This is a genomic window from Xanthobacter sp., assembly GCF_041911315.1.
In the GTDB taxonomy this organism is placed as follows: Bacteria; Pseudomonadota; Alphaproteobacteria; order Rhizobiales; family Xanthobacteraceae; genus Xanthobacter; species Xanthobacter aminoxidans.
Window position 1 is genome coordinate 56,544 of sequence record NZ_JAYRPE010000083.1, and the last position, 57,311, is coordinate 113,854.

The window sequence follows — 57,311 nt, forward strand, 5'->3', positions numbered from 1 at the left end:
GCATGTGTGATCGCATGCAGCCTTGCCGTCGCCATATGGAATGCCTACCTCTGCGACAAATCAGACTGGGGTTCTTCCATGTCCACCTCTGCCCCTTCCGACGCGGACCACACCAAGGTCGTGAAGAGCGAAAGCGAATGGCGCTCCTGCCTCACGCCCGAGCAGTTCCGAATCGCCCGTCAGGCCGGCACCGAGCGCGCCTTCACCGGCCCCTACTGGGACGAAAAGCGCGCCGGCCTTTATTCCTGTGTCGCCTGCGGCACGCCGCTGTTCCGCTCCGAGAGCAAGTACAATTCCGGTACGGGCTGGCCGAGCTTCTTCCAGCCGGTGTCGCCGGAGGCGGTCGTGACCCATGAGGACGTCTCCCACGGCATGCGCCGCATCGAGGTGCGCTGCGCATCCTGCGACAGCCATCTCGGCCATGTCTTTCCGGATGGCCCGGCGCCGACCGGCCTGCGTTTCTGCATGAACGGCACCGCCCTCTCCCTGAAGCCGGACGACGGGGCAGACCGTGGCGTCTGAGCCGCCGCGCGCCCCTCGCCGTCCGTCGACCCGCACCGTCCACGGCCTTTCCCTCACCGACGACTACGCCTGGCTGCGCGCCGACAACTGGCGCGCCGTCATGCGCGACCCGTCCGTGCTCGACGGCGACATCCGGGCCTATCTCGAGGCTGAGAATGCCTATGCGGACGCTTGGTTCGCCCCGCTCGGCGATCTCAAGGGGAAGCTGGTCGCCGAGATGCGCGGGCGCATCAAGGAGGATGATTCCTCCGTGCCCGCGCCGGACGGCCCCTTCGCCTATTATTCCCGCCACCGGGAGGGGGGCCAGCACCCCCTCGCCTGCCGCAAGGCTTTGCCGGACGGGGAGGAGGCCATCCTCCTCGACGGCGACAAGGAGGCCGCGGGCAAGGCCTATTTTCACTTTGGCCACTGGCGGCACAGCGCCGATCACCGCCGCCTCGCCTATTCCGCCGACACCTCCGGCTCCGAACTCTATTCCCTTCGCGTCCGCGACCTCGCGACCGGTGCCGACCTTCCCGACGCCATCGAGGAGACCACCGGCGACCTCCTGTGGAGCGCCGACGGCAGCGTGCTCTATTACATCCGCCGGGATGCCGAGCACCGCCCGTCCCTCGTCTTCCGCCATGTCCTCGGCACGGCGCCGGAGACGGACACGCTGATCTACGAGGAGCCGGACAAGGGCTTCTTCGTCTCGCTGGGGGAAACCCAGTCCCGCCGCTACGGGCTGATTGCCTGCGGCGACCACGAGACGTCCGAGGTCCACCTTCTGGACCTTCAGGACCCGGCCGCCGCCCCGCGCTGCATCGCGCCACGCACCGAGGGCGTGCGCTACGAGGTGGAGCACCACCCCGACCTTGGCGGCGTCGATACCCTGATCTTCCTGACCAATGCGGACGGTGCCGAGGATTTCAAGATCACCACGGCCCCCGTCGCCACGCCGGGGCGGGAGCACTGGGTTGATCTCGTCCCGCATCGCCCGGGCTGCATGATCCTGAGCCACACGGTGTTCAGCGGCCACATGGCGCGCCTTGAGCGCGAAGGCGGGTTGCCGCGCATCGTCATCCGGGCGCTGGCCGACGGCGCGGAACACGCCATCGCCTTCGACGAGGAGGCCTATGCGCTGGGCATGTCGGCGGGATACGCCTTCGAGACCACCCAGTTGCGCTTCACCTATGCCTCCATGACCACCCCGTCCGAGGTGTGGGACTATGACATGGCGAGCCGCCGGCGCGAGATGCTGAAGCGGCAGGAGGTGCCCTCCGGCCACGACCCGGCGCATTATGTGACGCGCCGCCTGATGGCCCCGGCGCCGGACGGCGAAACCGTGCCGGTCTCCCTGCTCTACCACAAGGACACGCCGCTCGACGGCTCCGCCCCGCTGCTGCTCTACGGTTATGGCGCCTACGGAATCACCATTCCCGCCGGCTTCGCCACCAATCGCCTGTCGCTGGTGGACCGTGGCTTCATCTATGCCATCGCCCATATCCGCGGCGGCACGGACAAGGGCTGGCGCTGGTATGCCGACGGCAAGCTGGCGAAGAAGACCAACACCTTCACCGACTTCATCGCCGCGGCGGAGCATCTGGTCGCCGAGGGCTTCACCCGGCCCGAGCGCATCGTCGCTCAGGGTGGCTCGGCGGGCGGCATGCTGATGGGGGCGGTGGCGAATCTCCGGCCCGACCTGTTCGCCGGCATCGTCGCCGAGGTGCCGTTCGTGGACGTTCTCACGACCATGCTGGACGACACCCTGCCGCTCACCCCGCCGGAATGGCCGGAGTGGGGCAATCCCATCGCCGACGAAGCGGCCTTTCACCGAATCCGGGGCTATTCGCCGGTGGATAATGTGAAGGCGCAGGCCTACCCCTCCATCTTCGCCCTCGCCGGGCTCACCGATCCGCGCGTCACCTATTGGGAGCCGGCGAAATGGGTGGCGCGGCTGCGGGCGGCGGATACCGGAGCCCGGCCGATCCTGCTGCGAACCAACATGGATGCAGGACATGGCGGCGCCGCCGGGCGGTTCGACCGGCTGGACGAGGTCGCCCTCGTCTACCTCTTTGCCCTGAGAACGGTTGGCCGCGCCGGCTGAGGCGTGGCCATTCACAGGGGAAGAGCGAGCCTTTCCCCACGGACATTTGCGCGGCGGGCGGCTTCCGGCTATCCAGAGCGCGCTGTCGATCGACATGCGAGTGAGGGGGCGGCTCCGCGCATTTAAAGGCATGCTGTGATGGGCCGTCTGGATCGCTACATCTTCTCCACGGCGGCTGTCGCCTTCCTGGGGGTCGTGGTCGTGCTCGCCGGGATGATCTGGGCGACGCAGGCGCTGCGCCAGCTCGATCTGGTGACCAGCCAAGGCCAGACCATCATCGCCTTCATCGCCATCACCAGCCTCACCATGCCGACCCTGGTGCTGGTGATCGCGCCCGCCGCTTTGTTCATCGCCACCGCCTACACCCTGCTGAAGCTCAACGGCGACAGCGAGATCGTGGTGATGGCGGCCGCCGGCATGGGGCCGTGGCGCCTGCTGCGCCCGCTCATCCTGCTGGCGATTCTCGTCTCCCTGTTCTGCTCCTCCCTCGCCGTCCATGTGGTGCCGGCCAGCCTCACCAGCTTCCGCGAGCAGGTGACGAAGGTGCGCGCGGACGTGGTGTCCTTCGTCGCCCAGCCCGGCCGCTTCGTGAACCTGACGCAGGGCCTCGTCTTCCACGTGCGCGAGCGCTCCGCCAACGGCGTGATGCGCGGCATCTTCATCAATGACGCCCGCGAGAAGGAGGTTTCCACCTACCTCGCGGATCGTGGCCAGATCGTCGAGAGCAAGGCCGGCATTTTCCTAGTGCTGGAGAACGGCTCCATTCACCGGCGCGGCGGCGACCTCTGGAAGACCGAGGCGACACCCCAGCCGACCCCCGAGGAGGCCCGCGCCGCCGCCCGTGCCAAGCTCGCCGCCCAGAACGGGGGGGGACAGGCCACCAAACCCGCCGATTCGTCCGCGCCCGCCCCGGCGGCTCCCGCAACCCCGGCCGGTGACCAGAAGCAGGGACGCTCCGACAGCAAGGCCGCCAATTCCTCGGTGGTGGAGTTCCAGCGCTACGCCTTCGATCTGTCGTCGCTGGCGCCGGACAACAAGGGCGTGGACATCAAGCCCATGGAGCGGCCGCTGTCCTATGTGATGAACCCGCCGGCCGAGGACATGTACGTCCGCTTTTTCCCCGGACGATATCGGGAGGAGCTGCACAAGCGCCTCTCGGCGGGGCTCTATCCCATGGCCTTCTTCGCCATCGCCGCCGCTGCGCTCGCCCAGCCGCGCACGACCCGCCAGAGCCGGGGCGCGGCGCTCACTGCCATCATCCCCGCCATGGGGCTGGTGCAGATCGGCAATTTCGCCATCGCCGGTCAGTTGAAGGCCAACGCCGCCGCGGTGCCGCTGATCTATGCGCTGCCCATCGTCACCGTCATCATCTGCGCCATGGTGCTCCAGGGCTGGATCCGCCTCGCGCCGCCGGCAGCGCTGACGGCGCTCGGCGCCTCCATCCGCGCGCGATTCTCGCGGCGGGCAGCGGCCTGACGATGATCGGACGCATCCTCGGCTTCTATTTCGCGCGGCGCTTCGCGCACGCAGTGGCGGTGATCTTCCTGTCCTGCGTCACGCTGATCGTGCTCGTGGACTTCCTGGAGATGGCCCGGCGCACGGCGGACCGCGAGCAGGTGACGGTGAGTCTTCTCGCCCTGCTCACCCTCTACCGTGCCCCCGCCTTCACCGAGCAACTCCTGCCCTTCGCCGTGCTGTTCGGCGGCATGGTGACCTTCGTCATCCTGTCCCGCCGGCTGGAACTGGTGGTGGCGCGGGCGGTGGGGCTTTCGGTCTGGCAGTTCATCACCCCGCCGGTTCTGGTGGCCTTCCTGGTGGGCGTCTTCGCCACCTGCGTGTTCAACCCCATCTCCGCCGACTTCAAGGAGCGGGCCAACCAGATCGAGGGCGACATCTTCGCCAGCGGCGGCGGCACCCCCGGCTTTACCCAGGGGAAGAAAGACTTCTGGATTCGCCAGCAGAGCGTGGACGGCCAGTCCATCATCCAGGCGCAGTCCTCCCGCCAGGGCGGCCGCGTGCTGTCGGGCGTGGTGATTTTCGAGTTCGATCCGGCCGGGAACTTCATGGAGCGTGTGGAGGCGAAATCTGCAACCTTGGGAGATGGTGCATGGATTCTTACCGGCGCCAAGGTGCTCGTTCCGGGCCTCGACCTTGCTTCCTATGATACCTACCTGATCGCCACGAAGCTGGACCCGAAGCAGATCCAGGATTCGCTGATCGCCCCGGAAACCGTGTCGTTCTGGCAACTCCCGTCGGCTATTCGCAGTGCAGAACAATCCGGCTTCGGCGCGGAAAAATACCGTTTGCAGCTCCAGAGCCTTCTCGCAAAGCCGTTTCTGCTGGTGGCAATGGTCCTCATTGCCGCGGTCGTGGGCCTCCGCGTGTTCCGCTTCGGCGGGGTGGGCCAGACGATTCTCGGTGGCGTGCTTGCGGGCTTTCTGCTTTATGTTGGGACCAAGCTCGCCGAGGATCTTGGTGAGGCTGGAATCGTTCATCCCGTTGCTGCTGCGTGGTTTCCTGCAGTGACCGGGATTTTGTTGGGGGCGCTCATTCTGTTGCACCGGGAGGACGGATGACGGTCGGGCATCCCCCCGCCGTAGGGATGACTGCCAAGGGCCTTCGCGCAGCGGCGCGGGGAACGGGCGGTCGCGCGTCTCGACGCGCCTCCTCGGCTGCCGCCTTCAGCTTGATCTTTGCCGGCCTCGTCGCCCTTCTCGCGCCGATGGGGAGCGCCCGTGCGCAGACCGCCCAGCCGGCCGCCAGCCAGAACACGGCGCCGGGCAGCAATCTCCTCGCCGCGCGCCAGCTCGACCCGAACCAGAAGATGCTGGTGACGGCCGACCAGCTTGAATACGACTACCAGAAGGACACCGTCGCGGCGGTCGGCAACGTCCAGATCTATTACGACGGCTCCTCCCTCGAGGCGCACCGCGTGGTGCTGGACCGCAAGGCCAACACCCTGCGCGCGGAAGGCAATGCCCGCCTCAAGGACAAAGATGGCAAGATCATCACCGCCGACACCCTGCAGCTGACGCAGGACTTCAAGCAGGGCTTCATCGATTCCCTGCGCCTCGACACGCCGGACAACACCCACTTCGCCGCCATCCGCGCCGACCGGACCGATGGCAACATCACGGTGTTCCAGAACGGCATCTACACGGCCTGCGAGCCGTGCAAGGACGACCCTTCCAAGCCGCCGCTGTGGCAGATCAAAGCCAAGAAGATCATCCACAACGACGACGAGAAGATGGTCTATTACGAGGACGCCTGGGTCGAGTTTTTCGGCCTGCCGGTGGCCTATTTCCCGTACATGTCGTCGCCGGACCCGACGGTGAAGCGCAAGACCGGCTTCCTCATGCCGGAGTTCTTCTCCTCCAGCCAGATCGGCTACGGCGTCGCCGTTCCCTTCTTCTGGAACATCGCGCCCGACCGCGACCTGACCCTGACCCCCGCCTTCCTGACCCAGCAAGGCGTGCTGATGCAGGGCGAGTGGCGCCAGCGCCTGATCAACGGCAGCTACACCATCCGCGCTGCCGGCATCGTGCAGCAGAACCCGCAGGACTTCATCACCACGTCCAACGGCATCACCGAGATCCTGCCCGGCTATCGCCAGGACCGCGGCTCGGTGGACAGCTCCGGCGCCTTCGCTCTGAACAAGTTCTGGACCTTCGGCTGGGACGGCACCATCGTCTCCGACCGCACCTTCCTGCGCGACTACAACCTGATCCCGGACACCACCACCACCAAGACCTCCACCGTCTACCTGACGGGCCAGGGCGACCGATCCTATTTCGACCTGCGCGGCCTCTACTTCCTCGGCCTTGGCGTGACGGACGATCAGGCCCGCCAGCCCATCGTCGGCACGCTCAACTACGACAAGGTGTTCAACAACGCCCTGTGGGGCGGCGAGGCCGGCTTCAAGGTGAACCTCACCAGCCTGACCCGCCAGCAGGCCGACTTCATCGGCACCTCCGAACTCACCTCCGCCATCGGCAGCGTCGGCGTGCCCACCGGCGCGTGCACCCTGTGGAGCCCGAACGCCAAGGAATGCCTGCTGCGCGGCGCGCCGGGCGACTACACGCGCCTGTCCGGCGACGTCTACTGGAAGAAGACCATCACCGATCCCCTCGGCCAGCAGTGGACGCCGTTCGTCACGGCGCGGGTGGACGTGGCCTCGGTCAACACCTCCTACCTGCCCGCCAGCTACCAGTTCGGCCCCACCTTCCTCGGGCAGAACCCGCTCCAGTCCGGCAGCGACGACCTCATCCGCGCCATGCCTGCGGTCGGTCTCGACTACAAGTATCCCTTCATCTCGGCCGAGAGCTGGGGCACCCAGACCATCGAGCCCAGGGCGCAGGTCATCATCCGCCCGAACGAGAGCAACATCGGCAAGTTCCCGAACGAGGACGCCCAGAGCCTGGTGTTCGACGACACCAACCTGTTCGAGGTGAACAAGTATTCCGGCTACGACCGGGTCGAGGGCGGCAGCCGCCTGAACCTCGGCGTGACCTACACCGCCGCCATCAACGGCGCGGGCCTGTTCACCGCCGTGGTCGGCCAGTCCTACAACCTGTTCGGCAAGAACTCCTACGCCTACGGCGACATGGCCAACACCGGCCTTGAATCGGGCCTCGAGACCTCGGCCTCGGACTACATCGCCAAGTTCGGCTACTCGCCCACCAAGTATCTCGAATTCGTGACCCGCTTCCGCTTCGACGAGCAGAACTTCTCCATGCAGCGCTTCGAGCTGCAGGCGCGGGCCGAGATCGACAGGTTCAATATCGCCGTCACCTACGGCCGCTACGAGGCCCAGCCGCTGCTCGGCTATTACGACCCGCGCGAGGGCATCTACACCAACGCCTCCTACAAGCTGAACGACAACTGGGCCATCCGCGGCGCCCTGCGCTACGACTTCGCCGCGGGCGAGGTGGACTATACCCTCGTCGGCCTCAGCTACATCGACGACTGCTTCACCCTCGCCCTGAACTACATCTCCGACTACACCCTCAACGGCCCCAACGCGCCGCCGGTGACAAAGGTGATGTTCCGCATCGGCCTGCGCACCCTTGGCGAAGGCGGCTTCTCCACCAGCTTCGGCTCCGAATCCTCGAATTGATGCCGGCTGCGGCGGCGAACGTTACGGCCACGCTCGCGAAGCCGCATTGCCGCCACAGGATGAAGACAAAAGTCGCAGGCAGCCCCCGGACAGGACCATGCCGCTCGTACGCCTTCTTCTCCTCGCCATCGCCCTCCTCGTGCCCGTGCTCACCTTGGGTACGCCGGCGCTTGCGCAGCAGGTCGTGGTCATCGTCAACGGCGATCCGATCACGAACTACGACGTCTCGCAGCGCCAGCTCCTCCACAGCCTCATCGAGCGCAAGCCCATCGGCGCAAAGGAAGCCCTGGAAGAGCTGATCGACGAGCGGCTCAAGATCCAGCAGGCCAGCCGCCTGAAGCTCGACGTGGATCAGAAGGACGTGGACCGCATGTTCGCCTCGGTGGCCGAGCGGTCGGGCCGCACGCCTGAGCAGTTGTCCTCCGGTTTCAAGCAGCAGGGCCTCGACGACCGCACCTTCAAGCAGAAGCTGCTCGCCGATTATGTCTGGGGCCAGTATGTGCGCGCCCGTTCCGGCACGGTGAACATCCGCGATGCCGACGTGATCGCCGCCTTGCAGAAGCGTGGCGAGACCCAATTGGTCGCCACCGAATACACCCTCATGCCCATCGTCTTCGTGGTGCCGCGCAACGCCAGCACGCATCAGGCGCGACTGGCCGAGGCCAACGCCCTGCGCGCCCGCTTCACCGATTGCGACAGCGGCGCCCAGATGGTGAAGTCCATGAAGGAGGTGGTGGTGCGCCCCAAGGTGACGCGCCTGTCCTCCGAAGTCCCCGCCCAGCTCAAGCAGATCCTGGACAAGACCGAGATTGGCCGGCTCACGCCGCCCGAGGTCGCCCAGGCCGGGGTCGAGACCTTCGCCATGTGCGGCAAGCGGGAGGTGCGCGGCGAGAGCTCGCAGAAGCGCGAGATCAAGGACGAGCTGACCACCAGCCAGTTCACCGCCGAATCGAAGAAGTTCATCGCCGAGCTGCGCAAGCAGGCCCTGATCCAATACCGTCGCTGATCCGCGCGGCGGGACTTCGCGCCAGTTCCCGCGTGCTATGGTCGGCCCGCGCTCGCACCCGGCGCAGAACCGTACTGCTGACGAATCGCTGATGCCCGCCGTCTCCCCCCTTGTTCTCGCCCTCGGCGATCCGGCCGGCATCGGCCCCGACGTCACGCTCGCCGCCTTCCTGCGCCGTCGCGCGGCAGGTGGCCCGGCAGGTGGCACCGCGGCCGTCCCGGCCTTCATCGTCGCTGGTGATCCCGCCGCGCTCGCCGCCCGCGCCCAGCTCCTCGGCCTCGACGTGCCACTTGTCGAGACGACACCCGAGGGCGCAGTCGCGCACTTTGCCAATGCCCTGCCGGTGCTCCCCGCCGGCCCTGCCTTCACCGGCCGGCCCGGCCGGCCCGACGCCTCCTCCGCCGCCTGCGTGGAAGCGAGCCTTGAGGCCGCCCTCGGCCTCGTGACAGCCGGGCGAGCCGCGGCCCTCGTCACCAATCCGCTCGCCAAGTCTGTGATGTACGAGGCGGGCTTTCCCTTTCCCGGCCATACCGAATGGCTCGCCGACCGCGCCGCCGCGCCGGGCCGGCCAGCGCCGCATCCGGTGATGATGATCTGGTCGGAGCAGCTCGCGGTGGTGCCGGCCACGATCCACGTGCCCTATGCCGAGGTGCCCGGCCTTCTCACCGTTGACCTCCTGGTGGAGACCGGTCGCATCGTCGCCCGCGACATGGCACGGCGCTTCGGTATCGCCCGCCCCCGCCTCGCCTTCTGCGGCCTCAATCCCCACGCAGGCGAAGAGGGCACGCTGGGCGGCGAGGACGAGGCCATCGTGCGGCCGGCTGTGGAGGCGCTGAAGCGCGAGGGCATCCTCGCCACCGGCCCCCTGCCCGCCGACACCATGTTCCATCCAGAAGCGCGGGCGCGCTATGACGTGGCGGTGGGCATGTATCACGATCAGGTTCTGATCCCGGCCAAGACCCTCGCCTTCCACGACGGGGTGAACGTGACCCTCGGCCTGCCCTTCATCCGCACCTCGCCGGACCACGGCACGGCCTTCGACATCGCCGGCACGGGCCGGGCCGATCCCTCCAGCCTGATCGCCGCCCTGAGGCTCGCCCGCCGCCTCGCCGACGCCGAGAGGGCGACGAGCCAAGCCCCGGCTCCCGCACTGGCACGCGCATGAGCGCGCTCGACGATCTGCCGCCGCTGCGCGACGTCATCCGCAAGCACGGCCTCTCCGCGCAGAAGTCGCTGGGGCAGAACTTCCTGCTGGATCTCAACCTCACCGGCCGCATCGCCCGCGCCTCCGGGCCGCTGGAAGATGTGACGATTGTGGAGGTGGGCCCCGGCCCTGGCGGCCTCACCCGCGCGCTGCTGGCTCTGGGTGCGAAGCGCGTCATCGCCATCGAGCGCGACCGGCGGTGCATGGATGCGCTGGCCGAGGTCGCGGACCACTATCCGGGCCGGCTGGAGGTCATCGAGGGCGATGCCCTCAAGGTGGACGTGCGCTCCCTCCTCGGCGAGGGCGAGGCGCGGGTGGTGGCGAACCTGCCCTACAACATCGCCACCGTGCTGCTGGTGGGCTGGCTCTCCACGGACCCGTGGCCGCCGTGGTTCTCCTCCCTCACCCTCATGTTCCAGAAGGAAGTGGCCGAGCGAATCGTGGCGGAGCCCGGCTCGAAGGCCTACGGCCGCCTCGCGGTGCTGGCCGGCTGGCGCACCAAGGGGCGGATCGCCTTCGACGTCGCCCCCTCGGCCTTCGTGCCTCCACCCAAGGTGACGTCCTCGGTGATCCACCTCGTGCCGCGCGCGGAGCCCCTGCCCTGCGCACTGTCCGCTCTGGAGAAGGTGACGGAAGCCGCCTTCGGCCAGCGCCGCAAGATGCTGCGCCAGAGCCTGAAGACCCTTGGCGTCGATGCGATGGCCCTGCTCGCCGCCGCCGGCGTGGAGGAAACCGCCCGCGCCGAGGAAATCGACGTCGCCGGCTTCGTCCGGCTGGCCAACGCCTTCTCCGAAGGCATCGGCCGTCCGTTCGGCGCCCTATCCGCGCTCAAGTGAGATGGTGCGGCGGCGCTACTCCGCCGCCTCCACCCGCGCCGGATCATAGTTGAGGATGGGGGCGAGCCAGCGTTCGGCCTCCGCCACGGTCCAGCCCTTGCGCTTCGCGTAGTCCTCCACCTGATCGCGCTCGATGCGGCCGACGCCGAAATAGGCGCTCTGCGGATGGGCGAAATAGAGGCCGGAGACGGCCGCCCCCGGCCACATGGCGAAGCTCTCGGTGAGGTGGATACCCGCCTTGTGGGTGGCGTCCAGCAGCTCGAAGATGGTCGCCTTTTCCGTATGGTCGGGCTGGGCCGGGTAGCCCGGCGCCGGACGGATGCCGCGGTAGCGCTCGGCGATGAGGTCGTCGTTGGGGAGCGCCTCGTCGGCCGCATAGCCCCACAGTCTGGTGCGCACCAGATGGTGCAGCCGCTCGGCGAAGGCCTCGGCGAGGCGGTCGCACAGGGCCTTGAGCAGGATGGCGGAATAATCGTCATTGGCCGCCTTGAAGGCCGCCACCCGGTCCTCCTCGCCGATGCCCGCCGTCACCGCGAAGCCGCCCACATAGTCGGCGATGCCGCTCTCCAGCGGGGCCACGAAATCCGCCAGTGCCAGATTGTGCCGCCCTTCCCGCCGCGCAAGCTGCTGGCGCAGGGTGTGCAGGGTGGCGAGCGGGGTCTTGCGGCTGTCGTCGCGGAACAGGAGGATGTCGTCGCCCACCGCATTGGCCGGCCAGAAGCCCACCACGGCGCGGGCCGTCACCCACTTCTCCGAGACCATCTTCTTGAGCATGGCCTGCGCGTCGGCGAACAGCGCGCGCGCCGGCTCGCCCACCACCGCGTCCTCCAGGATCGAGGGATAGCGCCCGGTCAGCTCCCAGGACTGGAAGAAGGGCGTCCAGTCGATATAGGGCACGAGGTCGGCGAGGTCGTGATCCTCGATCACATGAGTGCCGAGGAAGGAGGGCTTTTCCGGCGTGTGAGCCGAGAAATCCAGCTTCAGGGCGTTCTCGCGCGCCTTGGCGAGCGTGAGCCGCTGCTTGTTGGCGTCGGCGCGGGCGTGGGCCTCGGCGAGCTTGGCATATTCCGCGCGCACGTCGGCCACATAGGCGCCGCGCGTCTCGGCATTGAGCAGGTTGGAGACCACGCCCACCGCGCGGCTCGCGTCGGTGACATAGACCGCCTGACCGCGGTCATAGCGGGGTGCGATCTTAACCGCCGTATGGACCCGCGAGGTGGTGGCGCCGCCGATGAGGAGCGGCACCGAAAAGCCCTCGCGCTCCATTTCGGCCGCGACGTTCACCATCTCGTCCAGCGAAGGGGTGATGAGGCCGGAGAGGCCGATCACGTCCACCTTCTCGTCCTTGGCCACCTGAAGGATCTTCTGCGTGGGCACCATCACGCCGAGGTCGATGACCTCGTAATTGTTGCACTGGAGCACGACGCCCACGATGTTCTTGCCGATGTCGTGCACGTCGCCCTTCACCGTCGCCATCAGCACCTTGCCGGCGGCCGAGGCGGAGGTGACGCCCATCTCCTCCTTTTCCTTCTCCATGAAGGGCATGAGATAGGCCACCGCCTGCTTCATCACGCGGGCGGACTTCACCACCTGGGGCAGGAACATCTTGCCGGCGCCGAACAGGTCGCCCACCACGTTCATGCCGGACATGAGCGGGCCTTCGATGACGTGCAGCGGGCGCGCCACCTGCTGGCGGGCCTCCTCCGTGTCAGCCTCGACGAAATCGGTGATGCCGTTGACCAGGGCATGGGCGAGGCGCTTGTCCACCGGCCAGGTGCGCCAGGCGAGGTCGGCCTCCTTCTTCTCCTTGCCGGCCGCGCCCCTGAAACCCTCGGCAATCTCCAGCAGGCGCTCGGTGGCGTCGGGACGGCGGTTCAGCACCACGTCCTCGCACGCCTCGCGCAGCTTGGGCTCGATCTCGTCATAGACGGCGAGCTGGCCGGCATTGACGATGCCCATGTCCATGCCCGCCTTGATGGCGTGATAGAGGAACACGGCGTGCATTGCCTCGCGCACCGGCTCGTTGCCGCGGAACGAGAAGGAGAGGTTGGAGACGCCGCCCGAAACATGGGCAGAGGGCAGACTCTGGCGGATGAAGCGGGTCGCCTCGATGAAGGCGACGCCATAGCCCGAATGCTCCTCGATGCCGGTGGCCACCGCGAAGACGTTGGGATCGAAGATGATGTCTTCCGGCGGGAAGCCCACCTGTTCGGTCAGGATGCGATAGGCGCGCTCGCAGATGGAGGTCTTCCGGGCGTAGCTGTCGGCCTGCCCCTCCTCGTCGAAGGCCATCACCACCACGGCGGCGCCATAGGCGCGCACCAGCCGGGCCTTTTCCAGGAAGGCTTCCTCGCCCTCCTTGAGGGAGATGGAATTGACAATGCCCTTGCCCTGCAGGCGCTTCAGCCCCTGCTCGATGATCTCCCACTTGGAGCTGTCGACCATCACCGGCACCTTGGCGATGTCCGGCTCGGCGGCGACGAGGTTGAGGAAGGTGATCATGGCGGCCTCGCTGTCGAGGAGGCCTTCGTCCATGTTGATGTCGATCACCTGCGCGCCGCTCTCCACCTGGTCGCGGGCCACCGCGAGGGCGGCGGGGAAATCGCCGTTGGTGACGAGCTTGCGGAAGCGGGCGGAGCCGGTGACGTTGGTGCGCTCGCCCACGTTCACGAAGGGGATCTGCGGCGTCAGCTCGAACGGCTCGAGGCCGGAGAGGCGCAGGCGCGGCTCCAGCTCCGGAACCTCGCGCGGGGCCTTGCCCTTCACCACCTCGGCAATGGCGCGGATGTGGGCGGGCGTGGTGCCGCAGCAGCCGCCCACCACGTTCACGAGGCCGGAAGCGGCGAACTCGCCCACGAGGGCCGCCATGGCCTCGGGGCTCTCGTCATACATGCCGAATTCGTTGGGCAGGCCCGCATTGGGATAGGCGCAGACGAGGGTGTCCGCCACCCGGCCGATCTCGGCGATGTGGGCGCGCATCTCGCGGGCGCCCAGCGCGCAGTTGAGGCCGATGGAGAAGGGCTTGGCGTGGCGCAGCGAATACCAGAAGGCGCTCGGCGTCTGGCCCGAAAGCGTGCGGCCGGAAAGATCGGTGATGGTGCCGGAGATCATCACCGGCAGCCGGAAGCCCCGCTCCGCGTAGAGCTTCTCGATGGCGAAGATAGCCGCCTTGGCGTTCAGCGTGTCGAAGATGGTCTCGACGAGAAGGATGTCCGCGCCGCCGTCCACGAGGCCGCGCGCCTGCTCGAAATAGGCGTCGGCCAGTTCGTCGAAGGTCACGGCGCGGAAGCCGGGGTCGTTCACATCCGGCGAGATGGAGGCGGTGCGGTTGGTGGGGCCGAAGGCGCCGGCCACGAAGCGGCGGCGGCCATCCTCCTTCTGGGCGATGTCGGCCGCCTCGCGGGCGAGCTTCGCGCTCTCGAAATTCAGCTCATAGACGATCTCCTCCATGCCGTAGTCGGCCTGGGCGATGGAGGTGCCGGAGAAGGTGTTGGTCTCCACCATGTCCGCGCCGGCGCGGAAATATTCGAGGTGGATGGCCCGAACTGCGTCCGGCTGGGTGAGGCTGAGAAGGTCGTTGTTGCCCTTCACGTCCCGCGGCCAGTCCTTGAACCGCTCGCCCCGATAGCCCGCCTCGTCCAGTTTCAACTGCTGGATCATGGTGCCCATGGCGCCGTCGAGCACCAGGATGCGCTCGGCGGCGGCCTTGGCGAGATCGGCGAAGATGGTGTCGGCGTGGGTTGAAGAGGCGGTGTTCGGGGTGGTCGTGGGCGCGGTCATGGGGCGGTCTCGAGGCTCGGGGCGACGCACGCGCGCGCCTCCGTGAAGGACAGGCCGGCGCACCGCGCCGGCGGGAATGGCAGCGCGCTCAGACCGCCATCGCCTGCACCGCCGGCGCTGCATCCGGGCGCAGCCCGAGCAGGTGGCAGATGGCGTAGACGAGGTCGGCGCGGTTCAGGGTATAGAAATGGATATCGGTGACACCGCGATCAACGAGGTCCGTCACCTGCTCCGCCGCCACGGCCGCGGCGATGAGCTTGCGGGTCTCGGGATCGTCGTCCAGCCCCTCGAACCGCTTCAGCAGCCACGCGGGCACGCTCGCCCCGGTGCGGGTGGCGAAGTTCGACGCCTGCTTGAAGTTCGTCACGGGCAGCAGGCCGGGCAGGATGGGGATGTCGATGCCCCTGGCGCGCACCTTGTCGAGGTAGCGGAAATAGACGTCGTTCTCGAAGAAGAACTGGGTGATGGCGCGGGTGGCGCCGGCGTCCACCTTGGCCTTCAGATAATCGATGTCCGCATCGAGGCTGGCGCTTTCCGGGTGCTTCTCGGGATAGGCCGAGACCGACACCTCGAAATCGCCGATGCGGCGGATGCCTTCCACGAGATCGCAGGCATAGGGGTAGCCGTCCGGATGCGGCTCGTATTTGGTGCCGACACCGGTCGCCGGATCGCCCCGCAGGGCGACGATGTGCTTCACGCCGGCATCCTTGTAGGCGCGCACCACGTCGTCGATCTCGGCCCGGCTGGCCCCGACGCAGGTGAGGTGCGCCGCCGGACGAAGGTCCGTCTCCTTCACGATGCGCGCGACCGTCGCATGGGTGCGCTCACGCGTGGAGCCGCCCGCGCCATAGGTGACGGAGACGAAGCTCGGGGACAGGGGCGCCAGCCGGTGGATGGAGGCCCAGAGGGTCTTTTCCATCTCCTCGGTCTTGGGCGGGAAGAACTCGAAGGAGACATTAACCGGCGGCCGGTCCATCTCCCGGCTGGCCCGCACGGGCGCCGCGGCGGGACTGGGAGCGGGGGTGGTCATCAGGCAATCTCCCTGTGGGCGAGGTCGGCGTCGGCCACCACGTAGCGCGGATCGCGGGCGAGCCAGAGCGAGACGGTGAGGCCGTCGCCGGCGCCACCATCGGGGGTGAGGGTATCGAAGGAAACGAGCTCAAGGCCCGCGGCGGCGAGCCAGCCCTCCACCGTCGCCCGATCGAAGCCGAGGTGGCGATGGGCATGGGCCTCGCGCAGGAATTCGAGGCCGTGGGGGGCGAAGTCCACCACCAGCAACCGGCCGCCCGGCGCCAGCACCCGAGCCGCTTCTTTCAGCGCGCGGCTGCCGTCGTCGAGATAGTGCAGCACCTGATGGACGATCACGGCGTCGAACGCGTCGCGCGGAACCGGGACGGCATAGATGTCGCTCTGGCGCAGCAGGCAGTTGCGGACGCCCGCGCGCTCCAGATTGGCACGGGCGACGCCCAGCATGTCCGGGGAGAGATCGACCCCCATGCCGCGCTCGATGTCGGGCGCGAACAGCTCCAGCATCCGCCCCGTGCCGGTCCCAAGATCGAGCAGCGCGCGGACGGGCATACCCGCGAACGCACGGCGCACGGCGGCTTCCACCGCCGCCTCGGGCACATGCAGGCGGCGAATCTCGTCCCACTGGCGGGCATGGGCCGCGAAATAGCCCTGCGCGGCAGCGGCGCGGGCGGCGCGCACTGCCTCCAGCCGCGCCCGGTCGCCGACGAGAACCGGATCGTCCCGGTCGAGCAGGTCGAGCAGGCTCCGGGCGATTCGCCCGCCCGGCCCCTCCGACGCACGGCGGTAGAAGACCCAGCTGGCCTCCCGGTGACGGTCCACCAGCCCGGCATCGGCCAGGAGCTTGAGGTGGCGGGAAATGCGCGGCTGCGACTGGCCAAGGATTTCAGTGAGATCGGAGACGGTGAGCTCAGCCTCCCCCAGCACCGCGACGAGACGCAGGCGCGTATCCTCCCCGGCGGCCTTGAGGCCCTCGAGGACGGCGGCGAAGGAGGAAGCTGCGGGCGCAGGCCGATCTGACATAAAGATATCTTTATATCCTTACCGACAGGCATTCAAGCCCGCGACCTATGCCCCGCGCGCCACAGTGCGATCACGATCGCGAGCCACCGGGAATCTCGCATTGCCGGGGATCTCTTGCAGGCCTAAAGGCGTTTCAGGACAAGAGCTGCAAAGCTGGAACAAGTTACCGCCGGACGGGCCAAAATTTTCCGCGACCCGTTTCCAATTTCGTCACGTTTCACGGTTAACACCTCAAGCATGACCCTTCGCAACACCCTCCTCGCCGCCGTCGGCGCGTGCGTTCTTGCCGCTCCGGCCTTCGCCCAGGGGCCGTACGGTGGCCCGAACTACAGCCTGCCCGGCGGGCAGCAGGACGATGCTACCGGCACGCTCCCGCCCGCGCCTGTCGGGGGCTATGGCGAGGCGCCTCCCGGCTATTCGGACCCCTATGCGCGCCAGCAGGCGCCGGTGCGCCGCGATCAGGTGGAGCGCACGGAGCTTCCCGCGCCGGGTCAGCCCTATCCCCAGCAGGCCTATCCCCAGCCGGCGCAGCAGGGTTATCCGCAGCCCGCGCCCGGCGGCCCTGTTGCGGTGGCCCCCGATCCCGGTCCCTACCCGACCGCCGTTCCGGAGCAGGGTCAGCAGGCCTATGGCGGCCAGCCGGTCTACAATTCCGCGCCCGACCTCTACGGCCGCCAGGCGACCCCCACCGCCTATGAGCCCCAGCAGCCGGCCTATGGCCAGCAGCAGCCCGGCTATTCCGGCTCCGGCCGCGGCGCGGTGGATCAGGATGCGCTCTATGCCAGCCTGAACAACGCGCCGGCTCCGGCGGGTACGTACGGCCCCAACTCCGCTGTGGTGCCCGGCACCACCGAGGCGCCGTCCGGCCCCCGCATCGAGAATGTCGATCCGACCGAGCCCGTGCCCGAGCGCTTCCGCCGCCAGACGGTGGATTACGTGACCACCCAGCCGGCCGGCACCATCGTCATCGATACGCCGAACACCTACCTCTATTTCGTTCTCGGCGGCGGCAAGGCCGTCCGCTACGGCATCGGCGTGGGCCGCGAAGGCTTCACCTGGGCCGGCACCGAGAAGATCACCGCGAAGAAGGAATGGGCCGACTGGCGCCCGCCGTCCGAGATGATCCAGCGCCAGCCCTACCTGCCGCGCTTCATGGCCGGTGGCCCGGGCAATCCGCTCGGCGCGCGCACCATGTATCTCGGCGGCACCGTCTACCGCATTCACGGCACCAACGAGCCGCAGACCATCGGCAAGTTCGTGTCGTCCGGCTGCTTCCGCATGCTGAACGCGGACGTGGAAGACCTCTACGACCGCGCCAAGGTGGGCACCAAGGTGGTGATTCTCCCCAAAGGCAGCTCGGCTCCCCAGGCCAATGCCGCTCCGGCACCGGTTTCCACCGCTTCGGCCGGCAAGCCCGCAGCCCAGCGCTGAGCGCAATGCGCCCCCACGGGGAAAAGATCTGACCGAAACGGCCCGGCCCCACGCCGGGCCGTTTCGCGTTTGAAGGCCGTTCGGCCTCAGCCGTGGGCTCCGCAATCTGCCGGAGCCCAAGACCACTGTGCGTGACGTTCCGCTTCGATATGATGGCCCCGCAGCGATCAAGCTGACAGGAGAGGCCCATGTCCACGCCTGCATCTGCGCCCACCCCCGCTTCCGCCGTCGCCGACCAGCTGCACGCCATACGCGCGAGCTGGGGCTGGTTCGCGGTGCTCGGCATCGCATTCATCGTGCTCGGCTTCGTCGCCCTCGCCCATGTGCTCGCCTCCACGGTCGTCACCGTCCTCTATGTGGGCGCGCTGATTCTGGTGGGCGGCGTGGTGCAGGTCATCCACGCCTTTCGGGTGCAGGGCTGGGGACGCTTCTTCTACTGGCTGCTGGCGGGCCTGCTCTACGTCGTGGCCGGCGGCCTGATGATGTACAACCCGCTGCTCGGCGCCGGCGTGCTCACGCTGATGATCGGCGTGGCGCTTGCTGTCGAGGGCATCTTCCGCGTCTTCGCCGGCTTCGGCTCCCAGCATGGCAAGGGCTGGGGCTGGATCGTGGTGTCCGGCATCGTCACCCTGCTGTTGGGCCTCATCATCATCGCCCGCTGGCCGGTGAACTCCGTCTACATCCTCGGCCTGTTTCTCGGCGTGGACCTCATCGTCAACGGCGTCGGCACGCTGATGTTCGGCCTCGCCCTGCGCGACAAGAAGAACTGAGTCGCGGCACACCATCCGGGACGAAAAACCGCCCCGCCCGTCCGCGGCGGGGGCGTTGCCGGGAACGGGCGAGGCGCACGGCCCCGGGGGGCGTCGGGGCGCGTCTTGATTCAGTCGAAGGGCATCATTCCGCCGGCTGCGGCAGGGCGGACGGCGCGGTCTCACCGTCCGTCACCTTCACGCGGAACCAGGTGGCGTAGAGCGCCGGGACCACCAGCAAAGTGAGCACGGTCGCCACCAGCAGGCCGCCCATGATGGTGACGGCCATCGGCCCCCAGAACACGCTCTCCGCCAGCGGGATCATGCCGAGCACGGCGGCCAGCGCCGTGAGCACAACGGGCCGCGCCCGGCGCAGGGTCGCCTCGACGATGGCGCGGTGGGGTGTCGCGCCGTCGCGGATGTCGTGGTCGATCTGGTCCACCAGGATCACCGTGTTGCGCATGATCATGCCGGCCAGCGCGATGAGCCCGAGCAGCGCCACGAAGCCGAAAGGCCGATGCGCGATGAGCAATGCCGCCGCCGCGCCGATGAGGCCGAGGGGCGCCGTCGCCAGCACGAGGGCAAGGCGCGAGAAGCTCTGCAGCTGGATCATCAGCAGCGTGAGCATGACGATGATCATCACCGGGAATACCGCCGCCAGCGAGGCATTGGCCTTGGCGCTTTCCTCGATGGAGCCGCCTGTCTCGATGCGATAGCCGGGCGGCAGCTCGGCCTTGAGCTGCGCCAGCTTGGGGAGGAGGCGGGTGGTCACGTCAGGCGGCTGCACGCCGTCGCGCACGTCGCCGCGCACGGTCAGCACGAGGTCGCGGTCGCGCCGCCAGAGGATCGGCTCCTCATGGGCATAGCCGATGCGCGCCACCTGTCCGAGCGGCACGGCCAGCCCGTTGCGGGTGGTCACGGTGAGGGCGGCGAGGTGTTCCAGGTCCACCCGCTCCTCCGGCACGGCGCGCGCCATCACGTCGATGAGCAGGTTGCCCTCGCGCAGCTGGGTGATGGCATAGCCCTGAAGCAGGGTCTGCAGCGTCTCGGCGATATCGCGCGGCGAGGTGCCGAGCGCGCGGGCGCGGTCCTGATCCACGGTGAGGGTGATGGACTTGACCTGCTCGCCCCAATTGAGGTGCGGGTCGATCATGTCCGCGTCCGATGCCATCACCAAGCGCACCTTCTCGGCGATGTCGCGCACCGCGATGGGGTCCGGCCCCACCACGCGGAACTGCACCGGGAAGCCCACCGGCGGGCCGAACACGAAGCGGTCCACGCGCACCCGCGCTTCCGAGAGCGCGCCTTCAGCGAGCTCCGCGTCAAGCCGGGCCTTCAGCCGCTCGCGGGCCGCCACATCCTTCGCCACGATGACGATCTGCGCGAAGTTCGGATTGGGCAGAACCGGGTTGAGGCCGAGCCAGAAGCGGGGCGCGCCACGGCCCACATAGGTGGTGCTGGTGGCGACGTCGGGGTCCTCGCCCACGAGAGCCTCCGCCTTCTTCGCCGTCGCCTCGGTGACGGTGATGGAGGTGCCTTCCGGCAGGCGGATCTCCAGGAACAGCTCCGGCCGCGTGGAGGTGGGGAAGAACTGTTGCTGCACGAAGCCGAAGGCTACCACGGACCCGGCGAACATCACGACCGTCGTGCCGATGACCATGAAGCGATGGCGCAGGCAGAATTCCAGCGTCCCGCGCAGCATGCGGTAGAGCCGGCCGTCGTGCATCTCGTGGTGCCCGCCGGCCTTCTTCATGTCCGGCAGCAGCACCGTGCCGAGATAGGGGGTGAAGATCACCGCCACGAACCAAGAGGCGATGAGCGCGATGCCCACCACCCAGAAGATGCCGCCGGCATATTCGCCCGAGGACGACTTGGCGAAGCCAACGGGGAGGAAGCCCGCCGCCGTCACCAGCGTGCCGGTGAGCATGGGAAAGGCGGTGGAGGTCCAGGCGAAGGTGGCGGCGGACATGCGGTCCCAGCCCTCCTCCATCTTCACCACCATCATCTCGATGGCGATGATGGCGTCGTCCACCAGCAGGCCGAGGGCGATGATGAGCGCGCCCAGGGTGATGCGGTGCAGGTCCATGCCCGCCGAGAACATGATGAGGAAGACGATGGCGAGCACCAGCGGCACCGAGAGCGCCACCACGATGCCGGTGCGGAAGCCCAGCGACAGGAAGCTCACCACCAGAACGATGACGAGGGCTTCGAGGAAGGTCTTCAGGAACTCGCCCACCGATTCGCCGACGATGTGCGGCTGATCGGCCACCTGCGTCACGTCGATGCCGTGGGGCAGCTCGGCGGTGGCCTCGGCCATGGCGGCCTTGAGCCCCTCGCCGAGGGTGAGGATGTTGGCGCCCTGCGCCATGGACACGCCGATCCCCAGCGCCGGCAGCCCGTGCTGGCGCATGAGGAAGGCGGGCGGGTCCTCATAGCCGCGCCGGACGGTGGCGATGTCGCCGAGGCGCAGCAGCGCGCCGTTCACCGCCACCGGCACCTCGGCGATGGCCTCGACCCCGGTGAAGGCACCGGTGACGCGCAAATTGATGCGGTCTGAGCGGGTGTCCACCGCGCCGCCCGCCACCACGGCATTCTGCCGCGCCACGCTGTCGAACAGCTGCTGCGGGGTGATGCCGAGATTGGCGAGGCGGGCGTGGGAGAACTCGATGTAGATCTTCTCCGGCCGCTCGCCGATGAGGTCCACCTTCTCCACGTTGGGCACGCGGAGCAGGCGCTGGCGGATGAGTTCCGCCTGCCGCTTCAGCTCGGCCGGCGCCGCGCCCTGCCCGCTCAGGATGTAGAGCGCGGAATAGACGTCGCCATATTCGTCGTCGAAGCCCGGCCCGATGACGCCGGCGGGAAGGTCGCCGCGCACGTCGGAGACCTTCTTGCGCACCTGGTACCAGAGGTCCTTCACTTCCTTCGCGGGCGTGTTGTCCCGCAGGAACACCTGCACGAAGGAGACGCCGGGGCGCGAATAGCTCTCCACCCGGTCGAGGTGCGGCAGGGATTGCAGCTTCTTCTCGATGGGATCCGCCACCTGCGCCTGCATCTCGGAGGCGGTGGCGCCGGGCCAGGCGGCCTGCACTACCATGACCTTGATGGTGAAGGATGGGTCCTCGGCCCGGCCGAGATTGAAATAGGAATAGGCCCCCGCCGCGCCGAGCAGCAGGATGGCGAACAGGGTCAGCGCGCGATGGGTGATGGCCCAGCGCGAAAGATTGAAGCGCGAGGCGCCGTCCGGGGAAGAGCCGGCGGTGCTCACGGCCGCTGCTCCGCCAGGGTGGAAGCGCCGGCCGGCGCCTGTGCGCGGCGGGTTTCGACCGACGGCAGGCGCTCGGCGACCTCGGTCACGGAGGGGGCCTGAACGGTGCGCACCTTCTGGCCGGGCAGCAGCGTCTGGACGCCGAGGATGACCACCGCATCCCCCGGCGCGACACCGCCGGAGAGCAGCACCTCATCCCCCGTATAGGCGGCGATCTGCACCGGGCGGGCGACGATGGCATGGGTCGCGCCATCCACCACGAACACCTGCGGGCCGTGGCCGCGATCGATGAGCGCGGAGAGCGGCAGGCGCGCCACCTGCTGCTGGTCCTTGGGGCGGAGCGTCACGGTCGCCGTCATGCCCAGCGCCACGGTCTCGTCCGCCCCTTCCAGGGTGAAGCGGGCGGGATAGGTGCGGGACGTGGCGTCGGCCTGCGGCGACAGCTCCCGCAAGCGGGCGGGAATGCGCCGGCCGGGATCGGCCCAGAGGGTGACGACGGCATCGGCCGTGCGGGCGTCGGCAAGGGCAGTCTCGGGAAGGGAGACCAGCGCTTCCTTCTCATCGAGGCGGGCAACACGCACGATGGTCTGGCCGGAGGCCACCACCTGCCCCGGCTCTGCCGAGGTCGCGACAACGACGCCGGCCGCATCGGTGACGAGGTCGGCATAGGACAGGCGGTTCTCCGCCAGCTCCAGCGAACGCTTGGCCCGTTCGAGGCGGCCGACGGCCTCGTCCTTGGCGAGCGACTTGCGGTCGAGGTCGGCGTTGGAGGCGGCGCCCTTGGCGGTGAGCGCGCGATAGCGGGTGTCTTCGGTGGTGGTCTGTGCGAGATTGGCGGTGGCCGCCTGCATCTCCGCCTTGGCGCTTTCCAGCTCCAGCTTGAGGTCTTCCCTGTCGAGGCGCGCCACCACGGTGCCGGGCTCGATGCGGTCGCCCACCTCCACCAGCCGCTGCACCACCTTGCCGCCCACCCGGAAGGCGAGGTCGATCTCGCGGCGGGCGCGGACCACCCCGACGAAGCTCTTCTGCGTCTGCCGCGGCCGGAAGCTCACGGTCGTGACCTGCACCGGCCGGGCGAGCGTGGCTTCCCGGGAGGCGGGAGCCTCGCCAGCGTTGGCGGGATTTTCCTGCCCGCAGCCGGCAATCAGCAAGGCGGACCCGGCAAGGAGCAGCGCGGCCATCCCCTTCAGGCGGTGGCCGGATCGGATCGGAACGGCGAGGCGGGGCATGGGACGATCCTGTGGCTCGGGCCTGCGGAATACGAACTTAACACTGACGATTTTCGTTGATCATCACTTTTACGGCGCACGAAAGCGTTTCGCTCACTCCGATCAGGGGAGAGGCGAACGCTCGACCTCGATACTTCTCAGAATGAACTGGAGGCTCTCACGCAGAGCGCCCTCCTGGTCCTCGTCGATGTGCTGTGCCACCAGGACCGGATGGCAGAAGCGGATGAGCGCGCTCTGGATGTAGCGGCTGACCTTCGAGGGGTCGTGGGCCACAAACACCCCCTGCGCGATGCCCTCCGCGAGCACGCGCGCGGTCAGGTCGCACAGGCGCGACTTGTGGGCCTCGATGGCTTCCCAATTGTTCTCGATGGCCACCAGCACCATGTCGTGCACTCGCCGCTCCTCAAGGAAATTATCCTTGTGGTAGCGCATGATGGAGAGATAGGCGGTGAAGATGCGCTCCTGCGGGGAGCCATCCCCCGCAGCCGCTTCGGCGAATTCGGCCTCGCTCTCGCACAGGCAGCGGCCGCAGATGGTGGCGACGATGGCGGTCTTGGACGGGAAGAAGCGGTAGACATTGGCCGGCGACATGCCGAGCTCGGCGGCGATGTCGGCCACCGCCGTCTTGGCGAAACCCATGCGGCGGAACAATTCCTCCGCCGTGCGCGCGATGCGCTCCCGGGTCTCGTCCGCCGTCTCCTTCACCCTGACGTTCACCATGCACTCCTATAAACTGACGATTATCATAAATCGTCAGTTCTAAATTTCCAAGCCCGTGATTCGCCCGCTGCGCAAAATCTTATCCCCGCCGTGTCGGCGCGTCGCCTGCGTCCGCGTCCTCGTTGCGGCCCGAAGCCCCGGGGTCGTGGGAGGAAAAGATGGCGCAGAAGGTGCTCATCCTGATCGGAACGAAGAAAGGCGCGTTCATCCTGGACAGCGATGGCGCCCGGAAAAGCTGGTCGCTGCGCGGACCGTTCTGCGACACGTGGCCGACCAACCACGTGGTGGGCGACCGCACCTCCGGCCGCATCTATGCCGGCGGCGGCAACGAATGGTTCGGGCCTGCCGTGTGGCAGTCGGACGATCTCGGCGCCAGCTGGACCCATTCCTCCCGTGGCCTTGCCCATGCCGAGGGCGAGGTGCCGGTGAAATCCGTCTGGAGCCTCGCGCCGGGGGCGGACGGCGTGCTCTATGCCGGCGTCGAGCCGGCCGGCCTGTTCCGCTCGGACGATGGCGGGCAGAGCTTCACCGCCCTCGACGGCCTGCAAAAGCACCCGTCCCGCACCGAGTGGAACCCCGGCGGCGCCGGCCTCATCCTGCACTCCCTCGTGCTCGACCCGGACGATCCGGATGCGCTGTGGGTGGGCATCTCCGCCGCCGGCGTGTTCCATAGTGCCGATGGCGGCCGCACCTGGAGCGCGCGCAACCGCGGCACCCGCGCCGACTACATGCCCGAGGATCTGCGCTATCCCGAGCATGGCCAGTGCGTGCATTGCGTGGTCAAGGCGCCGGGCCTGCGCCACCGCCTCTACCAGCAGAACCATTGCGGCATGTACCGCTCCGACGACGGCGGGATTTCCTGGCAGAGCATCGAAAAGGGCCTGCCCTCCAGCTTCGGCTTTCCCGCCGCCGCCCATCCGCGCGATGCGGAGACGCTGTTCCTCGTGCCGCTCAACGGCGACACGGCCGGCCGCTTCATGCCGGAGGCGAAGGCCGCCGTCTGGCGCACCCGCGACGGCGGCGCCTCATGGCAGGCGATGCGGTCCGGCCTGCCGCAGAAGGACGCCTATTTCAACGTGCTGCGGCAGGCCATGGCCACCGACACGCTGGAGCCGGCCGGCGTCTATTTCGGCACCGGCTCCGGCGAGATCTATGCCAGCGCCGACGAGGGGGAGAACTGGACGCGCCTCGCCGAGCACCTGCCCACCATCTCCTCCGTGGAGACGCTGGTGGTGGAGGCCTGAGCGGTGGCGGAGGAAACCGCACCGGTGAAGGTGCGCCTGCCGGCCCACCTCGTCCGGCTGTTCCCCGACGGGCAGACCTATCTGGAGCTTCGCGCCGCCACGGTGCGCGAGCTGATGGATGCGCTGGAGACGCGCTGGCCCGGCATGCGCGACCGGCTGTGCGACGAGCGCCCCGCCATCCGCCGCCACATCAACATCTTTGTGGACGGGCGCCGGGCGCGGCTGGAAACGCCACTGCGGCCCGGCGCGGACGTGTTCGTGCTCACCGCCATCAGCGGCGGGTGAAGCGTTTCGAGCGAAGTGGGTACCGGTTCGCGTGAAGAAAACGCGTTGCAATGGGAACCTCAGCGCCCGTCGGCGATCAGGCAGCCAGGGGGGAAATCCGTCCCGTCCAGCGCCGCCACCACGCATTGGGCGGAGATCAGGTTGCCACGAGCCAGCGCCTCGGCGCTGGAGCCGGAGGCGTGGGCGGTGGCCACCACATCCGGGCGCGCCGCCAGCGCGGCGGCGACCGGCAGCAGCGCGGCGTCCGCCTCCGCCTCGAACACGTCGAGGCCGGCGCCGCCGATGCGTCCCGCTTCCAGCGCGGCCAGCAGCGCGCGGTCATCCACGAGGCCGCCGCGGGAGGTGTTGATGACCAGCGCATGGGACTTCATGGCGGCGAGCGCGTCGGCGCCGATCAGGTGACGGGTCTCGGGGGTGAGCGGCGCATGGACGCTGATGATGTCGCTCTGGGCGATCAGGTCGTCGAGCGGCACATAGTCCACGAAGGGGAAATCCGGGTCGGGGGTGCGGGTCGCGACCAGAACCCTGGTCCCGAAGCCGTGCAGGCGCCGCGCCACCGCCTTGCCGATGCGGCCGAGCCCGACGAGGCCCACCGTCTTGCCCGTGAGGTCGAACCCGCTCAGCACCCGCCAATTGCCGGCGGCGATGGCGCGGTCGCTCTCCTTCAGCCGGCGCAGCAGCGCAAGGATCATCGCCAGCGTGTGGTCTGCCACCGCATCGTCATTGGCCCCCGCCGCGATGGTGACCACCCGGCCGAGCGCCTTGGCAGCAGGCACGTCCACCCGCTCATAGCCCACGCCGCGACGGGCGATGACCTTGAGATCGGGATGGGCGGCGAGAATCTCCCGCGTCACCGCGCGCATGCCGACGATCCAGCCCTCGACGCCTTCAAGCAGCGCGCTCAGCGCGGCATCGGAAATGTCGGCATCAAGCGCATCGCCCGGCAGGCCGGACGGGACCGCGACGCAGCCGTGCTCGGCGAGATATTCGGCGGCGGCGGCATCGAACAGGCGGGTGGTGATGAGAACCTTGCGGGGGGCGGACACGGCGGGCGACCTTTTCCGGAGGGAGCGAACGGGTGCGCCCCCCTCCTCTCCCGGCCGCGCGCCGAGATCAAGCCCGCACGCGACATCGGCGCCATGCAAAAGCGCCGTACAAATCCACCATGCAAAAGGGCGGCGCATGCGCACCGCCCTCAAGTCCGAGGGGCGGAAACCCGCCCCCGTGCCGAAAGGCAGGGCGGGCCTCGGCCCGTCCCCCATTCCCGTCCGTCAGGCCGCCTGGGCGGCGCCCTCTACGGTCGAGCCCTCGATGGTTTTCGGGGTCGACGTCGCACCCGCGATGGGGATGATGCGGGGCTTCTTGGCCTCGGGAATGTTGCGCACGAGATCCACGTGCAGCAGGCCATTCTCAAGCACCGCACCCTTCACCTCCATATGGTCGGCGAGCTGGAAGCGACGCTCGAAGGCGCGGGCGGCGATGCCGCGATAGAGCACCTGGGCGCTCTCGGACGCCTCGGACGACTTCTTCTCGCCCTTGAGGGTGAGGGTGTTCTCCTTCACCTCGATGCTCAGTTCGGCATCGGTGAAGCCCGCCACGGCCACCGTGATGCGATAGGCGTTCTCGCCCGTGCGCTCGATGTTGTAGGGCGGGTAGGTGGGCGCCGCATCGACGCCGCCGACGGAATCGAGCAGCGAGAACAGCCGGTCGAAGCCGACGGTATTGCGGTACAGCGGAGCAAGGTCAAACGTACGCATGGCATATCCTCCTTTGAAGCGACATGCGGGACCCGCATAAAGCCGGGTCCGGTCAGGGCGCCGTCAGGTCTCTGCCCGGCGCCGTTTTGGATGTGGGTAGGCCCGTTTCTGGCGTCAAGGGGGAGCCACGCCGCCAATCTGAACGGGCGATGAACGCCTTTGCCGGTCGGCGTTCACCCGCCGCGGCTAGACTTTTCCCCAACGACATCTGCTCCGTCCGCGGCGTGATCCGGTGAGGAGGCGGGGGGCAAGGGGAGGTCGGGCGATGCGGGCCTGTGCGGCCGCCTGTGCGGCCTTCTTCCTGATGGCACTCGCGCCTCCGGCGACGCGGGCCCTCGCCCAGTGCGGCGCCGAGGCGCTGGCGCCGGCCGGTGTCCAGCCGGCCGTTCCGGCCAAGCCCCCGCCCCTGCACACGTATCATTCGCCGAGCGAAGCCGGGACGATCGCCCTGCCTGGCCTGCCACTCGCCCGCGCCGCCTCCGTCACCGCGACCCAGATGCCGGACGAGACCGCAGCGCTGCCCGGCGCCATCGCGCCGCGCGCCTACCGCCCCTACCAGATCGCCCCCGCCGGCCCCCATCCGCTCACCGCCGAGACCGTCGCGCCGAGCCTCGAAGCCCGCGGCTTCCGCCAGATCGACGCCGTGCGCCAGCGCGGCCAGAGCTTCCTCGCCGAAGCCACAGGGCCGCGCGGCGAGCGGGTGCGCCTCGTGCTGGATGCCGCCAGCGGCGACATCAGCGGCATGCAAGTCATCGGCTCAGGCGAGCGGCGCTAGAGGATCATCCGGTCCAGCGCAGTGCATAAGTCCACCGGCCTTCGAATTGGCACGCCATTTCGGCGCTTAAGAGTCGGACTGCGGTCGCCGCGTGGAGCCTCCGCCAAAAGACGTTGGGCGGTACTTAAATACGCCGCAATCGCGCCCCATTTCCGAATGCGGGGGCTTTGATCGGCGGCTTGCACAGCGTGCGGGCCGGACTGACGGAGCGGGGAAATGATGGCAGCAGCCTTAAGCCGGGTCATGGGCCTGTTTAGCATGTCGCTTCTGGCCACATCGTGTGCCAATGCCCCGCTGGAGCAAAGCGGCGCGCTCACCTCATACGCGGACCTCGAACCGGCAGACGGCCTGCTGGCGAAGTCGAAGATCCTCATCCACAAGGACGAAGTGCTCGCGGCCAGGACGGTGCGCATCGTTCCCACCATCTTCGCGGCCGGAGCCCAGAACGAAGGGATTTCCGACGAGCAGAGGAAGCTCGTGGCCAATGCTATCGACCGTTCCATCTGCTTCGGCCTCAGCGATCGCCTTGAAGTGGTGCCGGCGTCGCAGCCCGCCGATCTCACGGTGCATGCCGTCGTCACCCACATGGACGCCACCGACGAAAAGGCCGTTGCGGCGACCAAGATTGCGTCGGTGGCGAAGTCCGTGCTCCTGCCGGGCATCCCGGTGCCGACACCGCGCCTGCCCATCGGGCTGGGCAGCCTGTCCCTGGAGGCAGAGGCCCGCAGCGCCGACGGACGCCCGGCGGCGGTCATGGTCTGGGGCCAAGGCGCCAACATGCTCTCCGGGTCGGCGCGGGTGTCCGCCGCTGGCGATGCTTATGAGCTGGCGAGCACCTTCGGCGACGATTTCAGCAAGATGCTCGTCACCGGCGAGAACCCGTTCAAAACCCTCTCCGGCCCACCGCCGGCGGAACGTATCCAGTCTTTGACCGGTGGCGCGCCCAAGTTCGCAGCCTGCGACGTCTTCGGTCGCGCGCCCGGCTTCAACGGCCTCGTCAGCGGTATCGTGGGCGCGCCCCCGGAATGGACCGACAAGGGCGGCGAAGCGGCAAGCACACCCTCCGCGTCGACGCCAACCGCGCAATAGGTCGGCGCCCGCAAGCCGGAGCGAGCGACCGCGCGGCCCGAACCGCGCGAGGCGATTGTGAAGCGGGGCTCCGACGTGTAACCCTCGGTCTCACGCCCAACGCCGGCCACCGCCGCGCCCTCCACCGCTGCGAGCCTCATGACGCTCTATTCCCTGCCGAACAATCCGGTGCCCGAAGGCGCGATCGAAGGCGAGATCATCGCCCGCGACGGCGTGCGCCTGCGCTTCGCCCGCTTCATGCCCGAGGGCAAGGCCAAGGGCACCGTCGCGCTGTTCAGCGGCCGCTGCGAGTTCATCGAGAAATATTTCGAGGTGGTGCGCGAGCTGAGATCCCGCGGCTTCGCCGTGGCGCTGCTCGACTGGCGGGGCCAGGGCGGCTCCCAGCGCCTGCTGCGCAACCGCCTGAAGGGGCATATCACCCGCTTTTCGGACTATCTGCTCGACCTTGAGGCCTTCGCGCGCGAGGTGCTGCTGCCGGACTGTCCGCCGCCCCATTTCGCGCTGGCCCATTCCATGGGCGGGTCGATCCTGCTGTCCTCGGTGCTGGAGGGGCATCGCTGGTTCGATCGCATGGTGCTCAGCGCCCCCATGCTGGGGCTCGATTCGGTGCCGTTCGAGGGTATCATGCGGCCGACCGCCACCGTGCTCTCCCACATCGGCTTCGCCCGCGCCTTCGTGCCGGGCGGACGCGGGCGCACGCTGGCGCGGCTGAGATTCGAGGGCAATCCGCTCACCTCGGAACGGGCCCGATTCGACCGCACGCAGGCGATGGTCTCCGCCCATCCGCAGCTTGACCTCGGGGCACCGACCATCGGTTGGCTGGCTGGCGCCTACGCCACCATGGGAGAGTTGACCCATCCCGACGTGATCCCGCGCATCCGCCAGCCGCTGCTCATCATCGCAGCCGGAGGAGACCGGCTCGTCTCCAACAAGGCCATCGAGCACTTCTCGGCGCGGCTCATCGCCGGCGCCCATGTGGTGGTGCCGGCCAGCCGGCACGAGCTGCTGATGGAGCGCGACATCTTTCGCGCCCAGTTCTGGGCCGCGTTCGACGCCTTCATCCCCGGGACGCCGATCTGAGAAGTTTTTTACGTTGCCACGCTCAGACGCCGCGCGGGCTTGACGCGTTGCTTCGCTCAGACGCCGCGCGGGCTTGACGCGTTGCTACGCTCAGACGCCGCGCGGGCTTTACGCGTTGCTTCGCTCAGACGCCGCGCGGGCTTGACGCGTTGCTACGCTCAGACGCCGCGCGGGCTTTACGCGTTGCTTCGCTCAGACGCCGCGCGGGCTTAGCCCCCGGTGAGCTGGCGCAGCGCCGCCTCGTGCACCTTGCGGCTGCCGGCGGCGACCACGCGTCCCCCCGCAACCGGCGAACCGCCTTCCCAGCTGGTGACGACGCCCCCCGCGCCCTCGATAATGGGCACAAGGGCGATCACGTCGTGATCCTGCAGGCCGGTCTCGATGACGAGATCGATGAGGCCGGCCGCCACCATGCAATAGGCGTAGCAATCACCGCCGTAGCGCGAGAGCCGCACGCGCTCCTCCACCGTGCCGAAGGCCGCGCGGTCTTCCGCGTTCATGAGGCGGGGGCTGGTGGTGTAGAGCACCGCGTCCTCCAGCCGCCCGCAGTCGCGGGTGGCGAGGGTGCGCTCGCCCGCCGGACCGCGATAGCGCGCCGCGCCGCCGTCGCCGAAGAAGCGCTCGCCGATGAACGGCTGATGCATCATGCCGTAGACCGGATCGCCCTCCTTCAGAAGGCCGATCAGCGTCCCCCAGGCGGGCAGGCCGGCGATGAACGACTTGGTGCCGTCGATGGGGTCGAGCGCCCACGTATAGGGCGCGCTCGCCGCCACGTTCTCGAACTCCTCGCCGATGATGCCGTGGGCGGGGAAGGTCGAGCGGATGAGCTGCCGCATGGCCTGCTCGGCCGCCCGATCCGCCTCGGTGACGGGATCGAAGGCGCGGCCCGCGCTCTTGTCCTCGATGCCAAGCGCCGTGCGGAAGAAGGGCAGGATGGCCTCGCCCGAGACGGTCGCAAGCTGATGGACGAAGGCGTCGAAATCGACGGCGGTCATGGAGACTCCGGAACGGTCGGGCGGGCCGACGATGCCCGCGCCGGCAAGAAAGCGCGGGTGGTGGCACCTGCCAAGGAAAATCTGCGAGGGAAATCTGTGCGGGAAGGCCGGCCGAATCCGCCAGGCCGCGATCCCTACGGCACAACCGCGGTGCGGGATGATCGCACCTGTGGCAGGCGTGGCGGGCAGGACGCGCAAAAATTGGGCAGACAGGCCGCAATGGGCTGAAAATAAATGGTTTTAAATGTTGGACAGTTGCACAAACTATCTGCCTGTCACGGACTTGATGCAGAGGGGGGCATTCGTCATATTGATGCAGCGCGGCATTGCTTGTTGCGGTGCCGCTGCCCTCCTTGGGCGTTTCCTCCCTAGACTTGGGCCGCTGTTCTCAGCGGCCCCTTTCTTTTTTCGGCCCCTCATGCCGAGGCAGGAAATGCGCGCCGCCCGGCAAAGCCCCGGAGCCTGCGCCCGCCTCCTAGCATCCCTGCCCGCGCCCCCTGCCCTGCCAGATCCATTGTTCGCGCGCGTGGCGCCTGACGAGAATCTGGCGGCTGATGTTGACCGGGCGCCTATCCCTGCGTGCGCGCAGCCCTGATCGACTGGCCGCCACGATGGGTCCCGGCACCGGGCAACACCCCGACATGCCGCGTCCTGGCCATCCTCGGCACAGCCGAGTCGGACCAAGCGCACGCTTCTATCGATTTTTTTGAGCGGCCTGCTCTTAGCGGCCACAGCCCGGGCTTAGCCGGGAGAAATAAATCCCTATAAAAATCAATGATTTGCCGTGGTATACCAGACTGCGACAAACGCGCACTTGATTTATGGCACTGCACTCGGCTATTTGTGCATTGCGACACGGCGATTGGCGTCGCTGTGTCGCTGCCCTCCTTGGGCGTTTCCTCCCTAGACTTGGGCCGTCTGCTCACGCGGACGGCCCCTTTCTTTTTCGGGCTGGCCGATCCGGCATTCGCCGTCACCCGCCGCCCTGTCTAGGCCCCTCTCGTTCCATCCCTGGATGCGGTCTTGCGCCGCCATATTCGATCCCGTGTCTCGCGGGCGTCTTCGCGTTGCGAAGCCTGCCCGGGCCGGAATTCGATGGTGCCTGAGTAATTCCTCGGCAACCGTGCGCAATTGGTAGCCTTGCCATACGAAAAACGCAAGGCACCTTATGCAAAAATGCAGGGCTTTGTCATTCAGCTGCCGCACGGAGCGGGGCGAGGCCCTCCGACACCGCGATGAACAGATCCCCCATCAGGGCCCGAAGATCGGCCTGGGCGCTGGAAAATCCGCTATTCCGCTCATAGGCGGCCTCGTCCATGTAGAGGCTGCGGTTGAGCTCGATCTGCACGGCGTGCAGCCCGGCGGAGGGGTTTCCGTAGTGCTCAGTAATATAGCCGCCGGCATAGGGCTTGTTGCGCACCACCCGGTAGCCGCGGGCGGTCAGCGACCGCTCGATGGCGTCCGTGACCAGCTCGCTGCAGCTCGTGCCGTAACGGTCGCCGATGACGAAATCGGCGCGCGCCACCTCGTCCCGTGCTGAAGTGGACGGCATCGAGTGGCAATCCACCAGCACCGCCATCCCCCATTCGCGCTGGATGCGCCCCACGAGGCGGCGCAGGGTCTGGTGGTAGGGCTTGTAGAAGGTCTCGATGCGCTCCAGCGCCTCGTTCACCGCGAGGCGGCGGGGATAGATCTCCTGCGCATCACCCACCACCCGCGCGATGGTGCCGAGGCCACCGGACACGCGAATCGACCGCGTGTTGGCGAACGGCGGCAGCCGGCCGTCGAACATGCGCGGGTCGAGCTCGTAGGGCTCGCGGTTGAGGTCGAGAAAGGAGCGCGGGAACAGCGCCCGCATCATCGGCGCGCCCAGCCCCACGCAATCGCCGAACAATTCATCGACGAACGTATCTTCCGATCGGCGCAGGGTCGAAAAGTCCAAGCGCGTCTGCTCGACGAAGCTGCGGGGATAGATTCGCCCGGAATGCGGGGAGTTGAAGAGGAAGGGCGCGCGCGCCTCGACCGGAGTGAGCACCTCGAATGCGGGTTCAATGGTGTCGGCGAGGCAGGCAGTCATCAAGAACCCAGCACCTTGGAATAGTTCCGGAATTCACACCGGCGGGCGGCGGAATGATGGCCCGGCGAAACACCTTTTGGAAAGGGGTGGCGCGGCTTTCACTTCGAATTTACCCGAATGCGGCAGACACGTCATATGAATCCCCTGCTCCGGCCGGGGCTGGACAGAACATGACATCAGGGGAAGCGGCGTGGCCAAGATCCTGCTCGCTGAAGACGACAACGACATGCGCCGCTTCCTTGTGAAGGCGCTCCAGAATGCGGGCTACTCCGTCGCTTCCTGCGACAACGGCCGCTCCGCCTATGAACGGATGCGGGAGGAGCCGTTCGAACTGCTGCTCACCGATATCGTGATGCCCGAGATGGACGGCATCGAGCTGGCCCGCCGGGCCACCGAGCTCGACCCCGACCTCAAGGTGATGTTCATCACCGGCTTTGCCGCGGTCGCCCTCAATGCTGACGGCGAGGCGCCGAGCGAGGCCAAGGTGCTGTCCAAGCCCTTCCACCTGCGCGACCTCGTGAGCGAGGTGGGCAAGATGCTGACCGCCGCCTGAGCCGTCATCCACAGGCCGGAATATCCTCTGACAGTCCCGCCTTGCCTCCGGCGTTTCGAGCCGATATAGAGGCGGCTCCTGCGAGGGGGCGCGTAGCTCAGCGGGAGAGCACTACGTTGACATCGTAGGGGTCACAGGTTCGATCCCTGTCGCGCCCACCATCCCTCACCTCATCATCCGGCGATCGATCCGTCCGGCGGCACCAGCCGTCCGGACCATCATCGTTTCCGCCGGGCGGCCATCCGGCGCGGCCGCAGTTGCGTAAGAGCTCGGCGCCTGCGGGCGCATTGACGCGCCCCGGCCAAGGCGCCATCTCACCGGCAGCAGCCGAGGACCTGATGATCGACGCTCCCGCCTTCTCTCCCGATGCCGCCCATCTTCCCACCGACCACCCCAAGGTGGCGTTCGGGCGCGTCGGCGTGCTCATCGTCAATCTCGGCACGCCGGAGGCGACGGACTACTGGTCCATGCGCGCCTATCTGAAGGAATTCCTCTGGGACCGGCGGGTGATCGAGGTGAACCGGGCGCTGTGGTGGTTCGTGCTCAACGCCATCATCCTCACCAAGCGCCCCGGCCCCAAGGGCCGCGACTATGCCAGCATCTGGAACAATGAGCGCAACGAAGGCCCGCTCAAGACCATCACCCGCGACCAGGCCGAAAAGCTCGCCGCCCATTTCGCCGGCATCGATGAGCGCATCGTGGTGGATTTCGCCATGCGCTACGGCAAGCCGCCCATCGCCGAGCGCCTCGCCGCGCTCCAGGCGCAGGGCTGCGAGCGCATCCTGCTGGTGCCGCTCTATCCGCAATATGCCGCCGCCACCTCGGCCACCGTCTGCGACAAGGCCTTCGACGCGCTGAAGGAGATGCGCTGGCAGCCGACCCTGCGCGTCGCCCCGCCCTGGCACGATGATCCGGTCTATATCGATGCCGTAGCGCGGGACCTGGAGCGGCATCTGGCGGCGCTGGACTTCGAGCCGGAGGTGATCCTCGCCTCCTTCCACGGCGTGCCGAAGTCCTATCTGCTCAAGGGCGACCCCTATCACTGCCAGTGCGCCAAGACCGCCCGCCTGCTGCGCGCGCGCCTCGGCATGGATGAGAAGCGCTTTCGCCTCACCTTCCAGTCCCGCTTCGGCCGCGAGGAATGGCTGAAGCCCTATACGGACAAGACGGTGAAAGCCTTGGCCGAGAGTGGTGTGAAGCGGCTCGCCGTGTTCAACCCCGGCTTCGTCGCCGACTGCCTGGAGACGCTGGAGGAGATCGGCGTCGAGAACCGCGAGATCTTCGAGCATGCGGGCGGCGAGAAGTTCGCCGCCATCCCCTGCCTCAATGCCGGCGACGAGGGCATGCGGGTGCTGAAGACCGTGGTGGAGCGGGAATTGCGGGGCTGGGTGGGGTAACCCCGCCCTTCACTCCCCGCCCCTCACTCCGCCTTGGGCTCCACCTTCGCGGCTTCCCAGCCGAGTATGGCGCGCTTGCGCGTCAGGCCCCAGTGGTAGCCCGTGAGATCGCCGCTCTTACCGATGACGCGGTGGCAGGGCACCACGAACGAGATGGGGTTCTTGCCGATGGCCGCGCCCACCGCCCGCGCCGCCTTGGGCCGGCCCACGTGCTCGGCGATGGTGGAATAGGTGGTGGCCCGGCCCATGGGGATGCGCAGCAGCGTCTCCCACACCCTTATTTCGAAATCCGTGCCGATGAAGACGATGCGCAGCGGCTGGTCGCCCCGGCAGGAGGCGGGATCGAAGATCTGCGCCACCAGCGGGGCCGTGGCGGCGGGCTCTTCCACATAGGTGGCGTTGGGCCAGCGCGAGCGCATGTCGGCGAGCGCGGCCGCTTCCTCCCCCATATCCGCGAAAGCGAGGCCGCACAGGCCGCGGGGCGTGGACATGGCCAGCGCCTGCCCGAACGGGGATGGATGGAAGCCGAAGCGGATGACGAGGCCAGCGCCGCCGGTCTTCCACTCCCCCGGCGACATGGCCTCATGCACCACGAACAGATCGTGCAGCCGGCCGGGACCGGAAAGACCCAGCTCCAGCGCGGCATCGAGCACGTTGGGGCATTCGGCGACGATGCGCCGGGCCCGGTCCAGCGTCACCGCCTGGAGGAACGCCTTGGGCGTGAGGCCGCACCAGCGGCGGAACAGGTCGGTGAGCGCGCGGGCGGAGACGCCGGTGGCGGCGGCGATCTCCTCCACCTCGGGCTGCCGCCGCACGTTGCAGGAGATGTACTCCACCGCCCTGCGCACCACGTCATAGTCGCGGGCGGCGATGTCGAGCTGCGCGGCAGGCGTCGCCGTCAGCGTCGGCGCCGCCGCGGACAGGATGAGATCGGGGGCATCGAGCGCCAGCACGGCACGTCTCCTTCTGATCGAGCGTTGCCCATCTCAGCAGGCGCCGCAAGCGCCGGCCACCCGATTTCCCCCGAGCCGACCGTCCTCAGGCCGGATCGCGCCGCACGGTCAGCCCGTTGAAGGTCTGCTGGCCGGCCATGCACTGGATGCGGTTGATGTTGACGTGGCGGGGCATGGTGCAGGCGAAATACACCTGCTCGGCAATGTCCTCGCCGGTCATGGGCGTATAGCCGGCATAGACCTGATCCGCCTTACCCTTGTCGCCGGAGAAGCGGACCACGGAGAACTCCGTCTCCACGAGGCCCGGCTCGATGTTGGTGACGCGCACCCCGGTGCCGGCCACATCCGCCCACAAATTCAGGGAGAACTGCTTCACGAAGGCCTTGGTGGCGCCGTAGACGTTGCCGCCGAAATAGGGGTAGTCGCCGGCGACGGAGCCGGTGAACACCACATGACCCTCCTTGCGCGCCACCATGGCCGGCAGGCTCGCGCGCACGGTGGTGAGCATGCCCGTGATGTTGGTCTCCACCATGGTCTTCCACTCGTCCAGGTCCGCGTTCTGGGCGGGCTCGAGCCCGAGCGCGAGGCCGGCATTGGCGAAGACGATGTTGTAGTCGGCGAACGGCGCCGGCAGGCTGGAGAAGGCGTCGAACGTCGCCTTCTCGTCGCGCACATCAAGCTCCAGCGGGAGGATCAGGTCGCCGAACTCGGCCTTGAGACCCTCCAGGCGGTCGGCCCGGCGGCCCACGGCCACCACCTTCGATCCGGCGCTCGCGAAGCGGCGGACGGTGGCGGCGCCGATGCCCGAGGTGGCGCCGGTCACGACGAGGGTCAGCGTGCGGGGATCGAGCATGGCCATGGAAAGCTCCGAGCAAGGCAAGGACGGGAAAAGGGCGCGGAAGAGCGTGCCGCAAGGTGCGCCGGTGATTAAACCGCCTTAACCATCGCGTCCATCCGCCGCCGCGAAACGGTATCTTGATACATCACCAGCCTTGCTGCTGCCACGATCTCACGAAAGGGTGCGTTTACCCGCAGCCGGCTAGGGTTCGCGCCTGTCAGCTGTGGTCCGAACGTCGATGCGTCCCGTGCGAGCCACTCAGGGGCGGGTGGCGGTTTTCGCGTGAAGGCGCTAGGTTGCGGACACGTCCGGAGAACAATGGATGAAGGTGGTTCTGGTTTCGGCGGCTCTGGCGCTGGCCCTCGGCGGGTGCAGCACGGAGCTTGACGGCTTCGGGGCGAAGCCGTCCGCCATGGCGGCCAATCGCGTGCTCACGGCGCCGACGGGTGCGGTCGAATCCTCGCCCGTGCCCGGCAACGTGTCCACCGCTGCGGCCGATACCGCCACCGGCGCCATCACGCCGCGCACCACCGCCTCCAACGTGCCCCTCACGCCGCCTCCGGCCAATCCCGGCGCCACCGCCTTCGCCCCCAGCGCGGCCAAGGAACAGGTTTCCGGCGCCTGGAGCTTCTCGTGGGATGGCGGCAAGGCGTCCTGCCCGGTGCGCCTCGGCACCGACCGCGGCCTCAGCGGCCTTTCCGCCCAGGCCGACGTCTCCTGCCCCAGCGAGATCTTCATGACCAAGGGCTGGGACATGATGGGCTCGGACATCGTGCTGCAGAACCATCAGGGCAAGGTCACTGTCCGGCTCCAGCCGGATGGCCCCAACCATTACGTCGGCACCATCGCTGAGACCGGCCAGCAGGTCGCCCTCGCCCGCTGAGGCGGGCCAGCCCAACGTCCCGCTAAGGCGGGCGGCCCAACGTCCCGCTGAGGCGGCAGCCGCTTACGTCCCGGCCTTCTCCCGCGCCCCGAATCGCTCCGCGAATACCAGTTCCTCCAGCGGCAGGCGCTGTCGCCATCCGGCCCGCTCGAGGTCGGGCGTCGCCGCGAACCCCTCCACATAGCCCACGCACAGCAGCGCGATGGGCACGATGGGGTCCGGGATGGCGAGGATGCGGCGGAGGTCGGCAAGGTCCAGGATCGACACCCAGCCGACGCCCAGATTTTCCGCCCGCGCCGCCAGCCAGATGTTCTGCACCGCGCAGACGGTGGAATAGATGTCCATCTCGCTCTGGTGGGTGCGCCCCAGCACCACCGGCCCGGCGCGATCCCGCTCACAGGTGATGCACAGCAGGAGCGGCGCCTCGCGCAGGCCCTCCAGCTTCAGCGTGCGATAGAGCTGCGCCCGCTCGCTTTCGAACATCTCCGCTGCTTCGGCATTGGCGCGCGAAAAGGCGTCGTGCAGCGCCGCCTTGGTCTCGGCCGAACGCACCACGATGAAGTTCCACGGCTGCAGGAAACCCACCGAGGGCGCCGCATGGCCGGCGGCCAGCACGCGGGCGAGCACCGCGTCAGGCACGGGATCGGGCAGGAAGTTTCGGCGCACGTCCCGCCGCGCGGCGATGCAGCGGTAGATGGCGGCGCGCTCGTCCGCCGAGAAACTGTCGTCCCGGACCATGGCGCTCTCCCCGTATTCATTCGGTCAATTCGGCGCCGACGTGCCGGCAAGGTCAATCCCGAACCCTGCGTCCTCACACCCCGCCGATCAGCCGCCCCACCGCATCCCGCCACTGGGCGATGCGGCCGGCGCGCACCTCGGGCAGCATCTGCGGCGTGAACCGCCGCTCCAGCCGCCACTGGCCGGCGAAGACGTCCGGCGGCGGGAAGAAGCCACACTCCAGGCCCGCAAGATAGGCGGCGCCGAGCACGGTCGTCTCTTTCTGCATAGGCCGGTCCACCGGGGCGCCGAGGAGGTCGGCGAGGCGCTGCATGGTGAAGTCGGAGACGGTCATGCCGCCGTCCACGCGCAGCACCGTGTCGCCGTCCGGCCAGTCGGCGCGCATGGCGTCGATGAGGTCCACGGTCTGGAAGCACACGCTCTCCAGCGCCGCCCGGGCCAGTTCCGCCGGTCCGGTGGCGCGGGTGAGGCCGAACAGGGCGCCGCGCACCTCCGGCCGCCAATAGGGCGCGCCAAGCCCGACGAAGGCGGGGACGAGGATCACGTCCTGCCCCGCGTCCGCTTCCGCCGCAAGGCGGTCGCTCTCGCTGGCGGTGGAGATGATCTTCAGCCCGTCGCGCAGCCATTGCACCGCTGCTCCGGCGACGAAGATGGAGCCTTCCAGCGCATAGGTGCGCCGCCCGCCGATCTGGTAGGCGATGGTGGTGAGCAGCCGACTGGAGGAGGCGACGGGTGTCGTCCCGGTATTGAGCAAGGCGAAGCAGCCGGTGCCGTAGGTGGATTTCACCATGCCGGGCGCAAAGCACGCCTGCCCCACCATGGCCGCCTGCTGGTCCCCCGCCACGCCGCGGATGGGGATGGGACCGCCGAACAGCGCCGGATCGGTGGTGCCGAAGTCCGCCGCGCAGTCCTTCACTTCGGGAAGCAGGGCGCGCGGCACGCCGAACAAGGAGAGGAGATCGTCGTCCCACGCCCCGCGATGGATGTCGAAGAGCAGCGTGCGCGCGGCATTGGTGGCGTCGGTGGCATGGACGCGGCCGCCGGTGAGGCGATGGAGCAGGAAGCTGTCCACGGTGCCGAAGGCCAGCTCCCCTTTCTGCGCCCGGTCCCGCGCGCCCGGCACGGCATCGAGGATGTGCGCGATCTTGGTGGCGGAGAAATAGGGGTCGAGCAGAAGGCCGGTGCGCGCGCTCACCAGCGCCCCATGGCCGTCCGCCTCCAGTTGGGCGCAGGCCTCGGCCGTGCGGCGGTCCTGCCAGACGATGGCGCGGTGGATGGCCCGGCCGGTCGCCCGCTCCCACACGAGGGTCGTCTCGCGCTGGTTGGTGATGCCGATGGCTGCGATGTCGGACGCCGTGGCGCCGGCCTTCGCCAGCACCGCGCGGCAGCAATTGAGCACGGTGCCGAAGATGTCCTCCGCCTCCTGCTCCACATGGCCGGAGGCGGGGAAATGCTGCGGCAGTTCCTCCTGCGCCAGTGCCGCGACGGAGCCGTCCTGCCGCACCAGCAGCGCGCGCGAAGAGGTGGTGCCCTGGTCGATGGCGAGAATGTAGGCGGCCACGGCGTCCTCCCTTGTTCTGTTTCAGGCGCGGCGCGCCGCCATATAGGCGTCGAGCGCCTCCACCGCATGCGGCGCGGTGCGCAGGCCGAGCTTGGAGCGCCGCCACAGCACGTCGGCGGCGGTCAGCGCCCATTCCCGGTCCATCAGATAGTCCACCTCGCGGGCGCACAGATGCGCGCCGAACCAGTCGCCGAGGTCGTCCTCCTCGGTAACGCCCTCCAGCACCTGGAAAGCCGCCGTGCCATAGGCCCGCGCGAGCCGCGCCAGCAGGGCGGGATCGAGTGCCGGGAAGGCGCCGCGCAGGGCGCGCACCAGAGCGTCATAGCCCTGCCGTGGGAAATCGCCGCCGGGCAGCGGTGCGCTGGCCGTGAAGGGCGCGCCGAGATGGGGAAAGTGCGGCGCAAGCCGCGTCAGCGCCGCCTCGGCCAGCCGGCGATAGGTGGTGATCTTGCCGCCGAACACGGTGAGGAGCGGCGCCCCCTCCTCCGGCGCATCGAGGGCGAGCACATAGTCCCGCGTCGCCGACTGGGCGGCGCTCGCCCCGTCGTCATAGAGGGCGCGCACGCCCGAATAGGTCCACACCACCTGCTCGGGGGCGATGGTGGCGGCGAAATATTCGCTCGCCGCCGCGCACAGATAGGCCACCTCCTCCGGCGTCGCGTGTACGTCCTCGGGATGGCCGGAGAAATCGCGGTCCGTGGTGCCGATGAGGGTGAAATCGCCCTCGTAGGGAATGGCGAAGATGATGCGGCCGTCCGCGTTCTGGAAGATGTAGCAGCGCTCGTGCGCATAGAGCCGCGGCACCACGATGTGGCTGCCCTGCACGAGGCGCAGCGGCGCGTGCCCCTCGCCCCGGCCGGTCTTCAGCACGTCGAGCACCTCGCCCGCCCAGGGGCCGGCCGCATCCACCAGCGCCCGCGCCTTCACCGTCTCGGACCGGCCCTCATGCTCGCTCTCGATCACCCACAGCCCCGCCTCCCGCCGTGCTCTGGTGACGCGGGTGCGCGGGCGGATGGCGGCGCCCCGGTCGGCGGCGTCGCGGGCATTGAGCACCACGAGGCGCGCATCCTCCACCCAGCAGTCGGAATATTCGAAGGCGCGGCCATAGCCCGGCCGCAATGGCTGGCCGGCGGGATCGTGCCGCAGGTCCAGCGTGCGGGTGGGCGGCAGCAGGCGACGGCCGCCGATATGGTCGTAGAGCCACAGGCCGAGCCGCAGCATCCACGCCGGGCGCAGGCCGGGATGGTGCGGCAGCACGAAGCGCAGGGGCCAGACGATGTGCGGGGCGATGCCCCACAGCACCTCCCGCTCGGCCAGCGCCTCGCGCACCAGGCGGAACTCGTAATATTCGAGATAGCGCAGGCCGCCGTGGATCAGCTTGGTGGAGGCGGAGGACGTGCCGGAGGCGAGGTCCCCCTTCTCGAACAGCACCACGCTGAGGCCGCGCCCCACGGCATCACGGGCGATGCCGCAGCCATTGATGCCGCCGCCGACGATGGCGAGGTCGAAGACCTGACCGCTCTCCTCCATCTCGGCCTCCCGGCACCGGGAATCGGTTCGCTCCGCCAGACGATGCCCGAGACCTGCGGCAGGTCAACGGCTGCATCGCCGATCCATGTGGAGGAGCAGGTTCCCACCGCCTCACACGTTGATGAGACCGCCCGCCGAGAAGCCGCCATCCACGGCGATGGTCTCGCCGGTGACGTAGGACGACACGCGCTCGTCCAGCAGGAAGGAGATGGCGCCGCACACCTCCTGCGGCGTGCCGTTGCGGCGGAGCGGCAGGGTTTTCAGCCACGCGGCGCGGGTCTCGGCCGTCAGCAGCTCGCGCACCAGCGGCGTCTCGATGGGGCCGGGCGCCACCGCATTCACACGGATGCCCAGCGGCGCGAATTCCACCGCGAGGATCTTCGTCAGCGTCATCACGCCGCCCTTGGAGGCGCCATAGGCGGAGCGGCCGAGATTGCCGCGCAAAGCGGAGATCGAGGCGATGTTGACGATGGAGCCGCCGCCCGTATCCCGCATGGCCTTCGCCGCCTCCCGCGCCACGACGAAGCTGCCGACGAGGTTGATGTCCAGCACCTTGCGGAACAGCTCCACGCTCGTGTCGAACGCCGGAATGTCGCGGGCGATGCCGGCCGAGTTCACCACCCCCTTGAGCGGGCCGAAGTCCGCCGCCGTGCGCGCGACGGTCGCCGCCACCGCGCTTTCGTCGGTGATGTCCACCGTCTCGAACCGCACCCGCGCGCCGTGCGCCGCGAGATCCTCCCGCGCCTTGGCGATGCTGTCGGCGGCGAGGTCCAGCGCGACGACGCGCCAGCCCTCGGCGAGCAGGGTTTCCACCACGGCGAGACCGATGCCGGAGGCACCGCCGGTGACGATGACGCTGCCCTTCATCTCGCGCCCCTTTATCTCCTGCCCCGTCACGGCCGGATCAGCCCGCCGGCGGTGAAGCCGCCATCCACGTTGATGGTCTGGCCGGTCACGTAGGAGGATTTCTCGGGGTCCAGCAGGAAGGCGATGGTGCCGGCCATTTCCTTCGGCTGCGCATAGCGGTTGAGCGGCACGCGGGCGAGCCACGCGGTGCGCGCCTGATCGGTATGCACCGCCTGAACCAGCGGGGTATCCACCGGCCCCGGCGCGATGGCGTTGACGCGGATGCCGAGGGCCGCGAACTCCACCGCGAGGACCTTGGTGAGCACCACCACCGCGCCCTTGGACGAGCCATAGGCGGCGCGGCCGAGATTGCCCTGGATGCCCGAGACGGACGCGATGTTGACGATGGAGCCGGCGCTGCGCGCCTGCATCACCTTCGCCGCCTCGCGCGCCACCAGGAAGGTGCCGATGACGTTCACGTCGAGGATCTTGCGGAAGATGTCCGCCGACGTGTCGAGGGCGGGGATGTCGCGGGCGATGCCGGCGGAGTTCACCACGCCCCACAACCGCCCGAACCCGCTCTCCGTCTCGGCGACGAGCTTCACCACCTGCGCCTCGTCGGAAATGTCGGCCTGGACGACCCGCACGGCATCGCCATGGGCGGCGAGGGCGGCCCGCGCCTTCTCGATGCTCTCCGGCACGAGGTCGGCGGCGACCACGCGCCAGCCCTCGGCCAGAAGCTCCTCCACCACGGCAAGGCCGATACCCGAGGCACCACCCGTCACGATCACGCTTCCCGGTCTCGACACGGCACTCTCCCTGAGGGTGATTGTTGTATTTCGTCAGTGGCTCAGATGAGCCCGCGCTCGGCCAGGGCCTCGCGCACCATCTTCTTGGTGATCTTGCCGTAGGCGGATTTCGGCAGGGCATCCCAGAAATGCACGCGCCGGGGCAGCTTGTAGCGGGCGACCTTGCCATCGAGGAACGCGACCAGATCCTCCTCGCTCACGCTCTGCCCGTCTCGCAGCACGCAGACGGCGACGCCCACCTCGCCCCACATGGGGTCCGGTACGCCGAGGATGGCCACCTCGGCGATGGCGGGATGGGTGAGCACCTTCTCCTCCACCTCGCGCGGATAGACGTTGGAGCCGCCGGAAATGTACATGTCCGAGGCGCGTCCGGTGATGTAGACGAAGCCCTCATTGTCCATGTGGCCGAGGTCGCCGGTGCGGAACCAGCCGTTGCGGAACGCCTTCGCATTGGCCTCGGGATTGTCGTAATAGCCCGCCAGCACCGCAGGGCCGCAGACGCAGATCTCGCCGGTCTCGAAGGGGGAGACCTCCCGGCCCGCATCGTCCTGGATCTGGACCTGCATGCCGGTGCGCTCGAAGCCGCAGGTGCCGAGCTTCACATGCGGGCCGTCCTCGGGATCGTGCAGGTAGGGCGGCAGGACGGTGATGTTGCCCGTCACCTCGCCGAGGCCGAAATACTGCACCAGCACCTTGCCGAGCTTCCTCAGCGCGAACTTCTGGTCCTCCCGGTACATGGGCGCGCCGGCATAGATGACGTAGCGCAGGGAGGAGTGGTCGAACTTGTCCACCGAGGGGTGCTCGGTGAGCAGTTTGGTGATGGTGGGCACGGTGAACATGTTGGTCACGCGCCATTGCTCCACCAGCCGCCACGCCTCGGCGGCGTCGAACCGCTCGGAGGGCATGAGGATGGTCTTCACCCCGCGCGCCACCTGCACCAGCTGATGCACCCCCGCGCCGTGGGAGAGCGGCGCAACCACCAGGGAGGCGTCCTGCTCGGTGGTGCCGGGCATCAGGTCGCAGAGATGGTTGGTGATGACGAAGGCCATCTGGCCATGGGTCAGCACCGCCGCCTTGGGCCGGCCGGTGGTGCCGGAGGTGAAGAAGAACCAGCAGGGGTCGTCATGCTCCACATCCGCCACCGGCACCTTTTCGCCGAGGCGGGCGGCGACGATTTCGCCGTAGTCCGCTCCGAAGTCCGCCGCACCGATGGCGATGACCTCGCGGATGTCAGGCGCCTCGGCGCGTGCGGCCTCGACGTGCTCGGGAAAGTCGCGGTGGCAGATCATGAGGCTCGCGCCCGAGGCGGAGGCGAGATAGGCGACCTCCCCCGGAGTCTGGCGAAAATTGGTGGGCACCCACACCGCGCCCAGCCGGAAGGCGGCGAACATGCTTTCGAACATTTCGAGGCAGTTCTTCGACTGCACGAGGATGCGGTCGCCCTTGACGACGCCGCGGGCGAACAGTTCCGCCGCCATGGCATCCACGCGGGCATCCATCTCGGCCCACGTCACGGTGCGCTCGCCCTCCACGAAGGCGATATGGGCCGGCAGCCGCCGCGCCGCTTGGCGCAGGAAATGGGAGAGGTTCATCACCCGGCGGCTGGTGCGGGCCACGCCGCCTCGCGGGGCCTCGGCGACGGTCTGGGCAGGTGCGGACATTCACTTCACTCCGGGATCGGAAACAATCAGGGGGCCGGACGGACCATGGAGCGGGCCGGGCGCGGTGGCGGCCCCCGCTCGCTGCCGCCGAGCTTCGCCTCCAGCGCGGCGGCTTCGCGCTGGAGCAGCGGCACCAGCTCCTTCTGCCGCTCCGCGCCCAGCCGGCTCTCGATGGCGGCGAGCGAGAGCGCGCCGAGCGGGCGCCCGTCCGCCCCCCGCACCGGCACGCCGATGCCCCAGGAGCCGGCGACATAGAGGCCGGGATTGAGCGCATAGCCGCGCGCGCGGGTCTCGCCCATGGCGGCGCGCAGCAGATCGGGGGAATAGCCGGGATAGGCCGCGAGCGCCGCCGCATTGGCCTCGATGATCCGCGCCGCGTCGGCCTCGGGGAGCGCGGCGAGGAGGGCGAGGCCGCCGGCGCCGATGCCGAGGGGGTGACGGTCGCCGGCCTGGAGCACATGGGTGCGGATGGGCCAGGTGCCCTCTTCGCGATGCAGACACACGGAGAAGATCCCGCGCGGCACCGAGAGGAAGGCGCAGTCGCCGCTCTGGCGGGCGATGCGGGAGAGACCGTCGAGGGCGAGGGCATGGATGCCGAAGCGCGGCGCGGCCAGCGTGCCGAGCACATAGGCCTCCGGCCCCACATGATAGCGGCGGCTCGCCTCGTCCTGGTCCACCAGCCCGGCGCGCACCAGCGCCAGCAGGACGCGCCGCACGGTGGGCTTGGAGAGGCCGGAACTGGCGACGAGATCGGCGAGGCGGGCGCCCTCCGTCCCCGCGCGGCCCACCAGCATCAGCAGCGCCATCGCGCGCGCGATGCTCTGGGTGCCGCCGCCGGCTTCCGACGCGCCATCGCGCGCAGGCTCCGGCCCGCCCATTAGGGCGGCGGGCGCATCCGATCCCCGTCCCACGCGTGCTCCCTTGATCCAGAATATGGACCTGATTTATCTGGCGAATTGGGACTGCCGTCGCGCGGCGTCCTCTGGAACCATAATCTGCTTGCGAAATCGCCACAAGCGGGCCAGCATGGGCGGCGGGAAAAGAGGTCCATATATTGGACCCAAGGAAACCAGTCGGGCCGGAGCGGAGCCAGTCGGGGCGCCGCGCGAAACGGCCGCAAGGAGGAGCACCGATGACCCTGACCCGTCGCACCCTCATCAAGGCGAGCGCCGCCACGGCGCTGACCGGCGCCATCGCGCCGGCCCTGTTCGCCCCCACCGTCGCGCGGGCCCAGAGCGCCGAATTCTCCTACAAATACGCCAACAACCTGCCGGTCACGCACCCCATGAACGTGCGCGCGCAGGAAATGGCGGCGAAGATCAAGGCCGAGACCAAGGGCAAGGTCGAGATCAGCATCTTCCCCTCCAGCCAGCTCGGTGGCGACACCGACATGCTGAGCCAGCTGCGCTCCGGGGCCATCGAGTTCTTCACCCTCTCGCCGCTGATCCTCTCGACGCTGGTGCCCAACGCCTCCATCAGCGGCATCGGCTTCGCCTTCCCGGACTATGCCAGCGTGTGGAAGGCCATGGACGGGGATCTGGGCACCTACGTGCGCGGGCAGATCTCCAAGGCCGGCATCGTCGCCATGGACAAGATCTGGGACAACGGCTTCCGCCAGATCACCACCTCCACCAAGCCCATCGAGACCGCGGCCGACCTCAAGGGCCTGAAGATCCGCGTGCCGGTGTCGCCGCTGTGGACCTCCATGTTCAAGGCGTTCGACAGCGCTCCGGCCTCGCTCAACTTCGCCGAGGTCTACACCGCGCTGCAGACCCGCGCCGTGGATGCGCAGGAGAACCCGCTCGCCATCATCTCCACGGCGAAGCTCTACGAGGTGCAGAAATACTGCTCCCTCACCAATCACATGTGGGACGGCTTCTGGTTCCTCGCCAACCGCCGCGCCTTCGAGAAGCTGCCCGACGACCTGCGCGCCATCGTGGCGAAGAACATCAACGAGGCGGGCCTCAAGCAGCGCGACGACGTGTTCGCCCTCAACAACTCCCTGCGCAAGGAGCTGGCGGAAAAGGGCCTCACCTTCAACGAGCCGAAGGTGGACAGCTTCCGCGACCAGCTGCGCAAGGCCGGCTTCTATGCCGAGTGGAAGGGCAAGTACGGCGACGAGGCCTGGGCCACGCTGGAGAAGTATACCGGCAAGCTCTCCTGAGCCGGCCATCCGCCTCACGTTCAAGGGGCGGCTTCGGCCGCCCCTTTTCGTTCAGGGCGCCAGTTGCACCACGATGCCCTCGTTGGGCCTGAGGTCGATGGTGTCGCCCACCTGTTCGCCCGCCCGATCGCAGAAGGTGGAGAGGAGCAGGCGTCCTCCGCCCGCAACTTCCGGCAGCGTCGCCGACAGCGGGTTGCCGCCCAGATTCAGTGCCACCAGCAGCCCCTCCCCCTCCCCCTGCCTGAGATAGGCGACGAGATCGCCCACCGCCGCCACCGGGGACCACAGCCCCACGGACAGGGCCGGATGCGCCCGCCGCAGGGCCAGCAGCGCGCGGGTGAGGGTGAGCAGGGAGGCCGCCTCCCCCCGCTCCCGCTTCACGTTCACCTCGGTGAAATCGTCCGCCAGCGGCAGCCACGGCTCCACCGTGGAGAAACCGGCGAAGGGGCCATCGTCCCACTGCATGGGCGTGCGCGCGCCGTCGCGGCCGAGGCCGAGGCCGGGCACGTTCTTCTCGAACGGGTCCTGCACCCGCTCGGGCGGGATGGGCACCTGCGCCATGCCGATCTCGTCGCCGTAATAGAGCGTCGGCGTGCCCCGGAGCGTCAGCAGCAGCATGGCCGCCACCCGCGCCTGATCGGGACCGAGGCGGCCGACGACGCGCGGGCGATCGTGGTTGGAGAGCACCCAGTTGGGCCAGCCGCCCTCGGGGATGGCGGCCTCATAGGCGGCGATCAGCGGCGCCAGTTCCGCTGCATTCCACGGCGCCGCGAGGAGGGTGAAGTTGAACGGCAGATGCACGCCGCGCCCGTCCTCACCGTAATAGGCGGCGATGCGGTGGAGCGGCAGATAGGCCTCGCCGATCAGCACCCGGTCGCCCTCATAGGACTCGACGAGGTCGCGGAAGCCCGCGATCACCTCCATCACCTCCGGCCGGTCGCCGGTATAGAGCTGGCTCAGGGCGGAATGCGGGTTCATGCCCTCGTGGAAATCGGGGTTCGGCGGATTGTCGCGGAACTCGGCATCCTTGATGACATGCCAAAGCGCATCGATGCGGAAGCCGTCCACGCCCCGGTCCAGCCAGAAGCGCAGCACATCGTGCATGGCTTCGACGACATCCGGGTTGCGCCAGTTGAGGTCCGGCTGCTCCTTGAGGAAGGCGTGGTAGTAATACTGGCCGCTCGCCGCATCATATTCCCAGGCGCTGCCGCCGAATTCCGAGAGCCAGTTGTTGGGCGGGCCGCCATCCGGGCCGGGATCGCGCCAGATGTACCAGTCGCGCTTGGGATCATCCTTGCCCGAGCGGGAGGCCTTGAACCAGGGATGCTCCTGCGAAGAGTGGTTGGGCACGAAATCGAGGATGATCCTCAGCCCCAGCCCGTGGGCCTCCTGAACCAGCCGGTCGAAATCTTCGAGCGTGCCGAACAGGGGATGGATGCCGGTGTAGTCGGCCACGTCATAGCCGAAATCCGCCATGGGCGAGGGATAGATGGGGGAGATCCAGATGGCGTCGATGCCGAGGTCGGCGAGATAGGGGAGCCGGGAGATGATGCCCTTGAGGTCGCCCACACCGTCGCCGTTCGAATCCTGAAACGAGCGCGGATAGATCTGGTAGACCACGCCGGACTGCCACCACAACGGCCCGGTCTTCAGCCTCTCGCGTTCCTGCTCCGCCATTGGCATCTTCTCCCGCTCTGCCGGAGCACTTTGGCGCTCCGACTCAGATTGGAGAAGTACGGCCGGCCCGGTTCGGTTTCATGACCGGCCGTCGGGAAGGGCTGGAATGCCCTCCCCTCAGGCGGCGCGGCAGCGGTCGATGGCCCAGCGCACCAGCTTGCGCACGTCCGGGTCCGGGTCATCATAAACGGCTTCGAGCGCGGGCACGGCGGCGGGATCGGCGATCTCGCCCAGCGCCGCGGCGGCCTCCTTGCGGACGTTGGACAACTGGTCGCCCAGCGCCTCCGACACCACGGGCACGGCCGCACGGGCCTTCAGCTTGCCGAGCGCGTTCACCGCCTTGGCCTTCACCTGCCAGGCATCGTCATTGGCGGCGATGATCAGCGGGTCCACCGCCTCGAGAATCTTCGCCTTGCCGATGGAATAGGCGGCTTCCTCGCGCACCTGCCAGTGGCCGTCGCCGAGCCCGGCGATCAGCGCAGGGACGCCCGCGGTGCCGCTCCGCACGAAGACGAGGGCCGCCATCACCGCCCGGCGCACCGCCGGCTCGGGATCGGTGGCGGCGAGCAGAAGCGCGGGGAGCGCGGCATCCGCCTTGAGATAGCCGAGCACGCCCAGCGCCTCGCGCCGCACCGCCATGTCGGGATCGGTGAGCGCGCCGAGGGCCACCGGCATGGCCGAGGCATCCTGCATGTCGCGCAGCGCCCGGAGCGCCGATGTACGGACGAACGCGCTCAGGGGGCCGCCCGTCTCCTGCGCCCGCTCGATGAGGCGGGGCGCGGAGGCCGGCTCCTTCTTGTCGGCGAGGCTCTCGGCGGCGGCGAGGCGCACCGCCTCCACCGCATCGTCGAGGGCTTCGGCAAGGCCGAGGGCGGCCGGCAGGCCGGAATGCTCGTCCAGGGACTTGGCGGCGGCTTCCCGCACGCCGGCATCGGCGTCCTTCAGGCCGGCGAGCAGCAGGTCCACGGCGCCGGGGTCCACGCTCTCGGCAAGGCCCAGCATGGCCACGCGGCGGATGCCGGGATCGGCGTCGCGGGCGCGCTCGGAGACCGCATCGAGGTCGTCGTCGAAATCGTCGAAGATGGCCATGGCGCTCACCGCAGCAGATAGGGGATTTCGACCTTCACCGCACCGGTGGGGCAATCCACCTCGCACGGCATGCAGTACCAGCACTCGTCATACTTCATGTGCGCCTTGCCCGAGGCCGGGTTGATGGCGAGCACGTCGAGGGGGCACACGTCGATGCAGACGCGGCAGCCCTTCTCGGCGATGCACTTGTCGTCATCGACAGTCACGGGAACGGAAGTCGTGTGGTTGGCGAAAGGCATGGGGCAGCTCCGGAATTTCGTGTGAGGGGCTCACTCGGCGGCGATGGCCGGCGTGCGCAGCTGGTGGTAGGCGCCCATCTCGTCCTCATCGATCTCGACGACATAGGGGTCCACCGCGCGCTTCTTGTGCGCCATGCGGCCCATCTCGTCCTTGTAGAGGAGGGTGTGGCAGAACCAGTTCTCATTGTCGGTGGCCGGGTGGTCGACGCGCCAGTGGTAGAGACCCCAGCGGCTCTCGGTGCGGTAGAGCGAGGCGGCGGCGGCCATGTCGGCGCAATCGAGGATGGATTGCAGCTCCAGCGCCCGCATCAATTCATGCGGATCCTTCACGCACAGGGCCGAAAGATCGTCGCGCACTTCGGCGAGGCGGGCCTGGCCGATCTTGTACTTGGCGGTCACCTTCGGCGGCTGGAGATAATCGTTCACGAGGCGGCGCGCCTTGTACTCCATCTCGAACGGGGTGAGGCCGTCGTCGCGGCGGGTGGGGGCCATCACGCGGGCCTGCTCGCGGGCGATATCGCCGGCGTCATAGGCCGGCAGATCGGTGGAGGCGCAATAGTCGGCCGCATCCTCACCGGCGATGCCGCCGTTCACGAAGGCGCCGAGCATGTAATTGTGCGGCACGCTCGCCATGTCGCCGGCGGCATAGAGGCCCGGCACGGTGGTGCGGGCATTCTCGTCCACCCACACGCCGGACGCCGAGTGGCCGGAGCAGAAGCCAATCTCGGAGATGTGCATCTCCACCATCTTCTCGCGGTAGTTCGTGCCGCGCTTCTCGTGGAAGCGGCCGCGCGAGGGGCGTTCGTTGGAGTGCAGGATGGTCTCGATCTCGGAGATGGTCTCCTCGGCGAGGTGGGTCATGTTGAGGAAGACCGGGCCGTTGCCGCTCAAGAGCTCGCCGTAGAACTCCTTCATCATCTGACCCGACCAGTAGTCGCACTCGATGAAGCGCTCGCCCTTGTTGTTGGCGGTGTAGCCGCCGAACGGACCGGTGACGTAGGCGCAGGCGGGGCCGTTATAGTCCTTGATGAGCGGGTTGATCTGGTAGCATTCGAGGTTCGCGAGCCCCGCGCCGGCGTGGTAGGCCATGGCATAGCCGTCGCCGCAGTTCGCCGGGTTCTCGTAGGTGCCGAAGAGATAGCCCGAGGCCGGCAGGCCGAGACGGCCGGCGGCGCCGCAGGCCAGAACCACCGCCTTGGCGCGGATCACCAGGAACTCGCCGGTGCGGGTGTTCACCCCGATGGCGCCGGCGATGCGGCCGTCCGTGCCGGTGAGCAGGCGGGTGGCCATGTAGCGGTTGGTCACCAGCACCTGGTGCTTGCGCAGCTGGCGGTAGAGCGCCTTCTTGACGTGGTGGCCTTCCGGCATGGGCAGCACATAGGTGCCCATGTGGTGCACCTTGCGCACATTGTATTCGCCGGAGCCGTCCTTCTCGAACTTCACGCCGATGGAATCCAGATACTGGATCATCGGGTAGGAACCGGTCGCGTAGGCCATCACCGCCTTCTGGTGGACGATGCCGTCGTTGGCGACGGTGATCTCCTTCACATACTGCTCGGGGGTGGCGTAGCCGGGGATGACGGCGTTGTTCAGCCCGTCCATGCCCATGGAGACCGCGCCGGAGCGCTTCACATTGGCCTTCTCCATGAGGACCACCTTGAGGCCCGGATTCTTCTCCTTGGCCTTGATGGCCGCCATCGGGCCGCCGGTGCCGCCGCCGATGACGAGGATGTCGGTCTCGACGATCTCGGTCTTCATCTCGCTGTCGAACGCGCTCATGGGTTCATCTCCGGAAGGTCGTTGGCGGCCTCGGCGGCGAGCGCCGCGAGATAGGCGAAGGGATAGACCCCGCGCTTGTGGCCGTCGGAAAAGGTGAGGTTCAGGCCGTGCGCGCCGAACGGCTCCACGCCGGTGAGCGCCACGCCGGGAAAGGCTGAGGGAAAGCGGTCGCGGGCGCGGTCCGCCGTGCAGGCGGCGCAGCGGCAGGCGGAGCGCAGGCGCTCGGCGGAGAATTCCGCCCGCGTCCCGCCATAGGCGAGGGTCAGGCGGCGCCGGTCCCGATCGAGGCGGATCTCCTCGACTTCAAGGGGGAGGGGTGCGGGGGCGGACGTCATCATGGCCCCGATTGGACCTCGCGGGCCCTCCGGCCGATAGCAACTAGTTGCTGGCTGGAGCACTTCCAGGAAGCCGCTCCCCGCAGGCCCGGCCTGCGCTATGGTACCGGTCGCGGATCACGGGAAGAGCCGAATGGATCAGGTGGAGTGCATCGTCGCCGGCGCGGGCGTGGTGGGCCTCGCCATCGCCCGCGCATTGGCGCTGGCGGGCCGGGAAGTGGTGCTGGTGGAGGCGGCGGACGCCATCGGCACCGGCACGTCCTCGCGCAATTCCGAGGTGATCCACGCCGGCATCTATTACGAGCCCTTAAGCCTCAAGGCCGAGCTGTGCGTGCGCGGACGGGCGCTACTCTATGCCTTCTGTGAAAGCCACGGGGTGGGGCACAGGCGCATCGGCAAGCTCATCGTCGCCGCCGCGCCGGAGGAAGTCGCCTATCTGGAGAAGCTGGCGAGGATCGGGGCGGCCAACGGCGTCGATGACCTGACGATGCTGACCGGAGCGGAAGCACAGGCGCTGGAGCCGGCGCTTTCTTGCCACGCGGCGCTGCATTCGCCCTCCACCGGCATCGTGGATTCCCACGGCCTCATGCTGGCGCTGCTGGGCGACATGGAGGCGGCCGGCGGGATGCTCGCCCTCTCCTCCCCCATCGTGGCCGCCGAGGCGCGGGCGGACGGCATCGTACTCACCACCGGCGGGCCGGAGCCCATGACACTCTCCTGCCGCCTGTTCGTGAATTCCGCCGGGCTTGATGCCCCCGCGCTCGCCCGCGCCATCTCCGGCATGCCCGCTCACTTGGTGCCGCAGGAGACCATGGCCAAGGGCAATTACTTCACCTGCCTCCGGAAGGTGCCCTTCTCGCGCCTCATCTATCCGGTGCCGGAGGCGGGAGGGCTCGGCACCCACCTCACCCTCGATCTCGGCGGGCAAGGCCGCTTCGGGCCGGATGTGGAATGGGTGCGCGAGCGGCGCTACGAGGTCGATCCCACCCGCAAGACCACCATGATGGCCTCCATCCGCCGCTACTGGCCGGACGTGCGCGAGGAGGATCTGGCGCCAGGCTATTCCGGCATCCGGCCGAAGATCCCCGGCGTGGATGGGCGGGCGCCGGATTTCGTCATCCAGGGGCCAGCGGTGCACGGCGTGCCGGGGCTGGTGAACCTCTTCGGCATCGAATCGCCGGGGCTGACGAGCTGCCTCGCCATCGCCGAGCGGGTGGTGGAGGTGGCGCAGGGATAGGGCCGGCTGCGGCGCACGGCGCAAGCTCACCGCTCCCCGGACAAGCGACGGCACCACCGGAGCGCAGATCCGGGGTCCAGCGCAAGAATCCCCGCGCAGCGGGTCAAAGCCTGAGAGCGGTGGAGTTCGGAAGCGCCTTCGGCGGTCCGTTCCGCTGGGCCCCTGCTCGCATTCCGCTGGCGCTGCATGCGTCCGGGGCGCGAGAGAGATTCCCAAACAAAAAGGGCAGCGGCCGAAACCGCTGCCCTTTTCAAGATCCGAAGGCGGGTGGCCGTCAGGCCAGCTCGGTTTCCTTCTTGCGCTCCTCGCGCTTGCGGTCGTTGGGGTCCAGCAGGCGCTTGCGCAGGCGGATGGACTTGGGCGTCACCTCCACCAGCTCGTCGTCCTGGATCCACGCCAGCGCCCGCTCCAGCGTCATGCGGATGGGCGGGGTCAGGCGCACCGCCTCGTCCTTGGAGGTGGTGCGGATGTTGGTGAGCTGCTTGCCCTTCAGCACGTTCACTTCCAGGTCGTTGTCCCGGTTGTGCACGCCGATGAGCATGCCCTGATACACCTTCCAGCCGGGCTCGATCATCATCGGGCCGCGATCTTCGAGGTTCCACAAAGCGTAAGCCACCGCCTCGCCCGCCGCATTGGCGATGAGCACGCCGTTGGTGCGGCCGGCGATCTCGCCCTTGTAGGGCGCGTACTCGTGGAACAGCCGGTTCATGATGGCCGTGCCGCGGGTGTCGGTGAGCAGTTCCGACTGGTAGCCGATGAGGCCGCGGGTGGGTGCGTAGAAGACGAGGCGCTGGCGGTTGCCGCCGGAGGGCCGCATCTCGATCATCTCGGCGCGGCGCTCGCTCATCTTCTGGACGACGGTGCCGGAATATTCCTCGTCCACGTCGATCAGGACTTCCTCGATGGGCTCCAGCACCTGGCCCGTCGCCTCGTCCTTCTGGAACACCACGCGGGGACGGGACACGGCGATCTCGAAGCCCTCGCGGCGCATGGTCTCGATCAGCACCGCGAGCTGCAGTTCGCCACGGCCGGAGACGAAGAAGGAATCCTTCTCGGTGGATTCCTCGATCTTCAGCGCCACGTTGCCTTCCGCCTCGCGGAACAGGCGGTCGCGGATGACGCGGCTCGTCACCTTGTCACCCTCGGTGCCGGCGAGGGGCGAATCGTTCACGATGAACGACATGGTGACGGTGGGCGGATCGATGGGCTGGGCCGCCATGGCCTCGGTCACTTCGAGCGCGCAGAAGGTATCGGCCACCGTGCCCTTGGAGAGGCCGGCGATGGCGACGATGTCACCCTGCACGCCTTCCTCGATGGGCTGGCGCTCGATGCCGCGGAAGGCGAGGATCTTGGAGACGCGGCCCTGCTCGACCAGCGAGCCGTCCTGCGCCAGCACCTTGATGGCCTGGTTCGGCTTGATGGAGCCGGAGGTGATGCGGCCGGTGATCATGCGGCCGAGGAAGGGGTTGGCCTCCAGCAGCGTGCCGATCATGCGGAACGGGCCGTCGTCCACAGTGGGCTCGGGCACATGCTTCAGCACGAGATCGAACAGGGGCGCCATGCCCTGGTCCATGGGACCTTCCGGGCTGTCGGCCATCCAGCCGCTGCGGCCGGAGCCGTAGAGGATGGGGAAGTCGAGCTGGTCGTCGGTGGCGTCGAGCGCCGCGAACAGGTCGAACACCTCGTTGATGACTTCGGTGGGACGAGCGTCGGAGCGGTCCACCTTGTTGATGGCGACGATGGGCTTCAGGCCGATCTTCAGCGCCTTGCCGACCACGAACTTGGTCTGCGGCATGGGGCCTTCCGCAGCGTCCACGAGCACGATGGCACCGTCCACCATGTTCAGGATACGCTCCACCTCGCCGCCGAAGTCGGCGTGGCCGGGGGTGTCCACGATGTTGATGCGCGTGTCCTTCCAGACCACCGAGGTGGCCTTGGCGAGGATGGTGATACCGCGCTCCTTTTCCAGATCGTTGGAATCCATCACGCGCTCGGCCACGCGCTGGTTCTCGCGGTAGGACCCCGACTGCTTCAGCAGCTCGTCCACCAGCGTGGTCTTGCCGTGGTCGACGTGGGCGATGATGGCGATGTTCCGCAGCTTCATGGAGGGTCCAGCACGAAAACGCGGGTCCGAATGGTTCGGGCCCGCCGGGAAAGGGGTATTTTGCGGCGCAAAATACACACAAACCGATCAAGATCAATGTGCCGGCGCTGCGGCCATGTCACCGGGCCCCCTCGGAACCGCGCCGGCACCACGCCGCGAAGCCCTTGAGAGCAACGCCTCGGCGCCCCTTGCTGCCACGTCCGCGCTGGTCCATCACGCTGGTTGGCGGGTGCGCACCCACCGAATGCGGAGAGCGATGGGGATGTTGATGGACGGAGCATTCGCTGCGGGCCTTCTGGTGAGCATCATCACCATCGCGATCCAGGCCCTGGGTACCGTCGTCGTCATCAAGATGGTGCGGATCGCTGCGCAGCACCTCAGCGGACGGCGCAAGATCGAGACACTCGTCGTCGTCATGGCGGCCTCGGGAACGCTGCTCACCGTCTTCCACCTCGTGGAGGTGATGGTGTGGGCGCAGCTCTATGCGCTCACCGGTGCCACCGAGCCCGACAACATCTATTATTTCGCCTTCGTCAATTTCACGACGCTCGGCTACGGCGACCTCATCCCGGCCCGGCCCTGGCGCATCCTCGGGCCGATGACGGCGGCCAACGGCATGCTGCTGTTCGGCTGGTCCACCGCCGTTCTGTTCTCCGTGCTGTCGCGAGCCATCGCCCAGCTGCACATCAAGTAGGGCCTGCGCCGTCCCGCGTTTGAGGTAAGAGCGTCCCGCCCCGGCTGCGCTATAGTGGTTCATCGTGAGGGGCGCACGCGGACCATGGTACCAGGAGCATCACAGCAGCAGAGACCGGACCCGACGGTTCCGGCAGGAACGGCAACGGCCGCCCTGGCGGCCGCGCAGGTGATGGCGCGTCATCCCTATTTCGCCGGCTTTCCCCTGGAGGAGCTCAGCGCCCTCATCGCCGGTGGCGAATGGATGGACGTGGCGGCCGGCACCCGCCTGCTCTGCCGGGGCGACATCGGGACCTTCGCCCTGCTGGTGTTCGAGGGCACGGCGGTCGTCACCATCGACACGCCTTACGAGCACGTCCAGCTCGCCCAATTGCAGGCGCCGGCGGTGATCGGCGAGATCGCCGCCTTCACCGGCGTCGCTCGCACCGCCCATGTGGATGCCCTCACCCCCATCCGCGCGGTACGGCTGTCCGCCGAGGCACTGGAGGCGGCGGGGCGGGTGCACCCCGATCTCCTCTCCGCCGTCATGCGCCAGTTCGGCCGCCGCTTCGAGACCTTCAACCAAGTCTTCGGCTTCTACGCCAACGCCCTGAATGCGCTGGAACGGCGCAACTTCGACCTCGCTTTGCTCGACGACCTGCGCAATCCGCTGCCGGAGATGGTGGATTTCTCCCACTCCTTCCGCCGTCTCGCCGAGGCCATCATGAGCCGGGCGGCCGAGCGGCGGGAGATGGCCAACGCCGCCGCCATCCAGCGCGCCATGCTGCCCCCGCCCCTGCCGGCGGAGACGCTGGCCGGACAGGCGGACATTTTCGCCGCCATGCGTCCGGCGAAGGACGTGGGCGGCGATTTCTACGATTATTTCCTGATCGACGGCCGCCGGCTGGTGGTGACGCTGGGCGATGTCGCCGGCAAGGGCACCCCCGCCGC

Annotated in this window: 48 protein-coding genes and 1 tRNA gene (1 of these 49 only partly in view); 24 read left to right on the forward strand and 25 right to left on the reverse strand. The window is 68.4% G+C overall.

What is annotated here, in order from left to right; genetic code table 11:
- Positions 1-78: 78 nt before the first annotated feature.
- The 8 genes from msrB (at position 79) to rsmA (ending at position 10,770) form a co-directional block, all read left to right on the forward strand.
- The gene (gene msrB, locus ACE3QW_RS23695; protein WP_024277696.1) at positions 79-522 is read left to right on the forward strand and encodes a peptide-methionine (R)-S-oxide reductase MsrB; all 444 of its coding nucleotides are present in this window, start codon (positions 79-81) and stop codon (positions 520-522) included.
- Positions 512-2,608, forward strand: a complete 2,097-nt coding sequence (locus ACE3QW_RS23700) for a S9 family peptidase (RefSeq protein WP_374254443.1) — start codon at positions 512-514, stop codon at positions 2,606-2,608. The genes msrB and ACE3QW_RS23700 overlap by 11 nt, the downstream gene beginning before the upstream one ends.
- 138 nt (positions 2,609-2,746) lie before the next feature.
- Positions 2,747-4,084, forward strand: coding sequence for an LptF/LptG family permease (locus ACE3QW_RS23705; RefSeq protein ID WP_374254445.1), 1,338 nt, complete (start codon positions 2,747-2,749; stop codon positions 4,082-4,084).
- A 2-nt stretch (positions 4,085-4,086) separates the two neighbouring features.
- Positions 4,087-5,184, forward strand: a complete 1,098-nt coding sequence (gene lptG, locus ACE3QW_RS23710; protein ID WP_024277693.1) for an LPS export ABC transporter permease LptG — start codon at positions 4,087-4,089, stop codon at positions 5,182-5,184.
- A 110-nt stretch (positions 5,185-5,294) separates the two neighbouring features.
- Positions 5,295-7,724 (forward strand): LPS-assembly protein LptD, encoded by a 2,430-nt coding sequence (locus ACE3QW_RS23715; RefSeq protein WP_374254446.1) that lies wholly within the window; start codon positions 5,295-5,297, stop codon positions 7,722-7,724.
- Positions 7,725-7,821: 97 nt separating this feature from the next.
- Positions 7,822-8,730: a SurA N-terminal domain-containing protein gene (locus ACE3QW_RS23720; RefSeq protein WP_029557286.1), complete on the forward strand. Its 909-nt coding sequence runs from the start codon at positions 7,822-7,824 to the stop codon at positions 8,728-8,730.
- A 91-nt stretch (positions 8,731-8,821) separates the two neighbouring features.
- On the forward strand, positions 8,822-9,895 hold the full coding sequence (gene pdxA, locus ACE3QW_RS23725; RefSeq protein WP_374254447.1) for a 4-hydroxythreonine-4-phosphate dehydrogenase PdxA: 1,074 nt from the start codon (positions 8,822-8,824) through the stop codon (positions 9,893-9,895).
- Positions 9,892-10,770, forward strand: a complete 879-nt coding sequence (gene rsmA, locus ACE3QW_RS23730) for a 16S rRNA (adenine(1518)-N(6)/adenine(1519)-N(6))-dimethyltransferase RsmA (protein ID WP_374254449.1) — start codon at positions 9,892-9,894, stop codon at positions 10,768-10,770. Before pdxA ends, rsmA begins: the two co-directional genes overlap by 4 nt.
- 15 nt (positions 10,771-10,785) lie before the next feature.
- Here rsmA and metH read toward each other — a convergent pair whose 3' ends face one another.
- From metH to ACE3QW_RS23745, 3 genes are all read right to left on the reverse strand, one after another.
- Complete coding sequence (gene metH / locus ACE3QW_RS23735; protein ID WP_374254450.1) at positions 10,786-14,550, reverse strand: methionine synthase; 3,765 nt, start codon at positions 14,548-14,550, stop codon at positions 10,786-10,788.
- A gap of 88 nt (positions 14,551-14,638) precedes the next feature.
- Positions 14,639-15,580 (reverse strand): methylenetetrahydrofolate reductase [NAD(P)H], encoded by a 942-nt coding sequence (gene metF / locus ACE3QW_RS23740; RefSeq protein ID WP_374254452.1) that lies wholly within the window; start codon positions 15,578-15,580, stop codon positions 14,639-14,641.
- Complete coding sequence (locus tag ACE3QW_RS23745; protein WP_029557282.1) at positions 15,580-16,599, reverse strand: metalloregulator ArsR/SmtB family transcription factor; 1,020 nt, start codon at positions 16,597-16,599, stop codon at positions 15,580-15,582. Before ACE3QW_RS23745 ends, metF begins: the two co-directional genes overlap by 1 nt.
- A gap of 237 nt (positions 16,600-16,836) precedes the next feature.
- Here ACE3QW_RS23745 and ACE3QW_RS23750 point away from each other — a divergent pair, with 237 nt between their 5' ends.
- Both ACE3QW_RS23750 and ACE3QW_RS23755 read left to right on the forward strand, forming a co-directional pair.
- On the forward strand, positions 16,837-18,030 hold the full coding sequence (locus ACE3QW_RS23750; protein ID WP_374254454.1) for a L,D-transpeptidase family protein: 1,194 nt from the start codon (positions 16,837-16,839) through the stop codon (positions 18,028-18,030).
- Between the two features lie 188 nt (positions 18,031-18,218).
- Entirely contained in the window at positions 18,219-18,800 is a 582-nt protein-coding gene (locus ACE3QW_RS23755; protein WP_024277684.1) for an HdeD family acid-resistance protein, read from the forward strand.
- 124 nt (positions 18,801-18,924) lie between these two features.
- Here the strand turns inward: ACE3QW_RS23755 and ACE3QW_RS23760 are convergent, their stop codons facing one another.
- The 3 genes from ACE3QW_RS23760 to ACE3QW_RS23770 form a co-directional block, all read right to left on the reverse strand.
- Positions 18,925-22,044, reverse strand: a complete 3,120-nt coding sequence (locus ACE3QW_RS23760; protein ID WP_374254456.1) for an efflux RND transporter permease subunit — start codon at positions 22,042-22,044, stop codon at positions 18,925-18,927.
- Positions 22,041-23,273 (reverse strand): efflux RND transporter periplasmic adaptor subunit, encoded by a 1,233-nt coding sequence (locus tag ACE3QW_RS23765; protein WP_374254458.1) that lies wholly within the window; start codon positions 23,271-23,273, stop codon positions 22,041-22,043. The genes ACE3QW_RS23760 and ACE3QW_RS23765 overlap by 4 nt, the downstream gene beginning before the upstream one ends.
- Before the next feature lie 102 nt (positions 23,274-23,375).
- The gene (locus ACE3QW_RS23770; protein ID WP_374254460.1) at positions 23,376-23,993 is read right to left on the reverse strand and encodes a TetR/AcrR family transcriptional regulator; all 618 of its coding nucleotides are present in this window, start codon (positions 23,991-23,993) and stop codon (positions 23,376-23,378) included.
- A 158-nt stretch (positions 23,994-24,151) separates the two neighbouring features.
- Between ACE3QW_RS23770 and ACE3QW_RS23775 the strand changes: the two genes are divergently transcribed.
- Both ACE3QW_RS23775 and ACE3QW_RS23780 read left to right on the forward strand, forming a co-directional pair.
- On the forward strand, positions 24,152-25,237 hold the full coding sequence (locus ACE3QW_RS23775; protein ID WP_374254462.1) for a WD40/YVTN/BNR-like repeat-containing protein: 1,086 nt from the start codon (positions 24,152-24,154) through the stop codon (positions 25,235-25,237).
- Positions 25,238-25,240: 3 nt separating this feature from the next.
- Positions 25,241-25,522, forward strand: a complete 282-nt coding sequence (locus ACE3QW_RS23780) for a MoaD/ThiS family protein (protein WP_374254464.1) — start codon at positions 25,241-25,243, stop codon at positions 25,520-25,522.
- Between the two features lie 59 nt (positions 25,523-25,581).
- Here the strand turns inward: ACE3QW_RS23780 and ACE3QW_RS23785 are convergent, their stop codons facing one another.
- A complete protein-coding gene (locus ACE3QW_RS23785; protein ID WP_374254466.1) occupies positions 25,582-26,568 on the reverse strand; it encodes a phosphoglycerate dehydrogenase in 987 nt (328 codons plus the stop codon).
- A gap of 225 nt (positions 26,569-26,793) precedes the next feature.
- On the reverse strand, positions 26,794-27,279 hold the full coding sequence (locus ACE3QW_RS23790) for an Hsp20 family protein (protein ID WP_029557274.1): 486 nt from the start codon (positions 27,277-27,279) through the stop codon (positions 26,794-26,796).
- A 265-nt stretch (positions 27,280-27,544) separates the two neighbouring features.
- Here ACE3QW_RS23790 and ACE3QW_RS23795 point away from each other — a divergent pair, with 265 nt between their 5' ends.
- The 3 genes from ACE3QW_RS23795 to ACE3QW_RS23805 all read left to right on the forward strand — a co-directional run bounded on the left by ACE3QW_RS23795 (position 27,545) and on the right by ACE3QW_RS23805 (position 30,223).
- Positions 27,545-28,054 carry a hypothetical protein gene (locus tag ACE3QW_RS23795; protein ID WP_374254468.1) on the forward strand — a complete coding sequence of 170 codons (510 nt, stop codon included), beginning with the start codon at positions 27,545-27,547 and terminating at the stop codon, positions 28,052-28,054.
- A 216-nt stretch (positions 28,055-28,270) separates the two neighbouring features.
- The gene (locus tag ACE3QW_RS23800; protein WP_374254470.1) at positions 28,271-29,143 is read left to right on the forward strand and encodes a DUF3313 domain-containing protein; all 873 of its coding nucleotides are present in this window, start codon (positions 28,271-28,273) and stop codon (positions 29,141-29,143) included.
- Between the two features lie 138 nt (positions 29,144-29,281).
- On the forward strand, positions 29,282-30,223 hold the full coding sequence (locus tag ACE3QW_RS23805) for an alpha/beta fold hydrolase (RefSeq protein WP_374254472.1): 942 nt from the start codon (positions 29,282-29,284) through the stop codon (positions 30,221-30,223).
- A gap of 209 nt (positions 30,224-30,432) precedes the next feature.
- Here the strand turns inward: ACE3QW_RS23805 and hisN are convergent, their stop codons facing one another.
- A complete protein-coding gene (gene hisN / locus ACE3QW_RS23810) occupies positions 30,433-31,218 on the reverse strand; it encodes a histidinol-phosphatase (protein WP_374254473.1) in 786 nt (261 codons plus the stop codon).
- On the opposite strand from hisN, the gene ACE3QW_RS23815 reads away from it, so the two are divergent.
- Complete coding sequence (locus ACE3QW_RS23815; protein WP_374254475.1) at positions 31,186-31,446, forward strand: hypothetical protein; 261 nt, start codon at positions 31,186-31,188, stop codon at positions 31,444-31,446. The genes hisN and ACE3QW_RS23815 overlap by 33 nt on opposite strands.
- Positions 31,447-32,407: 961 nt before the next feature.
- Here ACE3QW_RS23815 and ACE3QW_RS23820 read toward each other — a convergent pair.
- Positions 32,408-33,295, reverse strand: a complete 888-nt coding sequence (locus ACE3QW_RS23820) for an N-formylglutamate amidohydrolase (protein WP_029557270.1) — start codon at positions 33,293-33,295, stop codon at positions 32,408-32,410.
- A 190-nt stretch (positions 33,296-33,485) separates the two neighbouring features.
- Between ACE3QW_RS23820 and cpdR the strand changes: the two genes are divergently transcribed.
- The 3 genes from cpdR to hemH all read left to right on the forward strand — a co-directional run bounded on the left by cpdR (position 33,486) and on the right by hemH (position 35,245).
- Entirely contained in the window at positions 33,486-33,848 is a 363-nt protein-coding gene (cpdR, locus tag ACE3QW_RS23825) for a cell cycle two-component system response regulator CpdR (protein WP_029557269.1), read from the forward strand.
- A gap of 86 nt (positions 33,849-33,934) precedes the next feature.
- Positions 33,935-34,009, forward strand: a tRNA-Val gene (locus ACE3QW_RS23830).
- A 177-nt stretch (positions 34,010-34,186) separates the two neighbouring features.
- Complete coding sequence (gene hemH / locus ACE3QW_RS23835; protein WP_374254477.1) at positions 34,187-35,245, forward strand: ferrochelatase; 1,059 nt, start codon at positions 34,187-34,189, stop codon at positions 35,243-35,245.
- Between the two features lie 23 nt (positions 35,246-35,268).
- On the opposite strand, the gene ACE3QW_RS23840 is transcribed toward hemH, so the two are convergent.
- Both ACE3QW_RS23840 and ACE3QW_RS23845 read right to left on the reverse strand, forming a co-directional pair.
- On the reverse strand, positions 35,269-36,198 hold the full coding sequence (locus ACE3QW_RS23840; protein ID WP_374254479.1) for a methylated-DNA--[protein]-cysteine S-methyltransferase: 930 nt from the start codon (positions 36,196-36,198) through the stop codon (positions 35,269-35,271).
- An 85-nt stretch (positions 36,199-36,283) separates the two neighbouring features.
- Positions 36,284-37,057, reverse strand: coding sequence for an SDR family NAD(P)-dependent oxidoreductase (locus ACE3QW_RS23845; RefSeq protein WP_029557266.1), 774 nt, complete (start codon positions 37,055-37,057; stop codon positions 36,284-36,286).
- A 301-nt stretch (positions 37,058-37,358) separates the two neighbouring features.
- Between ACE3QW_RS23845 and ACE3QW_RS23850 the strand changes: the two genes are divergently transcribed.
- Positions 37,359-37,919: a protease inhibitor Inh/omp19 family protein gene (locus ACE3QW_RS23850; protein ID WP_024277667.1), complete on the forward strand. Its 561-nt coding sequence runs from the start codon at positions 37,359-37,361 to the stop codon at positions 37,917-37,919.
- Between the two features lie 63 nt (positions 37,920-37,982).
- On the opposite strand, the gene bluB is transcribed toward ACE3QW_RS23850, so the two are convergent.
- From bluB to ACE3QW_RS23885, 7 genes are all read right to left on the reverse strand, one after another.
- Positions 37,983-38,657 carry a 5,6-dimethylbenzimidazole synthase gene (bluB, locus tag ACE3QW_RS23855; RefSeq protein ID WP_374254481.1) on the reverse strand — a complete coding sequence of 225 codons (675 nt, stop codon included), beginning with the start codon at positions 38,655-38,657 and terminating at the stop codon, positions 37,983-37,985.
- Positions 38,658-38,730: 73 nt separating this feature from the next.
- Positions 38,731-40,218: a glycerol kinase GlpK gene (gene glpK, locus ACE3QW_RS23860; RefSeq protein WP_374254483.1), complete on the reverse strand. Its 1,488-nt coding sequence runs from the start codon at positions 40,216-40,218 to the stop codon at positions 38,731-38,733.
- Between the two features lie 21 nt (positions 40,219-40,239).
- Positions 40,240-41,748, reverse strand: coding sequence for a glycerol-3-phosphate dehydrogenase (glpD, locus tag ACE3QW_RS23865; RefSeq protein WP_374254485.1), 1,509 nt, complete (start codon positions 41,746-41,748; stop codon positions 40,240-40,242).
- 111 nt (positions 41,749-41,859) lie between these two features.
- Positions 41,860-42,615: an SDR family NAD(P)-dependent oxidoreductase gene (locus tag ACE3QW_RS23870; protein WP_374254486.1), complete on the reverse strand. Its 756-nt coding sequence runs from the start codon at positions 42,613-42,615 to the stop codon at positions 41,860-41,862.
- 26 nt (positions 42,616-42,641) lie between these two features.
- On the reverse strand, positions 42,642-43,403 hold the full coding sequence (locus tag ACE3QW_RS23875) for an SDR family NAD(P)-dependent oxidoreductase (RefSeq protein WP_374254488.1): 762 nt from the start codon (positions 43,401-43,403) through the stop codon (positions 42,642-42,644).
- Between the two features lie 41 nt (positions 43,404-43,444).
- A complete protein-coding gene (locus ACE3QW_RS23880; RefSeq protein ID WP_374254490.1) occupies positions 43,445-45,064 on the reverse strand; it encodes an acyl-CoA synthetase in 1,620 nt (539 codons plus the stop codon).
- Between the two features lie 26 nt (positions 45,065-45,090).
- Positions 45,091-45,975, reverse strand: a complete 885-nt coding sequence (locus ACE3QW_RS23885; RefSeq protein ID WP_374254492.1) for an IclR family transcriptional regulator — start codon at positions 45,973-45,975, stop codon at positions 45,091-45,093.
- Positions 45,976-46,196: 221 nt separating this feature from the next.
- Here ACE3QW_RS23885 and ACE3QW_RS23890 point away from each other — a divergent pair, with 221 nt between their 5' ends.
- Entirely contained in the window at positions 46,197-47,228 is a 1,032-nt protein-coding gene (locus ACE3QW_RS23890; protein ID WP_250166471.1) for a TRAP transporter substrate-binding protein, read from the forward strand.
- Between the two features lie 51 nt (positions 47,229-47,279).
- Here ACE3QW_RS23890 and ACE3QW_RS23895 read toward each other — a convergent pair whose 3' ends face one another.
- The 5 genes from ACE3QW_RS23895 to ACE3QW_RS23915 all read right to left on the reverse strand — a co-directional run bounded on the left by ACE3QW_RS23895 (position 47,280) and on the right by ACE3QW_RS23915 (position 52,350).
- Entirely contained in the window at positions 47,280-48,911 is a 1,632-nt protein-coding gene (locus tag ACE3QW_RS23895; protein ID WP_374254495.1) for an alpha-amylase family glycosyl hydrolase, read from the reverse strand.
- A 111-nt stretch (positions 48,912-49,022) separates the two neighbouring features.
- Positions 49,023-49,994, reverse strand: a complete 972-nt coding sequence (locus ACE3QW_RS23900; protein WP_374254497.1) for a HEAT repeat domain-containing protein — start codon at positions 49,992-49,994, stop codon at positions 49,023-49,025.
- A 5-nt stretch (positions 49,995-49,999) separates the two neighbouring features.
- Positions 50,000-50,233 (reverse strand): ferredoxin family protein, encoded by a 234-nt coding sequence (locus ACE3QW_RS23905; RefSeq protein ID WP_024277657.1) that lies wholly within the window; start codon positions 50,231-50,233, stop codon positions 50,000-50,002.
- A gap of 30 nt (positions 50,234-50,263) precedes the next feature.
- Positions 50,264-52,012 carry a fumarate reductase/succinate dehydrogenase flavoprotein subunit gene (locus tag ACE3QW_RS23910; protein ID WP_374254499.1) on the reverse strand — a complete coding sequence of 583 codons (1,749 nt, stop codon included), beginning with the start codon at positions 52,010-52,012 and terminating at the stop codon, positions 50,264-50,266.
- Complete coding sequence (locus tag ACE3QW_RS23915) at positions 52,009-52,350, reverse strand: DUF971 domain-containing protein (RefSeq protein ID WP_051679039.1); 342 nt, start codon at positions 52,348-52,350, stop codon at positions 52,009-52,011. The genes ACE3QW_RS23910 and ACE3QW_RS23915 overlap by 4 nt, the downstream gene beginning before the upstream one ends.
- Before the next feature lie 130 nt (positions 52,351-52,480).
- On the opposite strand from ACE3QW_RS23915, the gene ACE3QW_RS23920 reads away from it, so the two are divergent.
- A complete protein-coding gene (locus ACE3QW_RS23920) occupies positions 52,481-53,584 on the forward strand; it encodes an NAD(P)/FAD-dependent oxidoreductase (protein ID WP_374254501.1) in 1,104 nt (367 codons plus the stop codon).
- Positions 53,585-53,858: 274 nt separating this feature from the next.
- Here the strand turns inward: ACE3QW_RS23920 and typA are convergent, their stop codons facing one another.
- Positions 53,859-55,688 (reverse strand): translational GTPase TypA, encoded by a 1,830-nt coding sequence (gene typA, locus ACE3QW_RS23925; RefSeq protein WP_029557252.1) that lies wholly within the window; start codon positions 55,686-55,688, stop codon positions 53,859-53,861.
- Between the two features lie 268 nt (positions 55,689-55,956).
- Between typA and ACE3QW_RS23930 the strand changes: the two genes are divergently transcribed.
- A complete protein-coding gene (locus tag ACE3QW_RS23930; protein WP_024277652.1) occupies positions 55,957-56,382 on the forward strand; it encodes a potassium channel family protein in 426 nt (141 codons plus the stop codon).
- A 171-nt stretch (positions 56,383-56,553) separates the two neighbouring features.
- A protein-coding gene (locus tag ACE3QW_RS23935; protein ID WP_374254503.1) for a PP2C family protein-serine/threonine phosphatase crosses the window boundary here: on the forward strand, positions 56,554-57,311 show its 5' portion. 538 nt of this gene lie beyond the right edge of the window; 758 of the gene's 1,296 nt are visible here — the first part of the coding sequence; the start codon lies at positions 56,554-56,556; its stop codon lies off the right edge, out of view.

Bases quoted from the DNA above. Each gene is read 5' to 3' on its own strand.
- msrB (WP_024277696.1), top strand. From the start codon at position 79: ATGTCCACCTCTGCCCCTTCCGACGCGGACCACACCAAGGTCGTGAAG.
- ACE3QW_RS23705 (WP_374254445.1), top strand. From the start codon at position 2,747: ATGGGCCGTCTGGATCGCTACATCTTCTCCACGGCGGCTGTCGCCTTC.
- lptG (WP_024277693.1), top strand. From the start codon at position 4,087: ATGATCGGACGCATCCTCGGCTTCTATTTCGCGCGGCGCTTCGCGCAC.
- ACE3QW_RS23720 (WP_029557286.1), top strand. From the start codon at position 7,822: ATGCCGCTCGTACGCCTTCTTCTCCTCGCCATCGCCCTCCTCGTGCCC.
- pdxA (WP_374254447.1), top strand. From the start codon at position 8,822: ATGCCCGCCGTCTCCCCCCTTGTTCTCGCCCTCGGCGATCCGGCCGGC.
- rsmA (WP_374254449.1), top strand. From the start codon at position 9,892: ATGAGCGCGCTCGACGATCTGCCGCCGCTGCGCGACGTCATCCGCAAG.
- metH (WP_374254450.1), bottom strand. From the start codon at position 14,550: ATGACCGCGCCCACGACCACCCCGAACACCGCCTCTTCAACCCACGCC.
- metF (WP_374254452.1), bottom strand. From the start codon at position 15,580: ATGACCACCCCCGCTCCCAGTCCCGCCGCGGCGCCCGTGCGGGCCAGC.
- ACE3QW_RS23745 (WP_029557282.1), bottom strand. From the start codon at position 16,599: ATGTCAGATCGGCCTGCGCCCGCAGCTTCCTCCTTCGCCGCCGTCCTC.
- ACE3QW_RS23750 (WP_374254454.1), top strand. From the start codon at position 16,837: ATGACCCTTCGCAACACCCTCCTCGCCGCCGTCGGCGCGTGCGTTCTT.
- ACE3QW_RS23755 (WP_024277684.1), top strand. From the start codon at position 18,219: ATGTCCACGCCTGCATCTGCGCCCACCCCCGCTTCCGCCGTCGCCGAC.
- ACE3QW_RS23765 (WP_374254458.1), bottom strand. From the start codon at position 23,273: ATGCCCCGCCTCGCCGTTCCGATCCGATCCGGCCACCGCCTGAAGGGG.
- ACE3QW_RS23770 (WP_374254460.1), bottom strand. From the start codon at position 23,993: ATGGTGAACGTCAGGGTGAAGGAGACGGCGGACGAGACCCGGGAGCGC.
- ACE3QW_RS23775 (WP_374254462.1), top strand. From the start codon at position 24,152: ATGGCGCAGAAGGTGCTCATCCTGATCGGAACGAAGAAAGGCGCGTTC.
- ACE3QW_RS23790 (WP_029557274.1), bottom strand. From the start codon at position 27,279: ATGCGTACGTTTGACCTTGCTCCGCTGTACCGCAATACCGTCGGCTTC.
- ACE3QW_RS23795 (WP_374254468.1), top strand. From the start codon at position 27,545: ATGCGGGCCTGTGCGGCCGCCTGTGCGGCCTTCTTCCTGATGGCACTC.
- ACE3QW_RS23800 (WP_374254470.1), top strand. From the start codon at position 28,271: ATGATGGCAGCAGCCTTAAGCCGGGTCATGGGCCTGTTTAGCATGTCG.
- ACE3QW_RS23805 (WP_374254472.1), top strand. From the start codon at position 29,282: ATGACGCTCTATTCCCTGCCGAACAATCCGGTGCCCGAAGGCGCGATC.
- ACE3QW_RS23815 (WP_374254475.1), top strand. From the start codon at position 31,186: ATGGACGAAGGCGTCGAAATCGACGGCGGTCATGGAGACTCCGGAACG.
- hisN (WP_374254473.1), bottom strand. From the start codon at position 31,218: ATGACCGCCGTCGATTTCGACGCCTTCGTCCATCAGCTTGCGACCGTC.
- ACE3QW_RS23820 (WP_029557270.1), bottom strand. From the start codon at position 33,295: ATGACTGCCTGCCTCGCCGACACCATTGAACCCGCATTCGAGGTGCTC.
- hemH (WP_374254477.1), top strand. From the start codon at position 34,187: ATGATCGACGCTCCCGCCTTCTCTCCCGATGCCGCCCATCTTCCCACC.
- ACE3QW_RS23845 (WP_029557266.1), bottom strand. From the start codon at position 37,057: ATGGCCATGCTCGATCCCCGCACGCTGACCCTCGTCGTGACCGGCGCC.
- ACE3QW_RS23850 (WP_024277667.1), top strand. From the start codon at position 37,359: ATGAAGGTGGTTCTGGTTTCGGCGGCTCTGGCGCTGGCCCTCGGCGGG.
- bluB (WP_374254481.1), bottom strand. From the start codon at position 38,657: ATGGTCCGGGACGACAGTTTCTCGGCGGACGAGCGCGCCGCCATCTAC.
- glpD (WP_374254485.1), bottom strand. From the start codon at position 41,748: ATGGAGGAGAGCGGTCAGGTCTTCGACCTCGCCATCGTCGGCGGCGGC.
- ACE3QW_RS23870 (WP_374254486.1), bottom strand. From the start codon at position 42,615: ATGAAGGGCAGCGTCATCGTCACCGGCGGTGCCTCCGGCATCGGTCTC.
- ACE3QW_RS23880 (WP_374254490.1), bottom strand. From the start codon at position 45,064: ATGTCCGCACCTGCCCAGACCGTCGCCGAGGCCCCGCGAGGCGGCGTG.
- ACE3QW_RS23890 (WP_250166471.1), top strand. From the start codon at position 46,197: ATGACCCTGACCCGTCGCACCCTCATCAAGGCGAGCGCCGCCACGGCG.
- ACE3QW_RS23895 (WP_374254495.1), bottom strand. From the start codon at position 48,911: ATGCCAATGGCGGAGCAGGAACGCGAGAGGCTGAAGACCGGGCCGTTG.
- ACE3QW_RS23900 (WP_374254497.1), bottom strand. From the start codon at position 49,994: ATGGCCATCTTCGACGATTTCGACGACGACCTCGATGCGGTCTCCGAG.
- ACE3QW_RS23905 (WP_024277657.1), bottom strand. From the start codon at position 50,233: ATGCCTTTCGCCAACCACACGACTTCCGTTCCCGTGACTGTCGATGAC.
- ACE3QW_RS23910 (WP_374254499.1), bottom strand. From the start codon at position 52,012: ATGAGCGCGTTCGACAGCGAGATGAAGACCGAGATCGTCGAGACCGAC.
- ACE3QW_RS23915 (WP_051679039.1), bottom strand. From the start codon at position 52,350: ATGATGACGTCCGCCCCCGCACCCCTCCCCCTTGAAGTCGAGGAGATC.
- ACE3QW_RS23920 (WP_374254501.1), top strand. From the start codon at position 52,481: ATGGATCAGGTGGAGTGCATCGTCGCCGGCGCGGGCGTGGTGGGCCTC.
- typA (WP_029557252.1), bottom strand. From the start codon at position 55,688: ATGAAGCTGCGGAACATCGCCATCATCGCCCACGTCGACCACGGCAAG.
- ACE3QW_RS23930 (WP_024277652.1), top strand. From the start codon at position 55,957: ATGGACGGAGCATTCGCTGCGGGCCTTCTGGTGAGCATCATCACCATC.